We start from the raw sequence: 57,671 nt of genomic DNA on the forward strand, positions 1-57,671 counted from the left end.
GTTGACTTTTGGCACGCTGTTGAGTTCTCAAGGAACGGTCGCTTCCTTTGTACTCACCCTCTCGGGCTTTCCTCCGGGCGCTTCCCTTCGGTCTTACGTTTCCGACTCTATCAGATCTTTTTTCGACCCGATTTCCTCGGTGCTTTCCAGGTTTCCGCTTTCGCGTTTCCCTTTCCGGCGGTTCCGACTCTATCAGATCCTTTCGGGCCTGATTCCCAGTCAGCGGGGTTTGTCTTCGCGGCTGTTGGGCCGTTCCGACGTGTCCAACCTTAGCGCGATCTCTCGGCGATTCCAAAATCGATCCCGGTTCGGGGCCGATCAGAGCGTCGAGTCCCAATTCGAATTGAATTCGGGCGCGCCGAAATCAACCCCGCTGGGAGCGATCTTGCTGATGGTTGGTGCCGCTGCTGCGGCGGAAGTGCTGTCGAAGAACCGTTACGGCTCTGCGGCAACCCGAAGAACTCTACGGATCCCGCTGGGGGCTGTCAAGCGTCCCCTGTCAAGATCTTTTGCGCGGGAGTCGTGGGCGCGTCAGTCCAGGTCGGACAGGCGCCCGCCGGCGTCCGGCTGGGCGTCCTCGACGCGGCGCAGCAGGCGCGTGAGCACTTCGCCCAGTGCCGTGCGCTCGACGGGGGACAGGTCCTGGAGCAGGTCCTCCTCGAAGACCGACGCCAGGCGCATCGCCTCCAGCCACTTCTCTCGCCCCTCGGATGTCAGCTCCACGATGACGCGGACGCGGTTCGTCTCGTCCCGCTCCCGGGTCACCAGTCCTTCGCCGACCATGCGGTCGATCCGGTGGGTCATCGCGGCGGGGGTCAGTCCGAGGCGCTTGGCGAGCTCGCTGGGGCCCAGTCGGTAGGGGGCGCCGGAGAGGACGAGGGCCTTGAGGACCTCCCACTCGGCGTTGCTGATGCCGAGGGCCGAGGTCTGGCGGCCGTAGGCGACGTTCATGCGGCGGTTCAGGCGCGACAGGGCCGAGACGATCTGCTCGACCTGGGGGTCGAGGTCCTGGAACTCGCGCTGGTACGCGGCGATCTGCTCTTCGAGGGTGGGCTCGTCGGAGCCGGGGGTGTCGCCCATGGGCGCAGTATGGCACGGCTCATCTTTGCCTTGAAGTCCTTGGGAATGTACTCTTTAGCTTCGAAGTTTAGTGTCGAAGTCTTCACTCCTAACTTGTGAGAGAGGTGAACGTGACCAGGGCGATGGGCGCTGCGATGCGCCGGATCCACGTGGGCAACGCACTCAGCGCTTTCGGGCTCGGCTTCACGGTCCCGTATCTGTACGTCTACGTGGCGCAGGTGCGAGGGCTGGGGGCCATGACGGCGGGCCTCGTGCTCGCCGTCTTCGCTGTGGCCGCACTGGTGGTGCTGCCGTTCGCCGGGCGGGCCATCGTCCGGCGCGGCCCGCTGCCGGTGCTGCTCGCCGCCCTGCTCACCGCCGCCGTCGGTGCGCTGACCCTGGGGATCTCGGGCAGTTCGGCGGCCGTGCTGGCGTCGGCCTCGCTGCTGGGGGCCGGGCAGGCCGTGATGCAGCCGGCGCTGGCGACGATGATCGTGGACTGCTCCTCGGCCGAGACGCGGTCCCGGGCGTTCGCCATGCAGTTCTTCCTGCAGAACCTCGGGCTCGGTGTCGGCGGCCTCATCGGAGGGCACCTGGTCGACACCACGAGCGCTGCCTCCTTCACCCTGCTCTTCGCGATCGAGGCGGCGATGTTCCTGCTGCTGGTCGTCGTGATGGCGACGGTGCGGATGCCGCACGCGCCCCGGATCGAGGGCGCGCCCGCGGCGGGCCGGAGCAGCTGGAAGCAGCTGCTGGGCAACCGGGCCATGGTGCAGCTGTGCGTACTGGGCTTCGTGCTGTTCTTCGCCTGCTACGGGCAGTTCGAGTCGGGGCTGAGCGCGTACGGCGTCGAGGCCGCCGGGATATCGACGTCCGCGCTGGGGACGGCCCTCGCGGCGAACACGCTGATGATCGTCGTGGCGCAGTTCGCCGTGCTGCGGTTCGTGGAGCGGCGCCGGCGTTCGCGGGTGATCGCGGCCGTGGGCCTGATCTGGGCCGTGGCGTGGGCCGTGGCGGGGTACGCGGGGCTGGGGCACGGCAGCCAGGAGATGGCGACGGCCGCCTTCGTCTCGACGTACGCCCTGTTCGGGCTGGGTGAGGCGATGCTGTCGCCGACCGTGGCGCCGCTGGTGGCGGATCTCGCGCCGGAGGGCATGGCCGGGCAGTACAACTCGGCGTTCGCCCTGGTCAAGCAGCTCGCGCTGGCTGTCGGGCCGGCGGTGGGCGGGCCGCTGGGGGCCTCGCTGCACGCGCCGTACATCGTGGCGTTCCTGGTGTTCTCGCTGGGGATCACGATCCTCGCCGTGCGGCTGGGGCGGCAGCTGACCGAGGCGCAGGATCAGCCGTGGCTCGCGAAGAGCCGGGTCGTGGCCCGGGGTGGGGCGCCCGTTTCGGCGGACGTCTGATCCCCGGCACCCGCTAGGTCGCCTGGGCGCGCGGCAGGGCGAACTCGCACCAGACCGCCTTGCCGCCGCCCGGGGTGCGGCGGCATCCCCAGCTGGACGCGATGGTGGCGACGATCGCGATGCCGCGCCCCGATTCGTCGCCCGGTTCCGCGCGGCGGCGTCTGGGGAGGTGGTCGTCGCCGTCGGTGACCTCGATGATCAGCCGCCGGTCCGTGCGGCGCAGGCGCAGGCGCATGGGCGGGGTGCCGTGCTGGAGGGAGTTGGCGACGAGCTCGCTGGTGGCGAGGACGCCCAGGTCGTGCAGGTCGGTGGGGAAGCGCCAGCTGGTCAGGACGCCGGAGGCGAAGGCACGCGCGCGGGGGGCCGCCTCGATGCCGCCCAGGAGTTCCAGGGCGGCGTTGCGGAAGAGCTCGCCCTCCGGGCCCGTGCGGGCGGGGTGCTGGAGGACCAGGACGGCGACGTCGTCGTCGTGGTCCGGGGTCACGCCGGCCGAGCGGACCAGACGGTCGCAGACGACCTGGGGCGTGCCGGTGGCGCCGGCCAGGGCGCGCTCCAGGGCGGCGATGCCCTCGTCGAGGTCGGCGTCGCGGCGCTCGACCAGGCCGTCCGTGTAGAGGACGGCCGTGGAGCCGGGGCTCAGGGGGATCGAGCCGGAGGCGTGCATCCAGCCGCCGGTGCCGAGCGGGGGGCCGGTGGGTTCGTCGGCGCGCAGGACCGTGCCGTTCTCGTCGCGGACGAGGATGGGGAGGTGGCCGGCCGAGGCGTAGACCAGCTTGCCCTCGTTCGGGTCGTGGACGGCGTAGGCGCAGGTGGCGATCTGGTTGGCGTCGATCTCGGCCGCCAGGCCGTCGAGGAGCTGGAGGACCTCGTGCGGGGGCAGGTCCAGACGGGCGTAGGCGCGGACCGCCGTGCGGAGCTGGCCCATGACCGCGGCGGCGCGGACGCCGCGGCCCATGACGTCGCCGATGACGAGGGCCGTGCGGCCGCCGCCGAGGGTGATGACGTCGTACCAGTCGCCGCCGACCGCGGCTTCCGTGCCACCGGGGTGGTAGGTGGCGGCCACGCGCAGGTCGTCGGGTTCTTCGAGCTCCTGGGGGAGCAGGGAGCGCTGGAGGGTGACGGCCGTTTCGCGCTGACGGCGTTCGCTGGCGCGCAGGCGTTCGGCGGCTTCGGCGTGGTCGGTGACGTCGGTGGCGAAGACGAGGACGCCGCGGCCGTCCGTGCCGCCCTTTCCGTCGCCCTGGGCCACCGGGGTGCAGGTGAAGGTGTAGCAGCGGCCGTCGGGGGCCTTGCGGGACTTCACCGTGCGCGGCTTGCCGCTGCGCTGGACCTGGTCCAGGAGGGGGAAGAGGCCGAGCGCGTCGAGTTCGGGGAGGGCCTCGCGGGCGCGTTCGCCGAGGGGGCGTACGCCGAAGGCGGTGGTGTAGGCGTCGTTGACGTAGGCGATGCGGTGGTCGGGGCCGTGGACCAGGGCGACGAGGGACGGGACGCGGTCGAGGACCTCGCGCACCCGCAGTTCGTCGACGGGGGGCACGGGCGGCGTTTCACCGGTCAGTTGTTCGACACGGGCGGCGGGTACGGAACCTTCCCCCCGCCGGTCCGGGGAGGCCGTCTGCTCGGTCCGCGCTGCGGCGCGGCGCTGCGTTCCGGGGAGCCGGGCGCTCCAGCGCGTGAAGTTCACGAATCCTTGCCTCGTGTAGTCGTCGGCGGCCGGCACCGGAACCGGCCGGGGCCCCTGAGGGCCCGCACCGGGGCGAGCCGTGGCACACCCGTGGTGGTGGACCAGTCTGGCAGTGCGCGGACCGGACCGACATCCGTCAGACGCCGGGCCGGGCGGTGGAGTTCCTGGGTCCGGTCAGGACGACCCCTTCGGGTTGCCCGGGGGGTCTTGGGAAGGCTTTCCACCGGCCGCGAGTTCGAACTCCGCCCGGGGATGTTCGAGTGAACCGAGGGAGACGATCTCCCGTTTGAACAGACCGGCCAGGGTCCATTCGGCGAGCACGCGCGCCTTGCGGTTGAAGGTGGGCACACGGCTGAGGTGGTAGGCGCGGTGCATGAACCAGGCCGGGTAGCCCTTCAGCTTGCGCCCGTAGACGTGGGCGACGCCCTTGTGCAGGCCCAGGGAGGCGACGGAGCCGGCGTAGGCGTGTTCGTACGTCTCCAGGGGTTCGCCGCGCAGGGTGTGGACGATGTTGTCGGCGAGCACCCTGGCCTGGCGCAGCGCGTGCTGGGCGTTGGGGGCGCACTCGCGGCCCGGTTCGGCGGCGGTGACGTCGGGGACGGCGGCGGCGTCTCCGGCCGCCCACGCGTGCGTGGTGCCCTCGACCGACAGCTGCTGCGTGCACCGCAGGCGTCCGCGGTCGTTGCGCGGCAGGTCGGTGGCGGCGAGCACCGGGTGGGGCTTCACGCCGGCCGTCCAGACGACCGTGCGGGTGGGGAAGCGGGCGCCGTCGCTGAGGACGGCGACCCGGTCGGCGCAGGACTCCAGACGGGTGCGCAGGCGGACGTCGATGTTGCGGCGGCGCAGCTCGGTGACGGTGTAGCGGCCCATCTCCTCGCCGACCTCGGGCAGGATGCGGTCCGAGGCCTCGACGAGGATCCACTTCATGTCCTCGGGGCGGACGTTGTGGTAGTAGCGCGCGGCGTAGCGGGCCATGTCCTCCAGCTCGCCGAGGGCCTCCACACCGGCGAAGCCGCCGCCGACGAAGACGAAGGTGAGGGCCGCGTCGCGGATCGCCGGGTCGCGGGTGGAGGAGGCGATGTCCATCTGCTCGATGACGTGGTTGCGCAGGCCGATGGCCTCCTCGACGGTCTTGAAGCCGATGCCGTGGTCGGCGAGGCCGGGGACCGGCAGGGCGCGCGAGACGGACCCGGGGGCGAGGACGAGGTGGTCGTAGGGGAGCTGCTGTCCGCCCGTGCCCTCCTCCTCGGTGGCGAGGGTGGTGAGGGTGACGGTGCGTTTCGCGTGGTCGACGGCGGTGGCCTCGCCGATGAGGACCCGGCACCGGTCCAGGACGCGGCGCAGCGGTACGACGACGTGGCGGGGTGAGATGGCGCCCGCGGCGGCCTCGGGGAGGAACGGCTGGTACGTCATGTACGGGTCGGGGGTGACGACCGTGATCTCGGCGTCGCCCCGGTCCAGTTCCCGTTTCAGTCTGCGCTGCAGGCGCAGGGCCGTGTACATCCCGACGTAGCCGCCACCGACAACGAGAATGCGCGCACGTTCCTTCACCATCCCATGACGCACCCGCCGCTTGCGTTTGTCCACAGCCTCGACGGATTGTGTGACCGGCGCGGGCGCGGGCGCGGAGTTGGCCGGATTAGCCGACTGTGGGGCGTTCGGGCAGGTCAGTGGGGGTGGCGTGGGGGGCGCGCGGGGGCACATTCGGGACGTATGCGACCCGTACTCCGATCGGTGGGCGCTCCGTGCGGAACCTGCCCCTTCTGAATTGACTCCCTCTCAACTATGTTCGTGTGTCGACGGGGTGTAGGGGGATGTGCTCACCGGGTCCGCGACGGGCGGGCCGCGGAACCGGGCCTGTTCCCCCGTCCCGGCATCGCATGGCGGGGAGAGTCTCCGGGGGGAGACGTCATTACCGGGGGAATGCATATGCATGTTCAGGATTCTCATTGGTCGTCCGCGTCCGCTCTTACCGCGGGTGGCGCGACGATGAGCACGACGGGGAACGGGCGCGGGGACGGAGCACGGACGACGCCGCTGCGCGTGGACGCCCAGCGCAATCTGGAGCACGTGCTGCGGGCGGCGCGCGAGGTGTTCGGCGAGCTGGGGTACGGCGCGCCGATGGAGGACGTCGCGCGGCGCGCGCGGGTCGGTGTGGGCACGGTGTACCGGCGGTTCCCGAGCAAGGACGTCCTGGTGCGGCGGATAGCCGAGGAGGAGACGTCCCGGCTGACCGAGCAGGCGCGCGCCGCGCTCGGGCAGGAGGACGAGCCGTGGTCGGCGCTGTCGCGCTTCCTGCGCACGTCGGTGGCGTCGGGCGCCGGCCGGCTGCTGCCGCCGCAGGTGCTGCGGGTCTCGGTCGTGGAGGACCAGGCCGGCGGTCCGCGGGTGCCGCAGCAGCGGACCCAGCCGGGCGGTGCCGAGCTGCGGCTGGTGCCGGAGGAGCCGGTGGCGGTCGCTTCCGTCCCGGCGCCGGAGGACGACGCCGGGGCGTCGGCGCTGCTGGAGGTCGTCGGCCAGCTCGTGGACCGGGCCCGGGCGGCGGGTGAGCTGCGGGCGGACGTGTCCGTGTCGGACGTCCTGCTGGTGATCGCGACGGCCGCGCCCTCGCTGCCCGACGCGGCCCAGCAGGCGGCGGCGTCGGCCCGGCTGCTGGACATCCTGCTGGAGGGTCTGCGGTCGCGTCCGGCGTGAGCGGGGGGCGGTGTCGGGTCCGGCGCGGGCTCTTCGCGCAGTCCTCCGAGGGCCAGCCGGCTCTCGGGCGAGACCGCCTAGGCCTGCTCGACCGCCGGCTCGAACGGTGGCGAACGGCACCGGTGACCTCGGAGCGAAGAGAGAGCCTTCCCCGCGGGAGGGCCGGCCAGTACTGGCGTGCGGCGGATCCGCTCGGACGAGTGACGGTCCGAACTCCGGGGTTCCGCCAAGGAGTCGCTGTGGCACGCTGACCCGGTGGTCTGGACGGGTACGGCGGCTGGCGGGGGCGTTCCGCGATGAGCGTTGACGGACGGGACGAGTCGAGCGGCACCGGAAACGGCGGGGACACCGCGCCCGGCGGCCCGCTTCCGCCGCAGGTGCCCAGCCAGGGCGGGCGAGGAAGCGTTCCTGCCGGCGGACGTTCCGCCGACGAGTCGGTCCCGGCCCAGCGCGACCGGCGCGAGGACGGGGCCCTGCCGCCGCCGCGTGAACTCCCTCCGTCCGACGCCGACCTCATCGACCGGATGCGCGCGGGCGACGACACGGCGTACGAGGAGCTGTACCGGCGCCACGCCCAGGCCGTGCGCCGGTACGCCCGCACCTGCTGCCGGGACGCCCACACCGCGGACGACCTGACCGCCGAGGTCTTCGCCCGCATGCTCCAGGCGGTCCGCGGCGGCTCCGGCCCCACCCACGCGGTCCGCGCCTACCTGCTCACCTCGGTGCGGCGCGTCGCCGCCTCCTGGACGCGGTCGGCGCGGCGCGAGCAGCTCGTCGACGACTTCGCCCTGTTCGCCGCCCAGTCCGCGCGCGGCCGGGACGCGTCCGACGACGACACACTCGAACTGGGCGCGGACGTACGGGCCATGCACGAGGCCGAGCAGTCCATGGCCATGCGGGCCTTCCGGTCGCTGCCCGAGCGCTGGCAGGCCGTGCTGTGGCACACCGAGGTCGAGGACGAGTCGCCCAGCGAGGTGGCCACGCTCTTCGGTCTGGACGCCAACGGCACGCGTGTGCTGGCCAGCCGTGCCCGTGAGGGGCTGAAGCAGGCCTACCTCCAGGCCCACGTCAGCGCCACGCTCACCGCCGACGAGGAGTGCGCGCGCTACGCCGTCCAGCTCGGCACGTACGCCCGCGGCCGGCTGCGCACCCGTGCCGAGCGGGGGCTGCGCAAGCACCTGGAGGAGTGCGCCAAGTGCCGCCTGGCCGCGAGTCAGATCGCGGAGGTGGCCGGTGGCATCCCGGCCGTCGTACCGGTGGCCGTCATCGGCTGGTTCGGTGCCGCCGGGTACGCCAAGGCGGCCGGTCTCATCGCCGGGGGTGCGGGGGCCGGCGGTGCCGCGGGGGTGGCCGCGGCGGCGGCAGGCGGCTCCTCCGGTGGGGCGAGTGCTTCCGGTGGGGCTAGTACTTCCGGTGGGGCGAGTGCCTCCGGTGGGAGCGCGGCGGCTTCCGAGGGGATCGGCGCGCCGGTGAAGGCCGGTATCGCGGCCGGTGTGGTGGCCGTCGGGGTCGTGGCGGCGGTGGTCATGGCACTGGCCGGCCAGGACCGGGCCCGGGAGGAGGCGCGGCCGGTGCCGTCGTCCCCTCCGCCCTCGTCCGTGGTGCGGCCCGGCGAGCCCACGCCCGCCCCACCTCGCCGGGAGCCCGGGCCGCGTCCGCCGGCCCTGGTGCCCGTGGGCGCGCGGACGCCCGTGCCGACAGCGCCCGCCGGGACGGCCCCCGCTCCCGAGACGTCCCCGACGCCGGCCCCGCGCCCCACCCGGCCGCCCGCGTCCCCGAGTCCGGCACCCCCCGCGCCCCCGGCTCCCGCCCCGACACCCACACCCACACCCACACCGACTCCGCCGCCACCGCCTCCCGCCCCGGCCGTCTACCAGTGGAGCGACCTGTCGTACGACGTCACGGGCGACGGCACCGGGCCCGAGATGCGGATCGGTTCGAGCAGCTGGGTCTGGAAGCGGTCGGGCCTGTCGGTCGGCGACCGGCGGTACGCGCACGGCGTCACCGTGCACGGCAGTTCCTCCGTCACCATCGACCTCAACCGCTCCTGCTCCTCCTACGACGCGGCCGTCGGCGTCGACGACATGACGCTGAAGCACGGCAGGGTGGCCTTCTCCGTCTACGCCGACGGCGTCCGGCTCTGGCGGTCCGGGCCGGTCGAGGGCGGTGACCCGGCCGTCCCCGTCCATGTGGACCTCACCGGCCGCAGCACCGTCCGGCTGGTGGTGGAACCGCTGGGCGCGCTGGCCGGCCTGACGCTGGCGGACTGGGCGGAGTCGACGTTCACCTGCCGCTAGCGGTGGCCGCGCGGCACGGGGATCTCCACGTCCCCGCAGGCACCGGCGTCAAGCCCGTCGTCCCCCGGCCGCCCCCGCGCCCAGCGCCCCCCGCTGCGGCGCGATGCCCGCCGGTACCGCTCGTTGGCGGGCCGGGGTTCCCGTCCAGCATGTGCCGCGGCGGGCCAGCAGGCGGCGCAGCCACAGTTCCAGGGAGACCAGGTCCGCGAGCCCGTCCAGGGGCAGCGGCTCGCCCGCCGCCGCGCCGCGCAGCGCCTTGCGGACCACCCGCGCCTCGACCAGGCCCGCCTCCGCCAGCAGCGGCGTGTCGAACAGCGCGACCAGCGAATCCGCCGCCACCCGCAGCCCTGTACGCGCCGCCGCGGCCGCCGTGGCCTGGGTCGGCGCGCCCCACCCGGTCGGCAACTCCCGCACCCCGGCCCCCTCCAGCACCGTGCGCAGCACCGCCGCCCGCGCCCCCGGGCGCACCCGCAGCGCCTCGGGCAGCGCACGCGCCGCCCGCACCACCTGGTTGTCGAGGAACGGCGCGTGCAGCCGCTGGAAGCGGATCTCCGCGGCCTGCTCCAGCACGCGCAGGTCCGCCGCGTGCCGCGCGAGCGCCGCCCGCGCGCGGAAGTCGCCCGGCCGCTGTCCGGGCCCCACCAGCTCCGACCGGTGCGTCGACGCCTGAAGGCGAACCGATACTTCAGCGAGCGCCTCACCGGTCAGCCAGCGCGCCGCCGGCCCGGGTCTGCCCCAGGTCAGCGCCGCGAGGGAGGCGTCCACCGCGCCGCCGGGCGCGTCCAGCTCCTCGTCCGGCCGGTGGTCGAGGAGCCGCTCGGCGAGGGACTCGATCCCCGACCGGTACGGCGTGCGGGACAGCCGCCGCGCCGCCGCGTACACACGCGCGGGCACCAGCACCGACCCGTCCGCCTTGGCCAGCGCGGCGACGGGCCGTACCAGATGACGCCGCCGGCGGTCCATCAGCAGGTCGGCCAGGCGCGCGGGGTGCGCGTCCAGCACCTGCCGCGCCCCGTACCCGGTGAAGTGGTCCGCGCTGCCCGCCGCCAGCCGGGCCCGGTGCCGCGCCGCCGTCACCAGGCAGGCCCCGGGTTCGTCCGTCAGGGGCCCGTCCAGGTCGGCGTACGGAAGGGTCTCCTCGCCGCCCGTCACGACCACGTGGTGCAGCCGCGGGTTCGCCGCCAGCGCCCCGGCCCGCTCCAGCTCGGCCTCCCGCCCGCCGACGGCCAGGTCGTTGAAGGTGACCGCGAGCAGCCGCTCGCCCGCGCCCGTGCCGTGTCCGAGCACCGTGCCCGGCATCCCGGGCAGCCCCGCGGCCAGTAGCGCCAGCGTCCCCGAGGCGGGTCCGCCGGACAGGTCCGCACCGATGCCCGGCACGGGCATCCCGCGCGCCGCGCGCCGTTCGGCGGGCCCCATCCCGGGCACGGGCCCGGGGTCGATGTCCGCCCCGGGGACGTGCCGCGGCGCGGACAGCCGCGTCCGCACGGCCTCGACGAGGGCGTCGCGCACGGCGTCCACGGCACGGTCGGGGTCGGCCGGCGGAGCGGCGACGGCCAGTGAGGCGACCGGCTCGTACCCGGCGATCTCCCGCGCCCCGGCGCGCAGGATCAGGGCGTGCCCCGGCGGAATCCGCTTCACGCCGTCGTACGGCGTCGAGTCGTGGAGCGCGGCGGGCACGTCGGGGGCGGCCAGCAGCGCGGCGAGGTGCCCGAAGTCGAGGTTGGCCTCGATGAGGTCGGCCAGCGGCAGGGCGGCCGTCGCGTAGGCCGTGCCGCCGGCCCAGGGGGTGTAGAACACCGGCCGCGCGCCCGCGAGATCACCGCAGACGGTGATCCTCCTGCCGACCTGCACGATCGCCGTGTAGCTGCCCGGCCAGGCGGTCAGATGCCGAAGTGCCCCGCCGCGCGCGGCGAACAGGGCGACGCGCAACTGCTCGTCGGTGGCGCCGCAGATCCCGAGCACGGCGATGCGCGTGCGCTCGTCGGCCTTCACGACCCGTACCTCGTCGGGCCGCCAGTCGCCCACGGCCCACAGCGGATCGGGGTCGCCCCACAGCAGTTGGGACCCCACGGGGTGCAGGGTCTCACCGTCGCGCCCGGTGGCCCCCGCCGAACCGGCAGCGACGGCTCCCGCGGCGGTGCTGCTCCATCCCACCAACCACCGCATCGCCGCCTCCACAAGCTGTGGACAACCAGTGCACCGTACGAACCGGTTCACCATGCTGCCATGAAGGAAGCGCTCCAGAGGGTGCCCGCGCCGCTTGCGCTCCGCCGAATGCGCCCCGGCGGAGCCGCCGGCCCGGTCGCCCGACTCCCGAACTCCCTTACGCCACAACGCGACACGACCCGCACCGCAAAGAGACGAAGACCGAACGGGGAGGCGAAGAAGAGCGAACGAGGAAGGCAAAGAAGAGGGAAAGGGCGGGACACGAGGAGCACTCGGCGCGCCGCCGCTACGCGACCATCCGGCCACGGGACAAGGCCTGTCGGCGACACGTCACCGGTACGACTGCGGCGCGAACGCGCCCCCGATACGCGCCCCAAATACGCCCAACGCGCCCTCAACTGCCGTGGTCGGGGCCCTGATACCGCACGATCCCCGGGGTCGATTTTCGGCCAATTCGCCGATACGCGAGCAGCATCGAACACGCTCCGTACAGGATCGGCGCCGTGTCGCCCGGTCGCGCAGTCCGGGAGACGCAGCACGCCTCCCGGACCGTTCCGCCGCCCGCGGGGATTGAGGCGGCGGTGTCCCCCAGCCCACTGGATCCAGTACAGCGGGCCGACCCACGCGAGGACCATGGAACCGCTCCCGTGATGGCCGGACCAGAGCGCACGGGCGGGCGCACGGCCACACAGTGGGAGCACGCCGCAACTGCCCGTATCTGACCCGCACTTCAGTACGGACCACAATCCCGCCAACCGGAACAATGCCCCTTAACGCTTGGGATGCGGCGAACTACGCTGGGTTTACGAATGCCGCACGGTTATGCCAGCGCGGCAGCCGTCTGTGTCGAGGGGTGGCGCATGTCCAGGGAGCAACGCGGGCCGAACGAAAAACTCGGCGCCGTTCTCGCCCTCGCGGGAATCAGCAACGCAGGCCTCGCGCGGCGCGTCAACGATCTTGGCGCACAGCGGGGACTGACACTTCGCTACGACAAGACGTCGGTGGCGCGGTGGGTGTCGAAGGGCATGGTGCCGCAGGGTGCGGCCCCGCACCTCATCGCCGCCGCCATCGGCCAGAAGCTCGGCCGCCCGGTGCCGCTCCACGAGATCGGCCTGGCGGACGCGGACCCCGCACCCGAAGTCGGCCTCGCCTTCCCGCGCGACGTCGGCCAGGCGGTGAAGTCCGCGACGGAGCTGTACCGCCTCGACCTCGCCGGCCGCCGTGCCGGCTCCGGCGGCATCTGGCAGTCGCTCGCCGGATCGTTCGCAGTGAGCGCGTACGCAACGCCCGCCTCGCGCTGGCTGATAACCCCGGCCGACAGTTCGGTCGCGCGTGACGTGGGCCCCGGCGAGGGCTCCGGCGCACCGCTCAAAGTCGGCCACAGCGATGTGCAGAAGCTGCGGGAGGCCGCCGAGGACGCCCGGCGCTGGGACTCCAAGTACGGCGGCGGTGACTGGCGTTCGTCGATGGTCCCCGAGTGCCTGCGGGTGGAGGCCGCCCCGCTCCTGCTCGGCTCCTACTCCGACGAGGTCGGCCGGGCCCTGTTCGGCGCCTCCGCCGAACTCACCCGGCTCGCCGGCTGGATGGCCTTCGACACCGGCCAGCAGGAAGCGGCCCAGCGCTACTACATCCAGGCCCTGCGCCTGGCCCGGGCGGCGGCCGACGTCCCCCTCGGGGGGTACGTCCTGGCCTCCATGTCCCTCCAGGCCACCTACCGCGGCTTCGGCGACGAGGGCGTGGACCTCGCCCAGGCCGCCCTGGAGCGCAACCGCGGACTGGCCACGGCCCGCACCATGAGCTTCTTCCGCCTCGTCGAGGCCCGGGCACACGCGCGTGCGGGCGACGCGCCGGCCGCCGGCGGAGCCCTGAAGGCGGCCGAGAGCTGGCTGGAGCGGGCCCGCCCCGGCGACCACGACCCGAGCTGGCTCGGCTTCTACTCCTACGACCGCTTCTGCGCCGACGCCGCCGAGTGCTACCGCGACCTCAAGGCACCCCGCCAGGTCCGCCGCTTCACGGAGCAGGCGCTGTCGCAGCCGACGGAGGAGTTCGTGCGCTCGCACGGCCTGCGCCTGGTCGTCTCCGCGGTCGCCGAACTGGAGTCGGGCAATCTGGACGCGGCGTGCGAGCAGGGCGTACGGGCGGTGGAGGTCGCCGGCCGCATCTCGTCGGCCCGCACGACGGAGTACGTCAAGGACCTTCTCCACCGTCTGGAGCCGTACGGCGACGAGCCGCGGGTGGTGGAGCTCCGTGAGCGGGCCCGGCCGCTGCTGATGGCTCCCGCCTAGGCGTCCGAAGGGCCGCCCTCTCCGCGTTTGAAGGCACTGTCAGTGGCGCAGTGCACTATCGAGGTGGGAGGTGGTGCCGGTGGGGATCGCATACGACTGCGACGTGCTGGTGATCGGCGGCGGGATCGTCGGTCTGTCGACGGCGTACGCGATCACACGCGCCGCACCGGGCACACGTGTCACCGTCCTGGAGAAGGAGCCCGGCCCGGCCCGGCACCAGACGGGCCGCAACAGCGGCGTGATCCACAGCGGGATCTACTACCGCCCCGGCTCCCTCAAGGCGCGCTACGCGGTGCGCGGGGCGGCCGAGATGGTCAAGTTCTGCGCCGAGTACGGCATCCCCCACGCGGTCACCGGAAAGCTCATCGTCGCCACCGACCGCGCGGAGCTCCCCCGCCTGCACGCCCTCGTGCAGCGCGGCCGGGAGAACGGCATCCCGGTGCGCGAGCTGGGCGCCTCCCAGATCGCGGAGTACGAGCCGGAGGTGCGCGGCCTGGCCGCCATACACGTCGGCACGACGGGCGTCTGCGACTTCGTCGCGGTCGCGCGCCAGCTGGCCCACGGCTCGGGCGCGGACATCCGCTACGGCGCGCGGGTGGTCCGCGTCGACCGCAGACCCGAGCGGGGCGTCGCGGTGCTCACCGCCTCGGGGGACGTCGTACGCGGCAGGGTCCTGGTCAACTGCGCGGGGCTGTACTGCGACGAGATCGCCCGGCTCACCGGGGACGACCCGGACGTCCGGATCGTGCCGTTCCGCGGCGAGTACTACGAGCTGGCCCGGCCGGAGCTGGTGCGGGGCCTGGTCTATCCCGTGCCCGATCCGGCGTTCCCCTTCCTCGGGGTGCACCTCACCCGGGGCATCGACGGAGGGGTGCACATCGGCCCCAACGCCGTACCCGCCCTGGCCCGCGAGGGCTACGGCTGGGGCACGGTCCGTCCGGGCGAACTGGGCTCGACCCTGGCATGGCCCGGCTCCTGGCGGATCGCCCGGCGGCACTGGCGCTACGGGGCCGGCGAACTGCGGCGGTCCCTGTCCAAGGGCGCCTTCACGGAGGCGGTGCGCCGGCTGTTGCCCGGGGTGTCGGAGGACGACCTGGTGCCGACGGCGGCGGGCGTACGCGCGCAGGCCGTCCTGCGGGACGGCACACTGGTCGACGACTTCCTGATCCGCGAGGCCCCCAGGACGGTCCACGTCCTGAACGCCCCGTCCCCCGCGGCCACGGCATCCCTGCCGATCGGCAGGGAGGTGGCCCGCCGGGCGCTGAGCGCCCTGTGAGCGGGCGCGGCCGGGTGGACCGCCAAACCGGAAGCCGGGACGACCCGCACCCGCCGACGCACGGACGGGGACATGTCGGGGGCCCGCCCGGGGCTCAGTAGAAACGCGCCCGCACCCGCAAACGGCGAGAAGGGGACGTGTCGGGGGGTGTCCGCCCGCAGCGGTTGGCGCGTCAACGAACAGTCAGTCGGCACGCAAGTCGATCGCGCCGTTCCGAGGACGGACACCCCCCGACGCGGCCCCGCCCCACACCCGGCGCCACGCGCCAGGCGAAGGCACCCCCACCCCGTAAAATCGGCCCCACTGTGTCTGACTCCGCGAACTCCCCCGAACCCCCGCTCCCTCACACCCCCGGCGCCCCCGCCCGGCACGCCCGGGCCAAGGGAGAGCCCCGCTTCCCCGACGGGCCGAAGGCCGACCCGGCCGGGTCGCACTTCGAGCGGCGGATCCGGAGTTTCCAGCCCCGGCGCAGCCGGGTCACCGCCGGCCAGGCGGACGCGCTGCAGCGCCTGTGGCCCAAGTGGGGCCTGGACATCGACGGCAGCCGGACCCTCGACCTGCCCGACCTCTTCGGCAACGACAACCCCGTCGTCCTGGAGATCGGCTTCGGCATGGGCGAGGCGACCGCCCAGATGGCCGCCGCCGACCCCGCCACCAACATCCTCGCGGTCGACGTCCACACCCCCGGCCAGGGCAACCTCCTGAACCTCGCCGACCGCAACGGCCTGTCCAACATCCGCGTGGGCAACGGCGACGCGATCATCCTGCTCCGCGAGATGCTGACCCCGGACTCCCTCGACGGCCTGCGCGTCTACTTCCCCGACCCCTGGCCCAAGAAGCGGCACCACAAGCGCAGACTGATCCAGCCCGAGTTCCTCTCCCTCGCCGCGACCCGCCTGCGGCCGGGCGCGATCCTGCACTGCGCCACCGACTGGGAGGAGTACGCCGAACAGATGCTCGACGTACTCACGGCTCACCCCGACTTCGAGAACACGCAGGCGGACGGCGGTTTCGCGCCGCGTCCCGACTTCCGGCCGCTGACTCGTTTCGAGGGCCAGGGACTGGACAAGGGACATGTCGTGAACGACCTCCTCTTCCGCCGCGTACCACACGCGGACCGTCCCCCCGCCGGCGTCTGACCGCACCGCACCGCCCCTGGCACCTCTCCAGCCTGCGGACAGCGCCCCTCCGTCGTTAGGGTCAATGCCGTGGCCACCTGCCCCCCACACCCGTCGTACCCCAGCGCTCCCACCGACGGCGCCCCCGCCGCCGGCCCGCTGCGGCACGCCCACTGGTGGCAGCGCCCCTGGGTGCGCTACGGCGCCCCGACCACGCTCCTCGCGATATCCGGCCTGGTCATCCTCGCCCTGGTCCGGGAGGAGACCGGCACGGAGGGCTTCCTGGTCGGGCTCGGGCTGGCCCTGCTCCCGGTGCCCCTGCTCATCGCCTCGTTCCGCTGGCTGGACCGCGTCGAACCGGGCCCCTGGCGCAACCTGGTGTTCTCCTTCGCCTGGGGCGCCTGCGCGGCGGCGCTGATAGCGATCGTCGCCAACAGCTTCGCCACACGGTGGATAGCGACGGCGACCGCGGACCCGTCCAGCGCGGACACCCTCGGCGCGACCGTGATAGCGCCGGTGGTCGAGGAGACGGCCAAGGCGGCGGCCGTGCTCCTGGTCTTCCTCTTCCGCCGCCGCGACTTCACCGGCATCGTCGACGGCGTGGTCATAGCCGGTGTCACCGCGACCGGCTTCGCCTTCACGGAGAACATCCTCTACCTGGGCACCGCCTTCGGCACCGATCAGCTCACCGGCGGCAGCGGCATCGCCTCCGTCACGGCGGCGACCTTCTTCGTCCGCATCATCATGTCGCCCTTCGCGCACCCGCTCTTCACGGTCCTGACCGGCATCGGCTTCGGCGTCGCCGCGCTCTCGGCGGACCGCCAGCACATCCGGCGCGTCGCCTTCCCGCTCGCCGGGCTGCTGCTGGCGATGGGCATGCACGCGATGTGGAACGGCTCGTCGGCCTTCGGCGAGTACGGGTTCTTCGCCGTCTACGCGGCGTTCATGGTGCCGATCTTCGGGCTGCTGACGTGGCTGGTGATCTGGACGCGGCAGCGCGAGCTGCGGACCGTACGGGCGGAACTGCCCGCCTACGCGGTCGCGGGCTGGCTGTCCCCGGCCGAGCCGTACGCGCTCGGCTCGATGCGGGCGCGGCGGATCGCCCGCCAGTACGCCCGCCGGCACGCCGGGAAGGCGGCGGCACGGGAGGTGGCGCGGTACGAGGCGTACGCGACGTCGCTCGCGTTCCTGCGGCACCGGGCCCGCCGGGGCCGCGCCGGGCCCGACTTCGCCGTACGGGAGATGGAGCTGCTGGCGGCCCTGTGGCGTCGCCGCGAGGCGGCCCGCCCGGCCCTGGACCACGCGGCCCGCATCACGGCCCCTCCGGTCCCGGTGACGGCCCCGCCCTGGCCGATGCCCGGGGCGTACGGCCACGGCTACGCGTACGGCCAGGTCTCCCCGTACGGCCAGGCCCCCGCGTACGGCCAGGCCCCCGCGTACGGCCAGCCGGCCGGATACGCCCCCCAGCCCGCGCAGTACCCGGCATACAACCCCTACCGGTCCTGACACCCGGCCCGGCACGGAAAAACCGGCAGCCCTGACGTCGGGGGGTCGTCGTCAGGGCTGCCGGTGCTTCTGCGGGCGCTCGTCGCTTACGGGTTGAGGCCCTTGTCCCGCAGCCAGGCCATCGGGTCTATGCCGCTGCTGGAGCCGGCCGCGTGGACCTCCAGGTGCAGGTGCGCCCCGGTGACGTTGCCCGTGGCGCCGACGCGGCCGATGACGTCGCCCGTGCTGACCTTCTGGCCGACGCTGACGCCGATGGAGGACTGGTGCGCGTACCAGATCTCCGTGCCGTCCTCCAGGGTGAGGACGGTCTTGTAGCCGTAGGAGCCGTTCCAGCCGGCCTCGGTGATGGTGCCGCTGTGGACCGCCTTGATCGGCGTGCCCGTGGGGGCGGCGAAGTCGAGGCCGGTGTGGTAGCCGGAGGACCAGTAGGCGCCGGCCTGGCCGAAGCTGGAGGTGATGGTGTACGAGGAGGTCGGCAGCGTGTACTGCTTGGCGAGGGCGGCGAGCCGCTCGGCCTCGGCCTTCTTGCGGGCCTCTTCCTCGGCCTTCCGCTTGGCCTCGGCGGCCTTGGCCTTGGCTTCCTTCTCCGCCTTGGCGACGGCCTCGGCCGCGGCCTTCTCGGCGGCGGCCGCGGCTTCCTCGGCGGCCTTGGTCTCGATCTGGTCCTGCTGGTGCTCGACCTGGGCCATGATCCGGGCGCGCAGGGCCTCACCGGCGTTGGCGCCGCCCTGCTCGGTGTCGGCCGAGGCGGTCGTGAGGTCGCTGAGCGGAGTGGCGGAGCCTTCGGGGGTGTCGTCGTCCGAGATGAGGGAACCCACCGAGGGAAGGTCCGGCACGGAGATCGACACCGGCGGCTTGCCGGTCTGGGCGCTGGCCATGCCGCCGGCGCCCACGGCGGCTATGACGCCGACGCCCAGGACGGTGGAGCTGCGGGCGAGCCCTCCGCCGCGCTGCTTGGTGACGCGATGCCGGCCACGGACGGGACGGATGGACTCCGCGGTGGGGTTCCACTCCTGGAACGGGCCCTCGTCGGTGCGCTGACCGCCGTAGCCGAAGACTTCGGTGTCGCGCTGGTTCGGTGCGAACGGGGCCGCGGGGGCAGGCCGGTTGGACGCCACGTGGGCGTACTCCTTTCCTTCCTTCTCGCCTACCGGGTTAGCTGACGGGTTCGGAGCAGGAAGGTCTCCTACGCGCGTATACCGGCCGTGCTTCCACGGCGGCATCCGCTCGATTCACCCCAAGTGGTGGTTCCCCGGTTCCCTTTCGGGATTCGGCGCGTGCGCACGGAGCCGCCTTCTGTGACGGCTGGGACGACCGCGCTGCGTTATCGAACGTTAATGGAGGCGCGGTGGGTATTCCAGCGGTTCCTCTTGATCATTAACCTTTTTCGCGCGGACTTACCTGCCATGACCGGCTTAAATCGGGCGAGTTGACCGCCCCGCAGGCGGGAAAGGGTTTTTGACGGTGTGTCAGTTGTTATGCGGAGCGGGAGGATTCGCTCACCCTCCGTGAGGGGCGTCCCGCGCCAGGAAAGCGAAAGCACCGAGGGCCGGAACCCTTTCGGATTCCGGCCCTCGGCCTTCAGTAGCGGGGACAGGATTTGAACCTGCGACCTCTGGGTTATGAGCCCAGCGAGCTACCGAGCTGCTCCACCCCGCGTCGTTGTGACTCCAGTGTACGCCATGCGCAGGACAGCTCGTGCCACACCCGTCCCCCGGGGCTCAGGACAGCAGGTGGCGGTTGGGTGCCTGGGCCCGCTCCGCGTGCTCCGGGAGGACCACGACCTGCGCTCCGGCCGCGGCCAGGACGCCGCTGCCGTCGGCCCCCGCGACGAAGGTGTCCGGCTCGCGCCAGGCGGTGACCACCCGGCGCACGCCCGCGTCGAGGATCAGCCGGGCGCAGGGCACGGGGCGGGAGGCGCGGCGGGCGCACGGCTCCAGGCTGCTGTACACCGTCGCGCCGGGAAGCCGCGGGTCGGCCGGGTCGATCCTGGCCAGCGCCGCCTCCTCGGCGTGCCCGACCGGGTCGCCGGCCTCCCGGGAGTGCCCGCGGGCCAGTTCCGTGCCGTCGGCGGCGACCACCACCGCGCCCACGCTGAACGCCGTGTCCGAGGGCGGGCACTGCTCCGCCAGCTCGCAGGCGAGGCTCAGCCACCGGTGGTCGGCGGCGGTGGGCAGGGCGCCGGTGCCCGGGGCGGTCGGCACGTAGCGCATGAGGACGACGTCCTCGATCCGCCGCGTCTCCAGCAGCCGGAGCCGGCCGCGCTGGTAGCCGCCGGGCCCGAAGAGGCGGGGGGCCTGCGGGTCGCCGACGAAGAGCGGGGCGAGGACCAGCTGGAGTTCGTCGGCGAGGCCCTGGGTGAGCAGCTGGGTGTGGATCAGGCCGCCGCCCTCGACCATGAGGCGCCGTACGCCCCGGACGTCGTGCAGGTGGGTGAGGAGCCGGCGCCAGTCGAGGTCCGCGCCGAGCGGGACGACGTCGGCGGCGATGCCGAGGGCGCGGGCGCGTTCGGCCCCGGTGTCGGTCGTGTACAGCACCTTCTCGCCGCCGGTGTGCCAGAACCGGGCGTCCGGGTCGAGCGCGCCGGAGCCGCTGACGGTGACCTTGAGCGGGTACTCGGGCCGGCCGGCGGCCACCCGGGCGGAGCGGCGCTCGGGCGAGTTCACCAGCAGCCGGGGATTGTCGGCGCGGATGGTGCCGGCGCCGACCAGGATCGCGTCGACGGACGCCCGGACCTCGTCGACCCGGTCGAAGTCGGCCGGGCCGGACAGCAGCAGACGTTCGGGGCCGGTGTCGTCCAGGTAGCCGTCGAGGGAGACGGCGGCGGACAGCAGGACGTACGGGTGGGGCATCGACGCTCCGCGGCTGGTCGGGACGGCGGACTGGACAGCGCTTGGTTCAAGTTTGAAACAAACCTACACTGGCGGCATGACGACTCGCTGGCTCACCCCCGAGGAGCAGCGCGCCTGGCGCGCCTACATCGCCGCTTCGCTGCTCCTGGAGGACGCGATCGACCGGCAGCTCCAGCAGGACGCCGGCATGCCCCACCTTTACTACTCCATCCTGTCCGTCCTGTCCGAGGCTCCGGACCGGCGGCTGCGGATGACCGACCTCGCCGAGCGGCTGAAGATCACGCGCAGCCGGCTGACGTACGCGGTGACGCGGCTGGAGAAGGACGGCATGCTGCGGCGGGAGGCGTGCCGGTACGACAAGCGGGGCAGCATCGCGGCGCTGACCGACGAGGGGTTCGCCGTGCTGGAGCGGGCGGCGCCCGGGCACGTCGAGACCGTGCGGAACTCCCTGTTCGACCGGCTCAGCGCGGAGCAGGTGGGCCAGCTGGAGGCGATCTCCACGGCGATCGCCGAGGGGCTCCAGGAGGACGGGCGGCCGGCGACGGACGGCGTGCCGTGGCGGCGGAGGTCCTCGACGGGCTGTTCGTGACGCGCGCCACACAGGGCCGAACTCTCGTTGCTTCAAATTTAAAGCACGAGTAGGGTTCCGGCCGTGGGTCTGCTTCAAATCTGAAGCAACTCGCTCGACGGCCGTGCTGCCGAACAGGAACGGAACCCGGAGGCCCCGCATGCCCGACACCCCCAGCGTCCTCGCCACCCCGCGCTCCCGCGTCCGGGTCCCGCTGCGCTTCCACGACGGCTACGAGGCCGACGCCGAGCTCGTCACCTTCCACGGCCTGGCCGACGGTCAGGAGCACGTGGCCGTCGTCCTGGGCGAGCCGGGCCCGGTCCCGCTGGTGCGGCTGCACTCCGAGTGCCTGACCGGGGACGTGTTCGGATCCGCCCGCTGCGACTGCGGCCCGCAGCTGCGCGAGGCGGTCGAGCGCATCGCCGAGCGCGGCGGCGTGCTCCTCTACCTCCGCCAGGAGGGCCGGGGCATCGGGCTCTACAACAAGCTGGACGCCTACGCCCTCCAGGACCAGGGCCTGGACACCTACGAGGCGAACGCGGCGCTGGGGCTGCCCGAGGACGCCCGCGACTACACGGCCGCGGCGCAGATGCTGCGGGCCCTCGGCATCGGCGAACTGGACCTGCTCTCCAACAACCCCGACAAGGCCGCCCAGTTGCGCGCCCTGGGCGTCGACGTCCGCGAGCGGGTCCCGACCGGCGTCTTCACCACCGCGCACAACGTCCGCTATCTGCGCGCCAAGGTCCTCCAGACGCAGCACACGCTGCCGCTCGCGTCCCTGACGGAGCTGAACGCCGGCTGAGCCGTCCGGGTCCGAATCCCGCACGGAACGGGACTGCTTGCCCCTTGGCTCTTCGGGTACAGCCTTTGAATGAGGGCGACCTCCGCAGTACCCGGAGCTTAGGAAAGTGACCGTTTCGTGACCGATCTCGACGGCCCCGGTGACCACCGGGCGAGGGGACGGGGTGACGGCCCGGAGGCCGTCGCGGCACAGATCGCCGATGCCGTGGAGAGTCTGACGGCCCTGTGGGCGATCGCCGCCCAGGAAGCGTCCCTGCGGCTGTCCCCGCATCAACTGCGCGCGCTGCGCACCTTGCAGGCGACTCCCGGCCTCAACCTCACGTCCCTGGCGGACCGGCTCGACATCGGCCTGCCCACGGCCAGCCGCCTCTGCGACCGCCTGGCGGCGGCCGGGCTCCTGGAACGCGCCCCGCACCCCGGCACCCGCCGCGAGGTGCAACTCCGGCTCACCGCCCACGGCCACCACGTCCTGGGCGAGGTGGCGGTGAGCCGTGCGCAGGCCCTGACCACGGCGCTGGAGGCGATGGCCCCGGCGGAACGGGCCGCACTCCGCCGCGGACTACGGGGCTTCCTCTCCGCCCGCCACCGCCCGGCCCCACGCAGGGGCGACACAGACGGACCCCGCGGACACGGCTGAGCGCGGGACGGGCCGGGCGGTTGACCGGCCGGGTGTCCCGCGCTCACAGCGGATTCAGGGGGTCATTCGGTCGCCAGCATCCCCGACCGCAGACGGGCCACCGTGCGGGAGAGCAGCCGGGAGACGTGCATCTGGGAGATGCCGAGCCGGGCGCCGATCTCCGCCTGCGTGAGCTCCTCCACGAAACGCAGATGCAGGATGAGGCGCTGGCGTTCGTCGAGTTCGGCGACGAGCGGGGCGAGGGCGTGGAAGTCCTCGACCAGTTCCAGCGCCGGGTCCTCCCCGCCGATGAACTCCGAGAGCTTGGTGTCGCTCTCCTCGGCGTCGGCGCTGATCGTGGCGTCGAGCGAGGAGGAGACATAGCCGTTGGCCGCGATCTGCGCCTCGACGACCTCCTCCTCGGACAGGTTCATCAGGGCCGCCAGCTCCGACACCCGCGGCGCGCGGCCCAGCCGGGAGGCCAGCTCCTCGGTGGCCTTGGCCAGTTCGGTACGGGCCTCCTGCAGCCGGCGCGGGACGTGCACCGCCCAGGACGTGTCACGGAAGAAACGCTTGATCTCACCGACGATGTACGGCACCGCGAAACTGGTGAACTGCACCTCGCGGGAGACCTCGAACCGGTCGATGGCCTTGATCAGCCCGATCACGCCGACCTGGACGACGTCCTCCATGGACTGGCCGCCCGAGCGGAACCGGCGGGCCGCGAAGCGCACCAGCGACATGTTCATCTCGATGAGCGTGTTGCGCGCGTACTGGTATTCGGGAGTGCCCTCCTCCAGCACCGCGAGGCGGTCGAGGAACTGCCCCGTCAGCTCGCGCGCGTCCTGCGGAGGGATCTTCTGCGGCTCCGCGATCTGCGGCAGCTCCTCGCCTGCGTAGGTGGCGGAATCCGTCGTCGTGCCGATGCGCGTGGTCGCGGTCACGGGCCCTCCCTCGTAGTTCCGGCCCGCTCCGATCCCCCGACAGGCCACCTCCACCGCCGCTACCCGCACTCGCCCCGGTCATGCCCCGCGCCGGCCACGTCGAGACGTAGACCACAGTCGGCGCAGGTCGGGGCGGTGTCGGGGTACCCGCACGAAAGGTGTGTCGGACAAGCGGGAGGGTGGGCGGTGCGGTGCTGCGAAGGAGACCGAAGGGCTCGTGGAACGGACAGTTGTTGTTTGACAACTATAGTCGTGGAGCAACAAAGTAACGGTGCCGAGCAGGCGACGGGAAGGGCCCGGAAGGGACGACCCGACGCCCCGGCGGGCAGTTCAGGCAGTCCGGGAGCCGGACGCGCGGGAGTCGTCGGAGTCGTCGTGTATCTGGGCCGCCGCCGCGTCGCAGAAGGCCTCCAGACCCTGCAGCAGCGCGACGCGCTTCGCGGCGGGCATCTGGTCGAGCACGGCGCGCAGCGCTTCCTCGCGGCGCACGCGCAGATCGGCCAGGAAGGCGCGGCCCCGGCTGCTCAGCCGCAGGCGCAGCTCGCGCCGGTCGACCGGGCTCACCACGCGTTCGACGAAACCGGCCGCCTGCAGCCGGTCGCACAGCCGGCTGGTCGAGGGCGGCGTGGAGGCGAGGGAGTCGGCGAGCGTGCGCAGGTTGATGCCCTCGTGGTGCTCGAGGATGAGCAGCACGCGCAGCTGGGACGCGGACGCGGGCGCCGTGGAGGCCCGGCCCCACAGGACTTCCAGCAACTCCGCGGCCGTGGAGGTCACGCGGGCGACCTCTGCGGGCTCAGGGCGGGGTCGGAGGGAAGTCACAGTCACACTCTCGCAGGCACCGGGATGGCCGTCAGCGTACTAGGCGCGCGGCGGCCCGGCGGCGGCGACGGCCCCGGGCCACAACCGCCCCCTCCCCCGCCGGCCGCCCGCCCGCTCATACCCGGGACCCCGCATCCCGCCCCCTCGTCCACAGAGAAAACGTCGATGCCGACCGGCGACCCGTCGGCGCCCGACCGAAGACAGGTGTAGCAACCCCGTGACGACGACCGTGAACAGATTCGTGGCCGCCGAGCGCGCCCTGCGCACGGCGGCACCCCACCAACTGCTGGACGCGGTCCGTCGTGTACTGACCGATCAGTACGCGGCGGACTCCGTCGAGCTCTTCCTCGCCGACTACGGACTGACGGTGCTCCAGCCGGTGTCCGTCCTGCCGCACACCCTCCAGCCGGTGCCGGTGCACAGCAGCCCGGCCGGCCGCGCCTTCGGAGCGCAGGAGCCCCACGTGGAGACCCTCGCGGACGACGTCGTGCGCGCGCATCTGCCGGTCTCCGTGCGCGGCGACCGCCTGGGCGTGCTGACGGTGACCCTGCGCGGCCGCGAGCACGCCCGGGGCGTCCTGGCCGAACTGGCGGAGATCGCCGAGGTGCTGGCACACGAGGTGATCGTGGCCGAGCGGGACACCGACCTCTACCTCCAGGCCCGCCGCCGGGACCGGCTCACCCTGGCCGCCGAGATGCAGTGGCAGCTGCTGCCGGGCCGCTCCTGCGCCCGCCCCGAGTACGAACTGGGCGCCCAGCTGGAACCGGCCTACGGGATCTTCGGCGACAACTTCGACTGGTCCGCCTCGGCCGACCGGCTCAGCCTCTACGTCACCAACGGCATGGGCGAGGGCATAGAGGCCTCCCTGCTGACGAACCTGGCGATCAACGCCCTGCGCAACGCCCGCCGGGCCGGGCTCGGTCTGGCCGACCAGGCGGCCCTCGGCGACCAGGCCGTCTACGCCCACTACCGGGGCCGCTGCTACCTCTCGGTGCTCATGCTCGACATCGACCTGGCCACCGGTCTGGTCCGGGCCGTGGACGCCGGGTCGCCGCGACTGCTGCGGCTGCGGGACGGCACGGTGGAACGGGTGGCCTTCGACGCCCAGCTGCCGCTCGGCATGTTCGAGGAGACCGACTACGTCACCCAGGAGTTCCGGGTCGAGCCGGGCGACCGGCTGGTCTTCGTCAGCGACGGGGTGTACGACGTCGCCTCCCCGGGCGGTGAGACGTACGGCGACGCCGCCCTGGCCCGGGCGATCCAGTCCACCCGGCTGCTGCCCGCCGCCGAGGTGCCCCGGGCCATCCTGCGCGAGCTGACCGGCCACCGCGGCAGGCCCGACCCGGACGACGACGCCCTGGTGGTGTGCCTCGACTGGCGTGGCCGCTGAGCGAGCGGGGAAGGCGCAGGTCGAGAGCGTCCGAAGCCCGGTGTTTGGTGGCTCCGAACGTCGGCACTAATGTTTGTCATACGGCAAGTAACGGACTGAGGCGCCGGAGCGGTCCCGGTCCGGCCCGCGCAAGGGAGCGATGCACGTGTCGGTGTCGGAAGAGACCGCGGAACAGCAGCCGGCCGCGCACCAGGTGAGCGCCTTTCTCGAACGGCGCCGGGAGCAGATCGCCCAGCGCTGGGCCGACGCCGCCCTGTTCCGCACGGTCTTCACCGTCTCACGCGACGAGGCGGTGGAGGCGGGCAGGGCCGTGGCCGCGGCCCTGGCCGCGGTGGCCGCCTCCGGACGCCTGGAGGACATCCGGGCCGCCGGCTTCGAGGCGGTCCGCGACCAGCTGGGGCGGATGGCCGCCTCCCGCGCCCGTACGGGGACCGACCCGGACGGGGTGGCCCGTGAGGTGGCCGCGCTGCGCGAGCCGGCGACCGAGCTGCTGCGCGCCGAGTTCGACGACCCGAACGGCCGCGAGGCCCTGGAGTGCGTCGTGGCGCTCACCGCGCTCATGGGCACGCTGCGCCTGGTCGTCATGGAGACCACCGTCAGTGCGGGCGAGGAGGTGATCGCCCGTCAGCGCGAGCAGCTGCACGAGGTGGCCACCCCGGTGATCAAACTCTGGGAGAGCACCGTCGCCGTCCCGCTGATCGGCACCCTGGACAGCGCGCGCAGCCAGGTCGTCATGGAGTCCCTGCTGGACGCGATCGTCGCCGAGCGCGCCCGGTTCGCGATCCTCGACATCACCGGCGTGCCCACGGTCGACTCGCTGGTCGCCCAGCACCTGATGAAGACGGTGGCGGCGGCGCGGCTGATGGGCGCCGAGTGCATCGTCTCCGGCATCCGGCCCGCCATCGCGCAGACCATCGTCCACCTCGGCATCGACCTCGGCTCGGTGCTCACCCGCGCGAGCCTGGCGGACGCCCTGGCGTACGCGCTCAGCAGGCAGGGCGTCGAGATCGCGCCGCTGCGCACGGCCGACCCGGCGGCGGACGCGGGCGTGCGGTGACCGGGGCGGCGGGGCCCCCGCTGGCCGGGGCCACGGGCGGGTACGGCTTCACGGTGCCGGTCCTCCGGCTGGGCGACGTCCTGCTGGTCACCCTCCAGGGCGAGCTGCACGACGGGATGGCCGAGCAGCTCCAGCACGACATCACCTCCCGGATCGCCGGGTCACGGGTGACCGGCGTGGTCATCGACATCTCCGGCGTGGACATCGTCGACTCCTTCCTGGGCCGGGTCCTCGCCGAGATCGCCGCCGGCGCCGGGCTGCTGGCCGCGCGGACGGTCCTGGCCGGCATGCGCCCGGCGGTCGCCATCACCCTGGTCGAGCTGGGCCTGACCCTGCCCGGACTGCGCACCGCCCTGGACGTCGAGCGCGCCATGGAACTGCTCACCGGCGACCCGCGCGACGGCGAGAGGAGTCCTTGATGACCGCTTCCCGCCATGCCGCCCCGGCCACCCTGCCGATCGGCTCCGACGCCGACCTGGCCTGGGTGCGCCAGCAGGTCCGGCAGGCCGCCGCGGAGCTCGGTTTCGGCCTGGTGCAGCAGACCAAGCTGGTCACGGCCGCCAGCGAGCTGGCCCGCAACACCCTGGTCCACGGCGGGGGCGGTCACGTCGTGCTCACCCCGCTGCACACCGGCCAGGCGCAGGGCCTGAGGCTGTCCTTCGTCGACTCCGGCCCCGGCATCCGGGACCTGGAGCAGGCCATGACCGACGGCTACACCAGCGGCGGCGGACTCGGGCTCGGACTGAGCGGGTCCAAGCGTCTCGTCCAGGAGTTCGAGGTGGACAGCACGCCCGGCGGGGGCACCACCGTCACCGTCACGGCCTGGGCCACCATCGTCCCGCCGACCCGTCCGGGGCTGTGATGAGCAGGGTCTGGGACGTGCCGGTGGCCGACTCGACCCGCGTGCGGGACGTGCGCGTGGCGGCCGAGGAGGCCAGCGCCCGCGCCGGCCTGCCCCCGCAACGGACCGCGACCGCCGCCCTCGTGGCCACGGAGCTGGCCACCAACCTGCTGCGCCACGCGGACGACGGGCACGTCATCATCAACCTGGTCGAGAGCGCGCACGACCAGCGCACGGCCGTGCAGCTGCTCTCCCTGGACCACGGCCCGGGCATCCCGGACGTCGCGCAGGCCATGCGCGACGGCTACAGCACCGCCGCCACCCTGGGCGCCGGGCTCGGCACCTGCCGGCGCATAGCGAACGCCTTCGACCTGCACAGCGCCCCCGGCCGGGGCACCGTGGCGGTGGCCCGCATCGACCACGACCCGGCCGTCCGGGGCTCGGCCCCCTCCCCGCACCCACGGGCCGGCGGCGTCAACGTCCCCCTCGGCCGGGCCGAACACTCCGGGGACGCCTGGGGCTGGGTGCACACCGGCGACCGTCTGACCCTGCTGCTCGCCGACGGTCTCGGCCACGGCCCCAAGGCCGCCGAGGCGTCCACCACCGCCGTGGCCGAGCTGCGGGGCGTGGCGGACCGGTCTCCCGCCGACATCCTGCGGCACCTGGGCCGGTCGCTGCGCAGCACCCGGGGCGCGGCCGTCGCCGTGGCCCAGGTCGACCTCGGCTCCGGCCGGCTGCACTTCGCCGGCACCGGCAACATCGGCGCCCGGCTGCGCACCGACGGCGGCTGGAAGCCGCTGCTGTCCCACCCCGGCATCGTGGGCGCCCAGGCCCCCGCGACCGTACGCGTGCAGCGGGAGTCCTGGCGGGACGACAGCCTGCTCGTCCTGCACAGCGACGGCATGCCCGCCCGCTGGACCCCACCCGACGACGCCGTCCTGCTCCGGTGCGACCCGGCCGTGGTGGCGGCGGTGCTCCTGCGGGACGCGGGAAGCGCGGCCCGGCCGGCCGGGGACGACACGTGCGTGGTGGTGCTCGGAAGCGGCTCCGGCTCCTAGCCCCGGACCGCCCCCCTACCGGGCGGTCCCCGCGGCGCGCAGCGGGCCGGAGGCCGGACGCAGCATCTGCCCCGCCGCCAGTTCCCGGTAGACGGGGCTGACCGCGAGCAGTTCCTCGTGCGTGCCGCAGGCGCTGGTGCGCCCCTCGTCCAGGACGACGATCCGGTCGGCGTGCTGCACGGTGGAGAGCCGGTGCGCGATCACCAGCAGCGCGCACTCGCCGGCCACGTCCTTCATCACCCGGGCGAGCGCGCTCTCGTTGATGGCGTCCAGGTGGGACGTGGGCTCGTCCAGCAGGAGCAGCCGGGGGCGGGCCAGCAGGGCACGGGCCAGGGCCACGCGCTGGCGCTCCCCTCCCGAGAGGGTGCCGCCGCGCTCGCCGAGCATGCCGGACAGGCCGCCGGGCAGCCGGCGTACGACGTCGTCGAGCCGGGCGAGTTCGACGACGCGCCGCACCTCCGCCTCCGGGGCGTCGGGCACGGCGTAGGTGATGTTGTCCCGGAGTGTGCCGTGGACGACGTGGGTGTTCTGGTCGACGACGGCGATACGGGCCCGGCACTCTTCGCGGGTCAGTCCGGCGGCGGGCCGGCCGTCGAACAGCAGCTCTCCGGAGTCCGGCTCGTAGAACCGGGCCACCAGGGCGAAGACCGTGCTCTTCCCGGCGCCCGACCGGCCGACCAGGGCGGTCTGGCTCCGGTACGCAACGGTGAGGTCCACTCCGCGCAGCACCGGCCGGCCCGGGTCGTAGCCGAAGGTGAGGTCGCGCAGTTCGAGGACGGGTTCCTCGCGCGGCGCGGCCCGTACGGCCGGGGCGGTGCCGGGACAGCGGGGCGTGCCGGGCTCCACCGGCTCGGCGGGCAGGGCCAGTGCCTGCTCGACGCGCGTGTAGGCGCCCATGCCCCGCTGGATCAGGCCGACCGCGCGGAACACCGACGACAGGGGCAGGACCAGATAGGAGGCGTAGAGCAGGAAGGCGACCAGGTCGCCGAGGGAGGCGGCGTGACCGCCGACGCGCAGGCCGCCGATCACCAGGACGATCAGGAACGATCCCTGGACGGCGAGTTCGACGGCCGGGCTCATCACCGACGCGAGTTTCGCCGTCCGTACGCCCGCGCCGTACGCCGCCTCGATCCGCTCGCCGATGCGCCGGGCCTCGCGCTCCTCGGCGCGGTGCACCCGGACCATCGCCAGCGCGCCGAGCGCGCGCTCCAGGTCGGCGGCGATCGCGCCGACGGAGCTCTGCGTCCGCTCGGAGGCGGCCCGGATGCCCTTCAGCAGAGACGCCACGACCAGAGCCGCGACCGCGACCGTCGCCGCGACCAGGACCAGCAGCAGGGCGTCGAGCCACAGCATCAGGGCGATCGCGCCGGCCGCGACGAGGGCTCCGGTCACCAGGTCGACCAGGGCCTGGGAGACCACCTCCCGCAGCACGGTGGTGTCGACGGTCACCCGGGAGATCAGGTCGCCGGTGCGGTGCCGGTCGTGCTCCCGCATCTCCAGCCGCAGCAGCCGCGCCACCAGACTGTGCCGCAACTGCCGTACGACGCCCTCGCCCGTGCGCTCCAGGACGAAGCGCCCCACCGCGCCGGTCACCGCCTCGGCCGCGAACAGGACGGCCAGGACCAGCAGCAGGGCCCACGACGGGTGGCCGCCGCCGCCGACGTCCACGGCCTCCTTGGCGACGAGGGGCTGGGCCAGTCCCAGCGCGGAGCCGGCCAGGGTGAGGGCGCAGGCGACGGCGATGGAGGACCGGTGACCGGCGGTGAGCCCGTACAGCGTGCGGACGGCGGCCCGGGTCGAGCGGTCCGGCCCCCGGCACTCGCCGGTGCCGGGCTCCGGTGCCCGGCCGGCGGCCTGGTCGTGCTCCGCCACGGGGTCGCTCATCGGGCCGTGCGGCTCACGGCCGGGACGGTGATGAGCCGGGCGAAGTAGTCGTCCGGCACCCCCTCGCCCACAGGACGTCCGTCCGCCTCGATCCACGCGTGCGCGGTGAAGGGAGGGACGACGCGTACCCCGGTGCACCAGGCCGGCCAGGTGCCGCCGAGCCGGCACAGCAGGACGGCGCCCAGGGACCGGGGCAGACAGCCCTTCGGCCCGGCACAGCGCAGGCTGACCGCGCACAGGGCGTCCCGAGCGTCCCCGGCCTGTGCGGCGGTGGCCGGTGCGGCTCCGCGGCGCAGCACTCCGAGAACCGCGCGGATCCGGCGTGGGGGCAGCAGGGACAGCACGAGGGCGGGCAGGAGCACCAGGCGGGCGGCCAGGCGCCGGGTGAACGGCACACCGGTGGGGCGCTCCAGGGCGCTGGGTGTCGTCATCGCGCCAGCCCCGATTCGCGCAACTCCCGCACGAGCGCCGTGACATCGCGCTCCGCGCCGGCCCGGTCGACGTCGAACCGGGCGACGAGCGCGTCGGCCGCCGCGGCCTCGTCGCCGCCCTGGAGGAGGGTGGTGACCACCAGGGTGGCGGTGGGGTTGAGCTCCCAGTAGTCACCGGTGCGCTCGTCCAGCAGGACGGTGCCGTACGCGGTCTCCGCAGTGGAGACGTCGGGGCCGAACCGCAAGGCCATGGGCGACTGCCTTTCTCCGGTGGGGGTGCGTGGTCAGAGGGCGGGGGTACGGGACAGTCCGCGCAGCCAGACCTCGGCGGCGATGGTCGAGTAGAGGATCGCGTCGCGCAGCCCGGGGGTGGCGGGGCGCTGGGCGAGGCGGCGCAGCGCGTGACCGTCGACCAGGCCGAGCGCTTCGAGCCGGGAGTCCTCCCACAGCGCCAGCAGGTCGCCGCGGTGCGTGCGCAGCCCGTCGGCGGCGTCCATCGAGGCCGCGGCCTTGTCGGTGCGCCGCAGACAGGCGTCGGGCACCACACCCCGCATCGCGGCGGTGAGCAGCGGCTTGTACTGCCAGGGGGAGACGCGCTCGCTCGGCCGCACGGCCAGGCAGGCCTCGATGACCCGGTCGTCGAGGAACGGCGAGGCCATCGGCAGCCCGGCCCGGGCAGCCATGCGGTCCCACTGGCGGATGATGCGGGTGCAGGAGCGGATCTGCTCCAGGTCGGCGTGCAGGCCGCGGTCCGGGTGCAGCGGTGTGGCCGTCGCGGCCGCTTCGCCGAGCGCCCTGCGCACGGCCTGTTCGGCATCGGGGGTGACCCAGTCGAACAGGCGCGGGGGCATGCCCCAGCCGAGACTGGTGGTGACGTTCGCCGGGGACGGGACGCGCAGCCGCCCCGCCGCGTCGGCGAGCCACCTGCCGTACGGCCGGGAGTCGGCCAGCGCCCTGAGCGTGTCGCCCAGGGGCCACTGCCACAGGGCCCGGAAGCCGCGCAGCTGCCGCCACGCGAACAGCGGCCGGGTGCGCGCCAGTCGGTGGTAGTACGCCTCGGAGCACCAGGCCACGTGATCGCCGCCGACGCCGGTCAGATGGAGCCTGCTGCCCCGCTCGGCCAGGGCCGGCAGATGGTGCAGGACCCGGGAGCGGTCCATGACGCCGATGGTGGGCTCGTCCAGCAGGTCGTCGATGGTGAGCAGGTCCTCGTAGACGAGCGGCGAGGCGTCGGCGTCCCACACCACGTGCTCGACGTCCGGCAGGTGCTTGGCGGCCTGTTCCGCCCAGTACAGGTCGGTGTCGGCCGGATCGCGCCCGGGCCAGGTGGCGGCCACCACGCGGGCGGCGGAGCGGTCGGCCAGGAAGCACAGGGAGGTCGAGTCCAGGCCGCCGGAGAGGTCGCAGCTGACCACGCCGCCCGCCCGGGTCCGGGCGTCGACGGCGGCGGTGAGGGCCTCCCGGACCGACGGCGCGCTGTCGGCGAGCGGGCGGACCGGCTCCGGTGGCGTCCACCAGCGCGCGTGCCGGACACCGCGCCCGTCCGCCCCGACGAACAGCGCGTCCTGCGGGGGCACGGCGGTGACATCGCGCCACAGCGACGTCTCGGACAGCGGATAGGGGGCGGGCCACAGCAGCCGTACCGCCAGCCGCTCCGGGTCCGGTGCGGCGCCGAGCGCGCCGGCGAGGACATCCGCGCGGGTGGCGGCCACACGTACGCCGTCCACGGTGGCGTGGAAGACCAGCCGGAGCCCGGACGCGGTCCCCTGCACCCGGAGCCGGCCGTCGAGGGCGGCGACCAGGTGGAAGCTGCCGGGCAGGGAGCGGGCCAGGACGTCCACGTCGGCGAGATCGCGCAACCGCTCGGCGTACCGGCGCAGTTCGCCGGCCTCGACCGGGCAGCAGCCGACGACGGCCAGGGCGGCACGGCCGGCCTGCGCGGTGACGATCTCCTCGTCGGCCCACCGGCCGACCAGCCAGGGCCGGCCGGAGGGGTGCGGAAGGGTTCGGGTCCCGGGGCGGGCGAAGGAGCGGGCCACGGCGGCCGCGTCCTCCCGGTCCGTGAAGACCGTGAAGTGCGCGTCGCCGGGGCCCGTCCCCGCACTCTCGTGCAGTTGCGTCATGACGTCGGGTCAGTGACCGTCGCCCGTCAGTTCTTGCTGAGGATCAGCCGGTCGTTACCGGAGCGCTGCAGGAGACCCGTCTTCTTGCGGAAGGTCCCGAGCCGGACCAGGGTCGGGGCCTCGTATGCCTTCTTCATGATCTCTCCTCCTCTGATGCGGTAGCGCGACCGCTTGCACGGGGCGCAGCACCCAGCTAGCTGCACAACCGGCGTGCAGGACAAGGGCATGAGAGACCGTCAGATCATATGAAGAGAGCGCGCAGGGCCGGTGTGCCGGACCGCACCCAGGAAGCTCGTCCGACGTCGTACGAGGGATGACCGGCCCGCCCACGGAACCTGCAGAAACGCTTCGACGTGCGCGCCTGGGCCGGGATACGGGCCACCGGCCGACCAGCGGCACGGGGTGCCCGGTAGGGAGCCGCCCGGCGCACGGGCTCGTGCGCGCGTGCTCCTGCCACGCTTCCGACCAAAACCCGCGCAACACGAAGGCCCCGGGCCGGATGCACTTCCGTGCACTCCGACCCGGGGCCGAACGGTAGGCCCTGTGGGACTCGAACCCACAACCAATGGATTAAAAGTCCACTGCTCTGCCAATTGAGCTAAGGGCCCGGGCGATGTTGCCCCCACGAGCATAGCCGGACGACGCCGAGTCTCCGATCGGGTATCGGCGTCCCGGCCGCGCCGGAGGGCGAAACAGGGCCGGAACGGCCGAGCGCCGCGGCCCGCACGGGGCCACGGCGCTCGGTCACACGTGGGGGTCAGCCGTTGCGCTTCCAGCGCGGCTTGTCCTCGCGGCGGCCGAAGGAACCGCCGCCGCGGTGGTCGTCACGACGGCCGTAGGGGCGGTCGTGACCGGGACGGTCGTGGCCCGGACGGTCGTGGCCGCCGGGGCGGAAGCCCGGACGGTCGTCGCGGCGGTCGCGGTTGAAGGGACGGTCGCTGCCCCGGTGCCCACCGCGCTCGTCCCGGCGGAAGCCGCCGCGGTCACGGTCGCGGTTGAAGCCACCGCGGTCGTCACGGCGCTCGAAGGAACGCCCGCCACGGTCGTCACGACGCTCGAAGGAACGGCCACCGCGGTCGCCCCGGTCGTCGCGCCGGAAGCCGCCGCGCTCACCGCGGTCGCCCCGGTCCGCGCGGTCGTCCCGGCGGAAGCCGCCACGGTCGTCACGACGCTCGAAGGAACGGCCGCCGCGGTCACGGTCACGGTCGCGGTTGAAGCCACCACGGTCGTCACGGCGCTCGAAGGAACGCCCGCCACGGTCGTCACGGCGGTCGTCACGACGCTCGAAGGAACGGCCGCCACGGTCACGGTCGAAGGAACGGTCGCGGTCGAAGGACCGGTCCCGGTCGGCGTACCGGTCACGCCCGGCCCCGCCGCGCTCCTCACGCCGCTCCCGGCGCTCGTAGGGCGCGGGCGCCTCGGCGCGGTCCTGACGCTCGACGTCCTTGGCGGTCGGCTGCTCGGGCACCGACACCTCGACGGCGACGGGGGCGTCCCCGCCCTCGGCGTCCGCGGCCACGGGCTCCTCGCCGCGCTCACGGGCGACCCGCGCGAGCAGCCGGTCGGCCTCCTCGCGCAGCTCGTTCGCCCGGCGCTGCGCCCGCTCCAGCTCCTTGGCGAGCTGGGCGACCTCACGCTCGGCCTGCTGCGCGGCGTTGCCCACGGACTCGGCCTGCACCTCGGTCATCGACCGGGCGCCGGTGATCTCGGCGACCTCCGGGTCGAAGGCGCCGGCGCCCTGGATGATGTGGCGCGAGGCGTCGACGCCCGCGTCCTCCATCAGCCGGAAGATCTGGCGCCGCTGGTGCGGCAGGGAGAGGGAGACGACCGTGCCGGTCCGGCCGGCCCGCGCGGTGCGGCCCGCGCGGTGCAGGTAGTCCTTGTGGTCACCGGCCGGGTCCACGTTCAGCACCAGGTCGATGCCGTCGACGTGGATGCCGCGGGCGGCGACGTCGGTGGCGACGAGCACGTTGACGTACCCGTCCTTGAAGTCGGCCAGGGTCCGCGTACGCGCGCCCTGCGTCATGCCGCCGTGCAGCGCGTCGGCCTTCACACCGGCGTCGCGCAGCTGCTCGGCGACGCGGTCGGCGCCGAGCTGGGTGCGGACGAAGATGATGGTGCGGCCCTTGCGGGAGGCGATCGCGGCGGTGACCGGCGCCTTGTCCTTGGGCTTCACGATCAGGATGTGGTGCGACATGGTCGTCACGGCACCCTGCGCGGCGTCGACCTCGTGGCTGACCGGGTTGTTCAGGTACCGGTCGACCAGGGTCTTGATCTCGTTCTCCATGGTCGCGGAGAACAGCATCCGCTGGCCGCCCGCCGGGACCTGGTCCAGCAGCTCGGTGACCTCGGGCATGAAGCCCAGGTCCGACATCTGGTCGGCCTCGTCGAGAACGGCGATCTCCACGTTCTCCAGGGAGCAGGCGCCGCGGTTGATGATGTCGCGCAGCCGGCCCGGGGTGGCGACCAGGACGTCGACGCCCTTCTCCAGGGCGTAGATCTGGTTGCCCATGGACGTACCGCCGCAGACGACCTTCATCTTCAGGCCGAGGACGTCGCCGTAGGGCTGGAGGGCGTCGGCCACCTGCATGGCCAGCTCGCGGGTCGGCGTCAGGATGACGGCACGCGGCTTGTGCTTCTCGGTGCGGCCGCCGGCGAGCTGCGCCAGGGTCGGCAGACCGAAGGAGAGGGTCTTGCCGGAGCCGGTACGGCCGCGGCCGAGGATGTCCTTGCCGGCCAGGGCGTCCGGGATGGTCGCGGCCTGGATCGGGAAGGGGGTGGTCACGCCGTTCTGCGCGAGCTTGCGCACGACGCCCTCGGGCAGACCGAGGTCCGCGAAAGTGGCCTCGGGGGTGGTGTCGGCTGCCTCGTTCTCGGGCACGACGACGTGATCAGTACTGGCGATGGACATGCGAATGCGAAACCTTCCGGAGTCTCGTCGGCACGCGCCCGTCAACTCCGTGATTCGCGATTCGCAATACGACCGCCTCAATGCGGTCCACCACGGCAAGGGAGAGTACGCGCCACACGGCGCGCTCTGCGGTGGCGCCGGGCAAGATGGGATCAAACGATCTGCCACCATACGCAGTCCGGGCCGCGTTACGCAAACCGGACCGAGCGGGAGACAGCGGGAAGCGACCCCGCGGCAGACGCCCCGAAGTACTTCCCGAGAGCCCACAACCGCCCCACCGCGCGGAATGTTCCCGCACCGCGACCGGACCCACCGTGGCGACCGCCACACCAGGCCCCCGACCCCCCGCCCCCGCGGCACCAAGGCCCCACGGCCTCGGCACCGGGCCCTCGGTGGAATCCGCCCCCGGCCCGCTCAGGCCGGTGCCCCGGCCTCCGGTGCCGGTTCGCGCTTTTCCAGCTGGGGACCGGGGGGCTCGTGGGCCGACGACGACGGTTCCGGGGTCGGCTCCGGGGACGCCGTCGGCTCCTGCTGCGTCGGGGTCGGCTCCGGCTCCGACGTCCGGGTGGGCGTCGGCTGGGCCGGCGGCTTCGGCGTCGGCTTCCCCGGCTTGCCGGGCTTGGGATCACCGGCCCCCGGCGCGGACGGGCTCGCGTCCGGCGTGGGGGACGCCTCGGGCGACGCCGACTCCCCCGGCCCGCCCCGCTCCCCCTTCTTCCCCTTCTTGTCCTTGCCGCCCCGCTTCCCGTCGACCGCCGCGGGCCCGAAGCCGCCGGCGCCGCCCGACACCGTCGAGCCGCCGCCGGACGCCTCGCCACCGCGCTGCCCGGCGGAGTGAGACGGCTTGGCGCGCCCGCCCGCGTCGTCGTCGCCCACGCTCATACAGCCGGCGGCAGCGGCGACGGCCACGACGGTGGCGGCCAGGCGGACGGGTACGTACAAGGGGCGCACGGGGCCACCTCCGGGAGGGGTGATGGAGTCAACACCTCCAACTCCCGCCGCCCACAAGAGGACACGCGCCCCGTATTCACAACCCGCTCAGCCGTAGCCCAGGGCGTGAAGGCGCTCGTCGTCGATGCCGAAGTGGTGCGCGATCTCGTGCACGACGGTGATCTCCGTCTCGGCGACGACGTCCTCCCGGGACTCGCACATCCGCAGGGTCGGGTTCCGGTAGACGGTGATCCGGTCGGGCAGCACACCGGCGTACCACTCGCCCCGGTCGGTCAGCGGCGTCCCCTCGTAGAGCCCGAGCAGCTCGGGATCGTCCGCGGGCGGTTCGTCCTCGACGAACACCGCGACGTTGTCCATCAGTCGCGTCAGCTCCGGCGGGATCCGGTCGAGCGCCTCGGCGACCAGTTCCTCGAACTCCTCGCGCGTCATCTCCAGCACAGGCCCATTGTCCGCCACGCGGCCTCCCCACGAGAGCCTCCCGGCGCCGCATATCCGGCCGCGGACTTGGGCATACGGGACCAATGGCCCGCGTCCCCGCCGCAGTCCTGAGTGTCCTGAACCCGATCCGCATGGCCCCGCGCGCCCTGGCCCGCCTCTACCGCTCCCGCCAGGCGCCCACCACGATCCAACTCGTACCGCAGCCGCACCCCTGGACCCGTGCGGTGGGACTCGTGACCGTTGTCCTGGTCGGCGCCTGGCTCGGCCTGCTGGTCGTGGGCAACGTCCGGGTCCCGGTCGGCCCCATGAACACGACGATGACCCTGCGCCCGTCCCTCACCGGCGGGACGAAGATCAACATCTCGCCGCTGGGCGCCCTGGAACTGAACAGCCACATCGCCCCCGTCCGTCTGGACGTCAACGTCGACCAGCTCGACCCCGACCGCTCCCAGGCCCTGGTCGACCACCCCGAGCGGCTCTCCGGCCTCCAGGACGAGGTCACCGAGGACGTCGGCCGCGGCACCCTCGACCTGGCCGTGCGCTCCGGCGTAGCGGTCGTCGTGGGCGCCACCGCCCTGGGCCTCGCGGTCTACCGCCGCCCCCGCCGCGCGATGGCCGCCGGCGGCCTGGCCCTCACCCTGCTCGCCGCCTCGGGCGGCACGGCGTACGCCACCTGGCGGCCGGACTCGGTCCTGGAGCCCAAGTTCTCCGGGCTGCTCACCTCCGCCCCCTCCCTGGTCGGCAACGCGCGCAGCATCGTCACGGAATTCGACGTCTACCAGAAGGAGTTGGCCCGCCTGGTCACCAACGTGACCAAGCTCTACGACGCCACCTCCACGCTCCCCGCGTACGCGCCCGACCCCTCCACCATCCGGGTCCTGCACGTCTCCGACATCCATCTCAACCCGGCGAGCTGGAAGATCATCGCCTCGCTGGTGGAGCAGTACCAGGTCGACGTGATCGTCGACTCGGGCGACACGATGGACCACGGCACGGCCGCCGAGAACGGCTTCCTCGACCCCATCGAGGACCTCGGCGCCCCGTACGTCTGGGTCCGCGGCAACCACGACTCGATGATCACCCAGCGCTATCTGGAGGACCTGAAGAACGTCCACGTCCTGGACGACGGCCGGGCCAAGACGATCAAGGGCCTGCGCTTCGCGGGCATCGGCGATCCGCAGTTCACCCCCGACCGCTCCAGGAGCGCCGGCGCCGAGCAGTCCCAGGAACTCGCGGGCGCCCGCCTGGCCACGGCCCTGCGCGACCAGCGCGCCGCGGGCACCCCGGTGGACGTCGCCATCGCCCACGAGCCCTCCGCGGCCCGCGAGGTCGACGGCGAGGTCCCCCTGGTCCTGGCCGGCCATCTCCACCACGACGAGATGGAGGTCCTGAAGTACGGCACGCGGCTGCGCATCGAGGGCTCGACCGGCGGCAGCGGCCTGCGCGCCATCGAGGGCAGGCATCCCGACCCGATCGAGGCGTCGATCCTCTACTTCGACCGGGACACCCGCCATCTCCAGGCCTGGGACGAGATCGAGCTGGGCGGCCTCGGCCTCACGACCGCCGAGGTCAGCCGCCATCTCCCGGAGGAGAACCAGCCCGGCGCCGAACCGTCCGCGAGCACGTCCACCACGGGCACGCCCTCCCCCTCCCCCTAAACCGTTTTGGCGATAGCTCCCGCCATCCCATATGCTTCTCACGTCCCCGACGCGCTGAGAAGCGCCCAGGCGGGCCGATAGCCCTCATCGTCTAGCGGCCTAGGACGCCGCCCTTTCAAGGCGGTAGCACGGGTTCGAATCCCGTTGGGGGCACGCACCACCCTGTGCGACACTGTCGTACGAAGCTTGGTCCTGTGGAGCAGTTTGGAGTGCTCGCCACCCTGTCAAGGTGGAGGCCGCGGGTTCAAATCCCGTCAGGACCGCTGAGGTTTCACGTGAAACCTCGTGGCTGGGTAGCTCAGTTGGTACGAGCGTCCGCCTGAAAAGCGGAAGGTCGCCGGTTCGACCCCGGCCCCAGCCACCGCCGCCCTCACCAGGGCTTGAGCCCCTCTCCGGGATTCCGGAGAGGGGCTCTTTCGTGTCGGCCTGACGGACATGCCCTCCGCTTCCGGACGTCTCCGTGCGGTGCGTGCGGTGCGTGCGGAGCCCAGTGACGAAGGTCCGCCGACCGGCGCTGAGACGGTTGGGACGCATCTCCTGTCCCACCCGTATCGGTTCCTCAGGGGGGACTCGTTGAGCACGTCACCGTCCGGCGGCCGTCACAGACGCCGGATCCGCCTCGCCCTGCCCGTTGCGGCCGCCGGTCTCGCCGCGGCCGTCGCCGCCACCGTGATGACGTCGTCCGCCGGTGCGGCCACCGTCCTGCCGGCCCCGGCCGTCGAGCCGGTCATCGACTCGCCCTCGCCCGCCGCGCTGGAGAAGCGCATCGCGGGGGCCCTCGCCGTCGACGGCAGCGCGGGCCGGACGACCGAGAAGTCGTCACTGAGCTCCGCCACGGTCCCGTCGGACACCGACCCGAAGATCATCGGCGGTACGGAGACCACGCTGAGCTCGGCCCCGTGGATGGCCCAGCTCTGGTACCACGACGACAGGAACACCCCCGAGACCGGCGACGACGTCAGCTTCTTCTGCGGTGGCGCGGTCGTGGCACCGACGAAGATCCTGACCGCCGCCCACTGCCTGCGCGAGGACAACAGGGACTACAACTGGCAGGCCCACGGAGCCGTCGTCACCGGTACGGCCCAGCTGCCCACCACCGACTCCACCGGCGCGACCGACCTGCACGGCGGCCAGGCCACGGCGGTGCAGCGCCAGTGGTGGCAGTGGGGGTACGACCCGGTGGACCGGGAGGTGGGGAAGTACGAGAGCGACCTCGGCATGCTCACCCTGGCCGTCCCGGTCAAGGCGACGCCGATCCGCATGGTCACCCACGGCGACACCGCCTCGTACGCCGCCGGCACCCAGGCCAAGCTCTACGGCTGGGGCCGCACCTCCTCCACCGCCCAGGACCTGTCCCAGACCCTGCGGACGGCCACGCTGACCCTGCGCTCCGACAGCACCTGCTCCGGCGTCTACGACACGGCCTTCGTCCCGGGGCGCATGGTCTGCGCCGGCACCCAGAGCGGGACCGACACCGGCACGACCGCGGCCTGCAACGGCGACTCCGGCGGCCCGCTCGTCGTCGGCGGCCGGATCGCCGGAGTGGTCTCCTGGGGCGTGAAGGACTGCGTGACACAGGGCTACTACAGCGTCTTCACCAGGAAGAGCGCCTACGCCGGCTCCGCCTACCGGCAGATCGACGACACGAACCTGAGCACCTTCAACGGCAGGCCCGACGGCAAGGCCGACCTCTTCGTCCGGAACTCCGCCACGAAGACCGGCTACGAGAAGGACTCCAGCGGCACCTCGTTCGGCACCCGCGCCTCCTGGGGCAACTGGGGGCGGCCAACCTGATCCTCCAGACCGACCTCGACCGGGACGGCTACCAGGACCTGATCTTCCGGGTCGGCTCCACCGGTGACGTGTACTGGAAGCACTACGTGCTCAACAGCGCCCGCACCGGCGGCTCCTGGACCGACACGAAGATCGCCACCGGCTGGAAGACCCGCACCCGGATCATCGTGCCGGGCGACGTCACGGGCGACTACGTGCCCGACCTGCTGTCGGTCGACTCCAGTGGGGTCCTGTGGACCTACCCCGGCAAGGGCAACGGCACCTTCGGCTCCCGCTTCTCGGTGCGCACCGGCTGGAACCAGTACAACTCCGTGCGCGGCCACGGCGACCTCACCGGCGACGGCCGGGCCGACCTGCTCGCCCGCCAGTCCGGCACCGGCGACCTGTACCTGTACAAGGGCACCGGCAAGACCGGCTCGGAGGCCTTCTCCGCCCGGATCAAGGTGCGCAGCGCCTGGACCGGCTACAACGCCTTCGACGCGGTCGGCGACGTCAGCGGCGACGGCAACGCCGACTTCCTGGCCCGCACCCCCGGCGGCACGCTCTACCTCTACAAGGGCACGGGCAAGGCGACGAGCGAGATCTTCGCTCCACGGGTCTCGGTCGGCACCGGCTTCCAGCAGTACGACATCTGGGGCTGAACCGCCGGGTCCGAGGCGCCGGCCAGGGCGGGGGCAGCCGCCGCTCCCGCCCTGGGGCAGGCACCGCTCCAGCCCATGGGCAGGCACCGCTCCGGCCCCACGGCAGGCACCGCTCCCGCCCCGGGGCAAAAGCGTTAGCCACGAATTTCCCGGGGATGAGATCCTGGATCCCGTATGTCTACGCAATCCGCCCCCACCCCCGGCGCCCTCGCCGCCCGCCTGACCGAGCTGTCCCTGCGCGACGCGCACCGGCTCGGGCGCAGGCTCGAAGGTGCGCGCAAGATCCGCAAGCCGGAGGCCCGGGCCGCCGTCCTCGCCGAGATCGAGGCGGAGATCGCCAAGGGCGAGGAGCGGATGGCCGGCCGCCGGGCCCGCATGCCGGAGGTCACGTACCCCGAGCAGCTGCCGGTCAGCCAGAAGAAGGACGACATCGCGGCGGCGATCCGCGACCACCAGGTCGTGATCGTCGCGGGCGAGACCGGCTCCGGCAAGACCACGCAGATCCCCAAGATCTGCATGGAGCTGGGCCGGGGCGTGCGCGGCATGATCGGGCACACGCAGCCGCGCCGGATCGCCGCCCGGACCGTCGCCGAGCGCGTCGCCGAGGAGCTGAACACGCCCCTCGGCGAGACCGTCGGCTGGAAGGTCCGCTTCACCGACCAGGTCGACCCCGAGGCCACCTTCGTCAAGCTGATGACGGACGGCATCCTGCTCGCCGAGATCCAGACCGACCGCGAGCTGCGCGCCTACGACACGATCATCATCGACGAGGCCCACGAGCGGTCCCTCAACATCGACTTCCTGCTCGGCTACCTCGCCCAGCTGCTGCCCAGGCGCCCCGACCTCAAGGTCGTCATCACCTCGGCGACGATCGACCCCGAGCGCTTCTCACGGCACTTCGGCGACGCCCCGATCATCGAGGTCAGCGGCCGGACGTACCCGGTCGAGGTCCGCTACCGCCCGCTCCTCGAAGAGGACGGCGACGACGCCGACCGCGACCAGATCACCGCGATCATCGACGCCGTCGAGGAACTCCAGAAGGAGGGCCAGGGCGACATCCTCGTCTTCCTCTCCGGCGAGCGGGAGATCCGCGACACGGCGGACGCCCTGACCAAGAAGAACTACCGCTTCACGGAGATACTGCCGCTCTACGCCCGGCTCTCCCACGCCGAACAGCACCGCGTCTTCCAGCCGCACACCGGCCGCAGGATCGTTCTGGCCACGAACGTGGCCGAGACGTCCCTGACCGTCCCGGGCATCAAGTACGTCATCGACCCCGGCTTCGCCCGCATCTCGCGCTACAGCCACCGCACCAAGGTCCAGCGCCTGCCGATCGAGCCGGTCTCGCAGGCCAGCGCCAACCAGCGCAAGGGCCGCTGCGGCCGTACGTCCGACGGCATCTGCATCCGCCTCTACAGCGAGGACGACTTCAACGCCCGCCCGGAGTTCACGGACGCGGAGATCCTCCGGACGAACCTCGCCTCCGTCATCCTGCAGATGACCGCGGCCGGCCTCGGCGACATCGAGAAGTTCCCCTTCATCGACCCGCCGGACCACCGCAACATCCGCGACGGCGTACAGCTCCTCCAGGAGCTGGGCGCCCTCGACCCGGCGCAGAAGGACCCCCGCAAGCGGCTCACCGACACCGGCCGCAAGCTCGCCCAGCTGCCCGTCGACCCGCGTCTGGCCCGTATGGTCCTGGAGGCCGACAAGAACGGCTGCGTCCGGGAGGTCATGGTCATAGCCGCCGCGCTGTCCATCCAGGACCCGCGCGAACGCCCCGCCGACAAGCAGACCCAGGCCGACCAGCAGCACGCCCGCTTCAAGGACGAGACCAGCGACTTCCTGGCCTATCTCAACCTCTGGCGCTATCTGCGCGAGCAGCAGAAGGAGCGCGGCTCGTCCTCCTTCCGCCGGATGTGCAAGCAGGAGTACCTCAACTTCCTTCGCATCCGTGAATGGCAGGACATCTACACGCAGTTGCGCACGGTCGCCAAGCAGATGGGCATCCACCTCAACGAGGACGACGCCCCGGCCGACCGCATCCACGTCTCGCTCCTCGCGGGCCTGCTGTCCCACATCGGCATGAAGGACGTGAAGGAGGGCGCGAAGAACGAGTATCTGGGCGCCCGCAACGCCAAGTTCGCGATCTTCCCCGGCTCGGCGCTGTTCAAGAAGCCCCCGCGGTTCGTGATGTCGGCCGAACTCGTCGAGACCTCCCGCCTGTGGGCCCGGGTCAACGCGAAGATCGAGCCGGAGTGGGTCGAGCCCCTCGCCCCGCACCTGATCAAGCGCACCTACAGCGAGCCGCACTGGGAGAAGGACCAGGCGGCCGTGATGGCGTACGAGAAGGTCACGCTGTACGGCGTGCCGATCGTGGCGCAGCGGAAGGTCAACTACGGCCGGATCGACCCGGAGATCAGCCGCGAGCTGTTCATCCGCAACGCGCTCGTCGAGGGCGACTGGCGCACGCACCACAAGTTCTTCTCGGACAACCGCCGGCTCCTCACCGAGGTCGAGGAGCTGGAGCACCGCGCCCGGCGCCGGGACATCCTCGTCGACGACGAGACGCTGTTCGACTTCTACGACCGGCGCATCCCCGAACACGTCGTCTCCGGCGCGCACTTCGACTCCTGGTGGAAGCGCAAGCGGCACGAGCAGCCCGACTTCCTCGACTTCGAGCGCGAGATGCTCATCAACGAGAAGGCGGGCGAGGTCACCAAGGCCGACTACCCCGACTCGTGGCGGCAGGGCGACCTCAAGTTCCGTGTCACCTACCAGTTCGAGCCGGGCGCGGACGCCGACGGCGTGACCGTCCACATCCCGCTGCAGGTCCTCAACCAGGTCACGGACGAGGGCTTCGACTGGCAGATCCCGGGCCTGAGGGAGGAGCTGGTCACGGAGCTGATCCGCTCCCTGCCCAAGCCGATCCGCCGCAACTACGTGCCCGCGCCCAACTACGCGAAGGCGTTCCTGGACAGGGCGGTGCCGCTGCAGGAGCCCCTCACCACCACCATGGCCCGCGAGCTGCGGCTCATGGTCGGAGTCCCCTTCGACGCCGAGGACTTCGACTGGGACAAGGTCCCCGAGCACCTCAAGATCACGTTCCGGATCGTCGACGAGCGCCGCCGCAAACTGGCCGAGGACAAGGACCTGGAAGCGCTCAAGCTCAAGCTGAAGCCCAAGGCGCGCAAGGCCCTGTCGCAGGCTGCGGCGGCCACGGCCGAACGCGAGGGCGGCGAGTCCCTGGAGCGCACGGGCCTCACCGACTGGACGATCGGCACGCTCACGCGCGTCTTCGAGACGCGCCGGGCCGGCCAGCCGGTCAAGGCGTACCCGGCGCTGGTCGACGACGGCGACACGGTCTCGGTCCGCCTCTTCGACACCGAGGCCGAGCAGGCCGAGGCGATGTGGAAGGGCACGCGCCGGCTGATCCTGCGCAACATCCCCGTGAACCCGGCGAAGTTCGCCTCCGACAAGCTGACGAACGCGCAGAAGCTGGCGCTGTCCTCGAATCCGCACGGGTCGGTGCAGGCCCTGTTCGACGACTGCGCGATGGCGGCGGCGGACAAGCTCATCGGCGACTTCGGGGGCCCCGCGTGGGACGAGGAGTCGTACCGGAAGCTGTACGACAAGGTGCGCGCGGAGATCGTCGACACGACCGTCCGCACGGTGGGGCAGGTGCAGCAGGTCCTGGCCGCCTGGCAGGCCTGCGAGCGCCGCCTGAAGGCCGTACGCAGCCCGGCGCTGCTGCCGAACCTCCAGGACGTCCGCAAGCAGCTGGACGCCCTCGTGAAGCCCGGCTTCGTCACGGAGGCGGGCGTGCGCAGGATGCCGGACCTGATGCGCTACCTGGTCGCGGCCGACCGGCGCCTGCAGCAGATGCCGACCAACGTCCAGCGCGACACCACGCGCATGGAGAAGGTCAGGGAGATGCAGGACGAGTACGCCTGGCTCCTGGAGCAGATGCCGCAGGGCCGGCCGGTGCCGCGGCAGGTCCTGGACGTCCGCTGGATGCTGGAGGAGCTCCGGGTGAGCTATTTCGCCCACGCGCTCGGCACGGCGTACCCGGTCTCCGACAAGCGGATCGTGAAGGCGATCGACGCGCTGGCCCCGTGACCGGCCGCGCACGCTGGGTGAGTTCGACCCGGGGCTCACCCTCCTGTACAGTCTCTTCTCGCAGCGCAACGCACGAAAAGCGCGGCGAAACCTGGTCCTGTGGAGCAGTTTGGAGTGCTCGCCACCCTGTCAAGGTGGAGGCCGCGGGTTCAAATCCCGTCAGGACCGCAGTAAAGAAAAGGCCCGCACCCCGCAAAGGGGCGCGGGCCTTCTTCATGCCCGCGGACCACGCCGCCCCGCCGCCCGACGAGGCGGATGCCCTGTGAGCCCTCGGCCCCTCGGTCGGCCCGGCGGTGCCCATGGCTCCGTGCGCCCCCACGCGCCGTCTTGACGCCCCCTCATTCGGTCGGTACCCCAGAACCAGGGCCGCTCCCCGTACGGCCCCTGGAGGTGGCGTATGGCGGCATCGGCTAGGCACGAGACGCGGGCCCTGCTCCGCGCACACCTGGCGGCCGCGTCGTCCTACCGGCACCTCACCCGGCACTGCCCGATCTGCCACCACCTGCTGAGGCTGGCGATGGAGTCCGCGCCCCGCACGGCCCAGGAGACCGGCCCGGCCCGGGACGAGGTCGCCGAGGACGAGAGCCCCGCCCCCGCGTGAGCCGGCCTCAACACCCGTGCACAGAAGGGGAGCTGGAGCCGGAGGCTCCTCTACCGCACCGGCGGCGGAGCTAACAAGCCGCTTGGTATGTGACGGGTGTCACCGCATGAGTTTTACGAAGTGCGGTACTTACCCGCCTCCTACAAAGGGTCAATTTAATATGTGCAATTGCACCTTGTCCGAGGTGCCGCACACAGCTGATCCGACACCCCTCCCCAGACTCCGACAAGCCCGCTCACAGCAGGTCCGGCGGCGGGTGCCCGGCGCACAAAAAAGATCGCGCTGGACCCGGCGGAGTCCAGCGCGACCGACGACGCACCCTGTTACATGCCCGGAAAGCTCTCTCTGGCTTGGGCGTGGGGCCTGTTGGGGCAGGACCCCGCGTCGCTTGGAGCTGTGGGTCCGGACGTCACGGCCAGTTGGGGGACGGACCGTTTTGCCCGGTATTCAGTTGTTCAGGCCTCGCTGCGCTGCTGCGGAATACCCGCGAGCAGAGCGCGGACCTCAGCCTCGCGGTAACGCCGATGCCCGCCGAGCGTGCGGATCGACGTGAGCTTGCCGGCCTTCGCCCACCGCGTGACCGTCTTGGGGTCGACGCGGAACATGGTGGCGACCTCAGCCGGGGTCAGCAGCGGCTCGGCATCAGGGGTGCGAGCGGTCATGAGCGGCCTCCTCGGGAGAACCGAACCTTCTCGGTTCTTTCCTCTAAATTCTGCACCTTGACCCGCGTTGCCCGAAATGGCGGACGCGAGTCGAGTCGGTTATAGGACGAACGGCTTGTCCTCGGCACTACAACTACACCATCTGTCCAGCCGCGTCGGCCAAACCGATGGAATTGCCCCTCCAGGTGCCCATCAGCCACGGAAGCCGATGGACCATGCCATAGCGGACAGTCACGCCGCTGTGACGATCAGTCACAGCGGCGATCAGGAGTCACGAGACCCCCCAAAGCGTGCAATGCTGAGATTCCCCCCATAGTGCAGCACTACGGGACGGAAGGAGCCCTCCCCGGACTCCTTGTCCTATTTTGGCATGAGGAGGGGCAAGCGGCGCAAGGGCCCCGTACGTGTAGTCCGTCACGCTTGGTCTACTTGAGAGGTACGCCCGGATCGGGTCCTACGTCCCTTGTTGACGAAGCCTCAGGAAACGCACAGCCCGCTTCAGGAACTCGGTGCGAGGACGAAACCCCAAATCGGGCGGTTCGTCAAACGTCAGTTCGTGACCGACCACGAGCGGTCCGTACGGATCGCGAGGTCAGGGGTCAGTTGGCCGACCGCAGATCCCGTACCGAACGCCAGCGCTCCACGAGCCGGGCGTACGCCACCCCGGCGGCGGCGCCGTCACCCCGGCGCAGCGCGGCGATGCCCTCGGCCACGTCGGCGGCGGAGTGGTCGTCCTCCAGCGTCCCGGCCGGCACGGCGTGCACCAGGCCGCCGTAGTCCAGCTCCACCAGTGAGCGCGGGTGGAACTCCTCCAGCCAGCGCCCGACGTCCAGCAGGCCGTCGATCAGCGGTCCCTCGTCCATGGCCTCCCGCAGGGCGCGCAGGCCCCGGGCCACGCGCCGCCGGGCCTGGACCATGGGGGTGCGGTAGCGCAGCACGGGCGGGCTGTCCTCGCTGTCGCCCTTGTCGTACTCGCGCTCCTCGTCGGCGACCAGCACGAACCAGCTGATCGGCACCTGCCAGGTCGCCGTACGGATCCACGGCCGGGCGTCCGGGTTGATCGCCAGCCAGCGCTCGTAGTCCTGGGCGGCCTGGCGGCGCAGGACGGGCGGCAGGACCGCGTCCAGGACCGGCGGCGGGAGCTCGTCCGAGAGGTCCTCCAGGGCCAGCCAGCCGCGCAGCCGGGTGCGCCAGGGGCAGACGCAGACGACCCCGTCCACGTCCAGCACGAAGGCGTCCTCGCTCTCGTGCACCGGCACCGGGACCGGCGGGGTGGGCGCCAAGTCGGCCAGGGCGCGCCGGAGTTCGTCCTGGTACGAGGGACGATCCGGACGGCGGGCGTAACGGGCCCAGTGGCCGCGCTCCGGCTCGGGGAAGGCGGCCAGCGGTTCGTACACGCGCAAGTAGGTCGCGTAGGGGACGATCACCGAGGACACCTTGGGCACGCCTGCTCCCTCCCCCGCCCGTCGCGGCGAAAACCTGCGGAACCCGCTCACGATCGCGCGGGAAATCCATTCAAATCGTCGCACGGGTGTACTCCGCTCGGAGGTGATCCTGAGCACCGTGCGGCCGGCGGGCCCACCAGGCTCTAATCTCATGCTCAACAGTCCCCGCCACCCGCACGGGGCCTGTCTCCACCCGCCGCAACTTACTCAGGAGTCACCACCGTGACCGACGTAACCGGCGCACCTGCTGATGTCCTGCACACCCTGTTCCACTCGGACCAGGGAGGCCATGAGCAAGTCGTGCTCTGCCAGGACCGCGCGAGCGGCCTCAAGGCCGTCATCGCCCTCCACTCCACCGCCCTGGGCCCCGCGCTCGGCGGTACGCGCTTCTACCCCTACGCCACCGAGGCCGAGGCCGTCGCCGACGCGCTGAACCTCGCCCGCGGCATGTCGTACAAGAACGCCATGGCCGGTCTCGACCACGGCGGCGGCAAGGCCGTGATCATCGGCGACCCGGAGCAGATCAAGACCGAGGAGCTGCTGCTGGCCTACGGCCGGTTCGTGGCCTCGCTCGGCGGCCGGTACGTCACCGCCTGCGACGTCGGCACGTACGTGGCCGACATGGACGTCGTGGCGCGCGAGTGCCGCTGGACGACGGGCCGCTCCCCGGAGAACGGCGGCGCCGGGGACTCCTCCGTCCTCACCGCCTACGGCGTCTACCAGGGCATGCGCGCCTCCGCGCAGCACCTGTGGGGTGACCCCACCCTGCGCGGCCGCAAGGTCGCCATCGCAGGTGTCGGCAAGGTCGGCCACCACCTGGTCGAGCACCTGCGGGCGGAGGGCGCCGAGGTCGTCATCACCGACGTGCGCGAGGACGCCGTGGGGCGGATCCTCGCCGCGCACCCCGAGGGCGTCACGGCCGTCGCCGACACCGCCACCCTGATCCGCGTCGAGGGCCTGGACATCTACGCCCCGTGCGCGCTCGGCGGCGCGCTCGACGACGACACGGTCCCGGCGCTCACCGCCAAGGTGGTCTGCGGCGCCGCCAACAACCAGCTCGCCCACCCGGGCGTGGAGAAGGACCTCGCCGACCGCGGGATCCTCTACGCGCCGGACTACGTGGTGAACGCCGGCGGCGTCATCCAGGTGGCCGACGAGCTGCACGGCTTCGACTTCGAGCGGTGCAAGGCGAAGGCGGCCAAGATCTACGACACCACGCTCGCCATATTCGCACGTGCGAAGGAAGACGGTATTCCGCCGGCCGCGGCGGCCGACCGGATCGCCGAGCAGCGGATGCACGACGCGGCCGCGGCGCGCCGGGCGAGCTGACCCGGGTCCGGGCACCGCTAGTCGCACGTTTGGCCGGTACCCGCCGGTGGGCAGTTAGAGAGAACTCTCACTTCTCCCGGCGGGTCGACCGCCGATAAGTGGTTAAAATCGCGGTTGACCAGCGAGGACGGGGCGCCTCGAAGGTCCTGGGCGCGGGCACGTCATGCGGGCGACGTACCGTATGGGCGCGGGCTCAGGTACCGTGGAAGCCCTACGGACCGGTCTCTCTGCGGAGAGTCCGTGCCGGACCATGAACGCGTGTCAAGACTCTGGGGCCGTCGAGCCCCGTCGTTGAGGGGGTCGAGCCATGGGGCGCGGCCGGGCCAAGGCCAAGCAGACGAAGGTCGCCCGCCAGCTGAAGTACAACAGCGGTGGGACTGACCTCTCACGCCTGGCCGAGGAGCTGGGTGCATCGCCTTCGAATCCGCAGCCGCCTAACGGCGAGCCGTTCGAAGACGATGAGGACGACGACCTGTACGCACGGTACGCCGACCTCTACGAGGACGACGACGACGAGGACGGCCAGTCCTCGCAGCATCGTCGAGGCGCTTGACCTTGCACTGAGCATTCACCCGGTCGGTGACTCCGGTCACCGACCGGGTTCTGTGCTGCGTGCAAGGTGACGACCGTGTCTCAGCTCGCGTAGTCACCGATCAGGGCGGCACCGGTGGGGTGCTCGCCCCGTTCCGTGATCTCGCCTGCGACCCAGGCGTCCACGCCGCGGTCGGCGAGGGTCGTCAGGGCCACCTCGGTGGACTCCTGGGGCACGATCGCGATCATGCCCACGCCCATGTTCAGGGTCTTCTCCAGCTCCAGGCGCTCGACGCTGCCCGTACGGCCGACCAGGTCGAAGATCGGGGCCGGCGTCCAGGTGGAGCGGTCGACGATCGCGTGCAGCCCGTCGGGGATGACCCGGGCGAGGTTGGCCGCGAGCCCGCCGCCGGTGATGTGGCTGAAGGCGTGCACCTCGGTGGTGCGCATCAGGGCCAGGCAGTCCAGCGAGTAGATCTTCGTCGGCTCCAGCAGCTCCTCGCCGAGGGTGCGGCCGAGCTCCTCGATGTGCGCGTCCAGCGCGAGGCCGGCCTGGTTCAGCAGGACGTGCCGGACCAGGGAGTACCCGTTCGAGTGAAGACCGGAGGACGCCATGGCGATCACCGCGTCACCCGTTCGGATGCGATCCGCGCCGAGCAGCCGGTCCGCCTCCACGACGCCCGTACCGGCGCCGGCGACGTCGAAGTCGTCCTCGCCCAGCAGCCCCGGGTGCTCGGCCGTCTCGCCGCCGACCAGGGCGCAGCCGGCCAGCACACAGCCCTCCGCGATGCCCTTGACGATGGCGGCGACACGCTCGGGGTGGACCTTGCCGACGCAGATGTAGTCGGTCATGAACAGCGGCTCGGCGCCGCAGACCACGATGTCGTCCATGACCATCGCGACCAGGTCGTGGCCGATGGTGTCGTAGATCCCCAGCTGCCGGGCGATGTCGACCTTGGTGCCGACACCGTCCGTGGCGGAGGCGAGCAGGGGGCGCTCGTAGTTCTTCAGGGCGGAGGCGTCGAAGAGGCCGGCGAAGCCGCCGAGGCCGCCGAGGACCTCGGGGCGCTGGGCCTTCTTCACCCACTCCTTCATCAGTTCGACGGCGCGGTCGCCGGCTTCGATGTCGACGCCCGCGGCTGCGTAGCTGGCGCCGCCTTCGGCAATGGGTTTCTCGGACATGGCTAAAGAGAACCTTCGTGTCGTACGGCGGGGGTGACGGGCCCGTCTACGGGCGGCGGATCGCGTCGGCGGCGGCCGTGGCGGCCGGGCCGGCGGCCAGCTCCGTCTCCAGCAGCTGCTTGCCGAGCAGCTCGGGGTCGGGGAGCTCCATCGGGTACTCGCCGTCGAAGCAGGCGCGGCACAGGTTCGGCTTGGCGATGGTGGTCGCCTCGATCATGCCGTCGATGGAGATGTAGGCCAGGGAGTCGGCGCCCAGGGAGGTGCCGATCTCGTCGATCGTCATGCCGTTGGCGATGAGCTCGGCGCGGGTGGCGAAGTCGATGCCGAAGAAGCAGGGCCACTTCACGGGCGGCGAGGAGATCCGGATGTGGACCTCGGCGGCGCCCGCCTCGCGGAGCATGCGGACCAGGGCCCGCTGGGTGTTGCCGCGCACGATCGAGTCGTCGACGACGACCAGGCGCTTGCCCTTGATGACTTCCTTCAGCGGGTTCAGCTTCAGGCGGATGCCCAGCTGGCGGATGGTCTGCGAGGGCTGGATGAACGTACGGCCCACGTAGGCGTTCTTGACCAGGCCGGCACCGAAGGGGATCCCGGAGGCCTCCGCGTAGCCGATGGCGGCGGGGGTGCCGGACTCCGGGGTCGCTATGACCAGGTCGGCCTCGACCGGGGCCTCCTTCGCCAGGCGGCGGCCCATCTCCACGCGGGAGAGGTACACGTTCCGGCCGGCGATGTCGGTGTCCGGGCGGGCCAGGTACACGTACTCGAAGACGCAGCCCTTGGGCTTCGCTTCCGCGAATCGGGAGGTGCGCAGACCGTTCTCGTCGATGGCGACGAACTCGCCCGGCTCGATCTCGCGGACGTAGGAGGCGCCGCAGATGTCGAGGGCGGCGGACTCGGAGGCGACGACCCAGCCGCGCTCCAGCCGGCCGAGGACCAGCGGGCGGATGCCCTGCGGGTCGCGGGCCGCGTACAGGGTGTGCTCGTCCATGAAGACGAGGGAGAAGGCGCCCCGGACCTTCGGCAGGACGCTGTGCGCGGCCTCCTCGATGGTCAGCGGCTTGCCTTCCTCGTCCGTCTGGGCCGCGAGGAGCGCGGTGAGCAGGTCGGTGTCGTTGGTCGCCGCGACGCGCGGGGTCCGCCCGCCCTCCTGCTTGGGCAGGTCGGCGACCATCTCGGCGAGCTGGGCGGTGTTGACGAGGTTGCCGTTGTGGCCGAGCGCGATGGAGCCGTGCCCGGTGGCACGGAACGTCGGCTGGGCGTTCTCCCAGACGGAGGCACCGGTGGTCGAGTAGCGGGCGTGTCCGACCGCGATGTGACCCTGGAGCGAACCGAGGGAGGTCTCGTCGAAGACCTGGGAGACCAGGCCCATGTCCTTGAAGACGAGGATCTGTGAGCCGTTGCTGACCGCGATTCCCGCGGATTCCTGGCCTCGATGCTGGAGGGCGTAGAGCCCGAAGTACGTGAGCTTGGCGACCTCTTCGCCCGGAGCCCAGACACCGAAGACGCCGCAAGCGTCCTGGGGGCCCTTCTCGCCGGGGAGCAGGTCGTGGTTGAGTCGTCCGTCACCACGTGGCACGCCACCGAGTGTAGGCGAGGTCGACCACTGGTCCGAATTGGGGATACCGGACTTTCCGGTGGATCACCGCCCGGCGACAGCTCGCACACGCGCGCCGTTTTCGCTGGTCAGCGTGAGAGTTCGGTGATCGACCGCGTACTTCACCCGCCCGTCGAAAAGTCGCAGCAGCGTCTTCTCGTCGGCCATGAGTGAGTCTTCGCACATCATTCGGGTCGTGGCCGGGGGGCCGAGGGTGATATGGCCGTCGCGCACCGTGGCCTTGGCGTTCACCTTGTTGCAGCCGAGGCTGCCGGAGACGGTGCCCTTCCCCTCGTCGAACGTGAGGTGGGCCTTGCCGTCGGCCCGGGGGCTGGTGACGGTCCACTTGGTGCCGCTCAGCCGCGCGTCCTTCGCCTCGGTCAGGCGGACGGTCTCGCCCCGGTCGGTGGTGAGGGTGAGGCGGTCGCCGTCCACCCGGGCCCGGAACTCGTGGCCGGAGAGCGTGCGCGCGAGGGTCTCCTCGAACGCCATGGGCGTGTCCTCGCAGGCCATCTCCGTGGCCATGGTCCTGCCGAGGCGGACGCGGTCGCCGTCGACGGTGGCGTCCGCGCCGAAGGTGTTGCAGCCGAGGCTGCCCTCGGCCCGGCCGTTGTCGATGGTCACGTGGGCGCCGTCGGGGGCCCGCTGGGTCTTCCCGTCGGCGGTGACGCTGTCCACGCTCCACCGCACGCCGGTGACCGGCCGCTCGGGACCGACCGAGCCGCTGCCGCCGTCCGCCTTCTCGCCGCCGCAGGCCGCCATGAGCGGGACGAGCATGGCGGCGGCCGTCAGGGTCATGCGCTGCTTCTGCCTGTCCATGCCACTTCGACGGGGCACCCGGGGGGATCGGTTCCCCTTATGTCATCAGGGGCAGGTGGGCCGACAGGTCCGCCCGCTCTCCGCTCGCGCTGACCTCGGCGTCGCGCAGCGCCTGATCCCAGGTCCGCCGCCCGGTCGCCAGCCGGATCCAGGTCAGCGGGTCCGTCTCGACGACGTTGGGCGGGGTGCCCCGGGTGTGCCGCGGCCCCTCCACGCACTGCACCACCGCGTACGGCGGCACCCGGACCTCCGTGGAGCCGCCGGGCGCCTTCACGGCGAGCGCGTCGGCCAGCAGCCGGGTGGCGGCTGCCAGAGCCTGGCGGTCGTGGGGGACGTCCAGGCCGGGGACGGCCGCGTTGAGGTCGTCGGTGTGGACGACGAGTTCGACGGTGCGGGTCACGGCGTAGTCGGCCAGCGGCAGGGCTCCGGCGCTGGTCGGGAGCAGCCGGCCGGCGGGGTGCGCGTCCAGGTTCGCGGTGAAGCGGCGTTCCGCTGCGGCGAGGTGGGCGTCGAGGTCCGGGTGCTCCTCGGCCAGGCGGCGGGCGGTGCCGGCGATGGCGGGGGCGTCGGCCGCGATGGCGAACGGCCAGTCGAGCAGCCGGCCGGTCTGCCGGACGGGCTCGGGCTCCGCGAGCAGCCGGTCCACGGCGTCCAGGGCCATGGCGCAGTGCGCGGCCAGCTCGCGCACGGTCCAGTCGCCGAGCCGGGTGGGCCGGGCGAGCTGCTCGGGGGTGAGGCCGGCGACGGCGGCCCGTACGTGCCCGAACTGGGCGAGCACGGCCGCCCGGATCTTGGCGGGGTCGTAGCTGCGGGGACGTTTCCTGGCCGGGGGCATGGGGGTCAGCCTAGGGCGGGGGTCCCGGCGGGCGCTTCGAAGGTCTCGCCGTTGCGCGGGACGCCGATGCCGCGCCAGACGAAGGGGACGCCCCGGGCCGCGTCCGGGTCGGGGGCGTCCATCAGCTGGAAGTGCAGGTGGGGTTCGGAGGAGTTGCCGGAGTTGCCGCAGCGGGCGATCGGCTGCCCGGCGCGGACGCGGTCGCCCTCGCGGACGGTGAGGCTGCCGCGGCGGAGGTGGGCGTAGGCGGCGTAGGTGCCGTCGCCGAGGTCGAGGACGACGTGGTTGCCGAGGATGCGCCCGGTGCCGCACAGCTCGCGCACGGAGCCCTCGATCAGCATGAGGTACACCAGCCCCGGCAGGGAGGTGCGGCTGAGGTGGTCGCGCTGCCCGTCCGAGACCCGTACGACGGTGGCGTCGGCGACCGCGAGGATCGGGGCGCCGAAGGCGGGGTAGTCCTGGGGGCGGCGGGCGAGCGGCCACAGCCAGCGGAAGGCGGGGCGCTGTCCCGGCGCGGGCTCGGCCAGGATGTCGATGGCGTAGGTCTGCCCGTGGGCGTGGATGCCGTGGCTGGGGGTCCGGTCGGCCGGGCTGTTCAGCGCGGACCAGCGGCCGGTCACGGGCGGGGCGACCTCGACGGGCTCACGGGCCACCCGGGGGCTGTCCGGGGCGCCGCCCCACCGGTTGGCGACGGTGACGACCGCGTACGCGAGCACCAGCGGCAGCAGGTCCCACAGGACGGAATGGCTCCAGTCCAGGCAGACGTGGGCGATCACCAGGCCGATGAAGAGCAGCTGGAGAACCCGGCAGGCGATCATGCCGGACTTGCGTACGGACATCCTGTCCCCCTCTTCGTGCTGTGCGTCCGGCTCTTCGTGCTGTGCGTCTAGGGACGGGCCGTGGCCAGTGCCACCAGCAGCGGGACGACCCGGGCCGGCGGCACCTCGTAGCGGCCGCGGGCGGTGGTGTGCAGCCAGCCCGTGCCGGTGAGCTGACGCAGGTGGTGGTAGATCTGGCCGGTCGTGCCGACCTCGTCGAGCTCGGCCAGTTCGGCGGCGGTGCGGCGGCCGCCGATGATCTCGCGCAGCAGCCGGAGCCGGACGGGGTGGCCGAGCGCCGCCAGGGACTCGGCGGCCGCCGTCGCGTCGGCGTCCAGGAGGTCCTCGGTGAGGACCGTCATCTGCCAGGCGTACTCCTCGCCGGTCGGCAGCCGTACCGAGCCGGTGTAGAGGACACCACCGTCGGCGATGCCGGCGCCGGAGAGCTGGTCCTTGAGCACGTTCAGGGCCCAGAAGTCACCACCGTCGACGCGGGGGCCGGTGCGCCGGCCGCCTTCCAGTACCGCCAGACGGCGTTCGAGGTCGGCGACGCGTTCTTCCAGGTTCACGACATCGAGATTACGGAAGTACGTAATTCCGTGCAACGGTGTGGATCGAGACGTCGTCCCGGGAACGGCGAAGCCCCCGCCCGGACGGACCGGGCGGGGGCTTGGCGGCTGTCGCTTACGCCAGCAGCGCGGGGATCGTGCCCTCGTGCGCCTCGCGCAGCTCGGACAGGGTGAGCGTGAACTCGCCCTGGACGTCCACCGTGTCACCGTCGACGACACCGATGCGGGTGGCCGGGAGGCCCCGGGCGCCGCACATGTCGGTGAAGCGGAGCTCCTCCGAGCGCGGCACGGCCACGACCGCGCGGCCCGCCGACTCGGAGAACAGGAAGGTGAAGGCGTCCAGACCGTCCGGGACGATCAGGCGCGCGCCCTTGCCGCCCAGCAGCGCCGACTCGACCACGGCCTGGATCAGACCGCCGTCGGACAGGTCGTGCGCGGAGTCGATCATGCCGTCGCGGGAGCCGGCAATCAGGATCTCGGCCAGCAGCCGCTCGCGCTCCAGGTCGACCTTCGGGGGCAGGCCGCCGAGGTGGTCGTGGATCACCTGGGACCAGGCCGAGCCGCCGAACTCCTCGCGGGTGTCGCCGAGGAGGTAGAGCAGCTGGCCCTCCTCCTGGAAGGCGACCGGGGTGCGGCGGGCGACGTCGTCGATGACGCCCAGGACCGCGACGACCGGGGTCGGGTGGATGGCCGCCTCGCCCGTCTGGTTGTAGAGCGAGACGTTGCCGCCGGTCACCGGCGTGCCGAGCTGCTGGCAGCCGTCCGCCAGACCGCGCACGGCCTCCGCGAACTGCCACATCACCGCCGGGTCCTCGGGCGAGCCGAAGTTCAGGCAGTCGGAGACCGCGAGCGGCTTGGCGCCGGTGGTGGCGACGTTGCGGTACGCCTCCGCCAGCGCGAGCTGGGCGCCGTGGTACGGGTCGAGCTTGGCGTACCGGCCGTTGCCGTCCGTGGCGATGGCCACGCCGAGGCCGGTCTCCTCGTCGATCCGGATCATGCCGGAGTCCTCGGGCTGGGCGAGGACGGTGTTGCCCTGCACGAAGTGGTCGTACTGGCTGGTGATCCAGGACTTGGAGGCCTGGTTCGGGGAGGAGACCAGCTTGAGGACCTGGTCCCTGAGCTCCTCGGACGTCTCCGGCCGCGGCAGCTTGTTCGCGTCGTCGGCCTGCAGGGCGTCCTGCCAGTCGGGGCGGGCGTAGGGACGCTCGTAGACCGGGCCCTCGTGGGCGACCGTGCGCGGGTCGACGTCGACGATCTTGCCGCCGTGCCAGTAGATCTCCAGGCGGTCGCCGTCGGTCACCTCACCGATGACGGTGGCGATGACGTCCCACTTCTCGCAGATCTCCAGGAAGCGGTCGACCTTCTCCGGCTCGACGACCGCGCACATGCGCTCCTGCGACTCGCTCATGAGGATCTCCTCGGGCGAGAGCGTGGAGTCGCGCAGCGGGACGTCGTCCAGGGTGACGCGCATGCCGCCCGAGCCGTTCGAGGCGAGCTCGGAGGTGGCGCAGGACAGGCCGGCCGCGCCGAGGTCCTGGATGCCGACGACCAGCTTCTCCTGGAAGGCCTCCAGGGTGCACTCGATGAGGAGCTTCTCCTGGAAGGGGTCGCCGACCTGCACCGCGGGACGCTTCGACGGCTTGGCGTCGTCGAAGGTCTCGCTCGCCAGGATCGAGGCGCCGCCGATGCCGTCGCCGCCGGTCCGGGCCCCGTACAGGATGACCTTGTTGCCCGCGCCGGACGCCTTCGCGAGGTGGATGTCCTCGTGCCGCATGACGCCGATGGCACCGGCGTTGACCAGCGGGTTGCCCTGGTAGCAGGCGTCGAAGACGACCTCGCCGCCGATGTTGGGCAGGCCCAGGCAGTTGCCGTAGCCGCCGATGCCCGCGACCACGCCCGGCA

The 57,671-nt window shown here is 72.5% G+C and carries 45 protein-coding genes, 6 tRNA genes, 1 pseudogene and 1 riboswitch (1 of these 53 running past the window's edge); of the genes and pseudogenes, 25 read left to right on the plus strand and 27 right to left on the minus strand.

Features of this window, described 5'->3' with window-relative positions:
- Positions 1 to 531: 531 nt before the first annotated feature.
- The gene (locus CHR28_RS33575; RefSeq protein ID WP_094057511.1) at positions 532 to 1,080 is read right to left on the minus strand and encodes a MarR family winged helix-turn-helix transcriptional regulator; all 549 of its coding nucleotides are present in this window, start codon (positions 1,078 to 1,080) and stop codon (positions 532 to 534) included.
- A gap of 122 nt (positions 1,081 to 1,202) precedes the next feature.
- Between CHR28_RS33575 and CHR28_RS33580 the strand changes: the two genes are divergently transcribed.
- Positions 1,203 to 2,465: an MFS transporter gene (locus CHR28_RS33580; protein ID WP_094057512.1), complete on the plus strand. Its 1,263-nt coding sequence runs from the start codon at positions 1,203 to 1,205 to the stop codon at positions 2,463 to 2,465.
- A 13-nt stretch (positions 2,466 to 2,478) separates the two neighbouring features.
- Here CHR28_RS33580 and CHR28_RS33585 read toward each other — a convergent pair whose 3' ends face one another.
- On the minus strand, positions 2,479 to 4,146 hold the full coding sequence (locus tag CHR28_RS33585) for an ATP-binding SpoIIE family protein phosphatase (protein WP_094057513.1): 1,668 nt from the start codon (positions 4,144 to 4,146) through the stop codon (positions 2,479 to 2,481).
- A gap of 174 nt (positions 4,147 to 4,320) precedes the next feature.
- Positions 4,321 to 5,700 (minus strand): NAD(P)/FAD-dependent oxidoreductase, encoded by a 1,380-nt coding sequence (locus CHR28_RS33590; RefSeq protein ID WP_094057514.1) that lies wholly within the window; start codon positions 5,698 to 5,700, stop codon positions 4,321 to 4,323.
- A 375-nt stretch (positions 5,701 to 6,075) separates the two neighbouring features.
- On the opposite strand from CHR28_RS33590, the gene CHR28_RS33595 reads away from it, so the two are divergent.
- Positions 6,076 to 6,840, plus strand: coding sequence for a TetR/AcrR family transcriptional regulator (locus CHR28_RS33595; RefSeq protein ID WP_094057515.1), 765 nt, complete (start codon positions 6,076 to 6,078; stop codon positions 6,838 to 6,840).
- A gap of 296 nt (positions 6,841 to 7,136) precedes the next feature.
- A complete protein-coding gene (locus tag CHR28_RS33600; protein WP_094057516.1) occupies positions 7,137 to 9,137 on the plus strand; it encodes a sigma-70 family RNA polymerase sigma factor in 2,001 nt (666 codons plus the stop codon).
- A gap of 48 nt (positions 9,138 to 9,185) precedes the next feature.
- Here CHR28_RS33600 and CHR28_RS33605 read toward each other — a convergent pair whose 3' ends face one another.
- Positions 9,186 to 11,303 (minus strand): asparagine synthase-related protein, encoded by a 2,118-nt coding sequence (locus tag CHR28_RS33605; protein ID WP_094057517.1) that lies wholly within the window; start codon positions 11,301 to 11,303, stop codon positions 9,186 to 9,188.
- 860 nt (positions 11,304 to 12,163) lie between these two features.
- Between CHR28_RS33605 and CHR28_RS33610 the strand changes: the two genes are divergently transcribed.
- The 4 genes from CHR28_RS33610 (at position 12,164) to CHR28_RS33625 (ending at position 17,488) form a co-directional block, all read left to right on the plus strand.
- Positions 12,164 to 13,588, plus strand: a complete 1,425-nt coding sequence (locus tag CHR28_RS33610; RefSeq protein WP_094057518.1) for an MFS transporter — start codon at positions 12,164 to 12,166, stop codon at positions 13,586 to 13,588.
- 70 nt (positions 13,589 to 13,658) lie between these two features.
- Positions 13,659 to 14,864 (plus strand): L-2-hydroxyglutarate oxidase, encoded by a 1,206-nt coding sequence (gene lhgO / locus CHR28_RS33615; protein ID WP_094057519.1) that lies wholly within the window; start codon positions 13,659 to 13,661, stop codon positions 14,862 to 14,864.
- A gap of 305 nt (positions 14,865 to 15,169) precedes the next feature.
- Positions 15,170 to 16,003, plus strand: a complete 834-nt coding sequence (trmB, locus tag CHR28_RS33620; RefSeq protein ID WP_179272649.1) for a tRNA (guanosine(46)-N7)-methyltransferase TrmB — start codon at positions 15,170 to 15,172, stop codon at positions 16,001 to 16,003.
- Between the two features lie 69 nt (positions 16,004 to 16,072).
- On the plus strand, positions 16,073 to 17,488 hold the full coding sequence (locus CHR28_RS33625) for a PrsW family intramembrane metalloprotease (RefSeq protein ID WP_094057520.1): 1,416 nt from the start codon (positions 16,073 to 16,075) through the stop codon (positions 17,486 to 17,488).
- An 86-nt stretch (positions 17,489 to 17,574) separates the two neighbouring features.
- Here CHR28_RS33625 and CHR28_RS33630 read toward each other — a convergent pair whose 3' ends face one another.
- The 3 genes from CHR28_RS33630 to CHR28_RS33640 form a co-directional block, all read right to left on the minus strand.
- A complete protein-coding gene (locus CHR28_RS33630) occupies positions 17,575 to 18,606 on the minus strand; it encodes a M23 family metallopeptidase (RefSeq protein WP_094057521.1) in 1,032 nt (343 codons plus the stop codon).
- Positions 18,607 to 18,617: 11 nt separating this feature from the next.
- Positions 18,618 to 18,774: riboswitch (cyclic di-AMP (ydaO/yuaA leader) on the minus strand.
- Between the two features lie 299 nt (positions 18,775 to 19,073).
- Positions 19,074 to 19,147: transfer RNA gene (locus tag CHR28_RS33635), tRNA-Met, on the minus strand.
- Between the two features lie 62 nt (positions 19,148 to 19,209).
- Positions 19,210 to 20,340, minus strand: coding sequence for a dihydrofolate reductase family protein (locus tag CHR28_RS33640; protein WP_094057522.1), 1,131 nt, complete (start codon positions 20,338 to 20,340; stop codon positions 19,210 to 19,212).
- Between the two features lie 76 nt (positions 20,341 to 20,416).
- Between CHR28_RS33640 and CHR28_RS33645 the strand changes: the two genes are divergently transcribed.
- The 3 genes from CHR28_RS33645 (at position 20,417) to CHR28_RS33655 (ending at position 22,346) form a co-directional block, all read left to right on the plus strand.
- Entirely contained in the window at positions 20,417 to 20,929 is a 513-nt protein-coding gene (locus CHR28_RS33645) for a MarR family winged helix-turn-helix transcriptional regulator (RefSeq protein ID WP_094057523.1), read from the plus strand.
- Between the two features lie 139 nt (positions 20,930 to 21,068).
- A complete protein-coding gene (locus tag CHR28_RS33650) occupies positions 21,069 to 21,710 on the plus strand; it encodes a GTP cyclohydrolase II (protein WP_094057524.1) in 642 nt (213 codons plus the stop codon).
- Between the two features lie 117 nt (positions 21,711 to 21,827).
- Positions 21,828 to 22,346, plus strand: a complete 519-nt coding sequence (locus tag CHR28_RS33655) for a MarR family winged helix-turn-helix transcriptional regulator (protein ID WP_094057525.1) — start codon at positions 21,828 to 21,830, stop codon at positions 22,344 to 22,346.
- Between the two features lie 62 nt (positions 22,347 to 22,408).
- Here CHR28_RS33655 and CHR28_RS33660 read toward each other — a convergent pair whose 3' ends face one another.
- Positions 22,409 to 23,269 (minus strand): RNA polymerase sigma factor SigF, encoded by an 861-nt coding sequence (locus CHR28_RS33660; protein WP_094057526.1) that lies wholly within the window; start codon positions 23,267 to 23,269, stop codon positions 22,409 to 22,411.
- 330 nt (positions 23,270 to 23,599) lie between these two features.
- On the minus strand, positions 23,600 to 24,094 hold the full coding sequence (locus tag CHR28_RS33665; protein WP_179272650.1) for a MarR family transcriptional regulator: 495 nt from the start codon (positions 24,092 to 24,094) through the stop codon (positions 23,600 to 23,602).
- A 223-nt stretch (positions 24,095 to 24,317) separates the two neighbouring features.
- Here CHR28_RS33665 and CHR28_RS33670 point away from each other — a divergent pair, with 223 nt between their 5' ends.
- From CHR28_RS33670 to CHR28_RS33690, 5 genes are all read left to right on the plus strand, one after another.
- Positions 24,318 to 25,478 carry a PP2C family protein-serine/threonine phosphatase gene (locus tag CHR28_RS33670; RefSeq protein WP_179272651.1) on the plus strand — a complete coding sequence of 387 codons (1,161 nt, stop codon included), beginning with the start codon at positions 24,318 to 24,320 and terminating at the stop codon, positions 25,476 to 25,478.
- Positions 25,479 to 25,617: 139 nt separating this feature from the next.
- Positions 25,618 to 26,535, plus strand: coding sequence for an STAS domain-containing protein (locus tag CHR28_RS33675; RefSeq protein ID WP_094057528.1), 918 nt, complete (start codon positions 25,618 to 25,620; stop codon positions 26,533 to 26,535).
- On the plus strand, positions 26,532 to 26,954 hold the full coding sequence (locus tag CHR28_RS33680; protein ID WP_256984564.1) for an STAS domain-containing protein: 423 nt from the start codon (positions 26,532 to 26,534) through the stop codon (positions 26,952 to 26,954). Before CHR28_RS33675 ends, CHR28_RS33680 begins: the two co-directional genes overlap by 4 nt.
- The gene (locus CHR28_RS33685) at positions 26,954 to 27,397 is read left to right on the plus strand and encodes an ATP-binding protein (RefSeq protein ID WP_094057529.1); all 444 of its coding nucleotides are present in this window, start codon (positions 26,954 to 26,956) and stop codon (positions 27,395 to 27,397) included. Before CHR28_RS33680 ends, CHR28_RS33685 begins: the two co-directional genes overlap by 1 nt.
- Entirely contained in the window at positions 27,397 to 28,434 is a 1,038-nt protein-coding gene (locus CHR28_RS33690) for an ATP-binding SpoIIE family protein phosphatase (protein ID WP_094057530.1), read from the plus strand. Before CHR28_RS33685 ends, CHR28_RS33690 begins: the two co-directional genes overlap by 1 nt.
- A 15-nt stretch (positions 28,435 to 28,449) precedes the next feature.
- On the opposite strand, the gene CHR28_RS33695 is transcribed toward CHR28_RS33690, so the two are convergent.
- The 9 genes from CHR28_RS33695 to CHR28_RS33730 form a co-directional block, all read right to left on the minus strand.
- A complete protein-coding gene (locus CHR28_RS33695; RefSeq protein ID WP_094057531.1) occupies positions 28,450 to 30,318 on the minus strand; it encodes an ABC transporter ATP-binding protein in 1,869 nt (622 codons plus the stop codon).
- Positions 30,315 to 30,749 (minus strand): lasso peptide biosynthesis B2 protein, encoded by a 435-nt coding sequence (locus tag CHR28_RS33700; RefSeq protein ID WP_094057532.1) that lies wholly within the window; start codon positions 30,747 to 30,749, stop codon positions 30,315 to 30,317. The genes CHR28_RS33695 and CHR28_RS33700 overlap by 4 nt, the downstream gene beginning before the upstream one ends.
- Positions 30,746 to 31,000, minus strand: coding sequence for a lasso peptide biosynthesis PqqD family chaperone (locus CHR28_RS33705; RefSeq protein WP_094057533.1), 255 nt, complete (start codon positions 30,998 to 31,000; stop codon positions 30,746 to 30,748). Before CHR28_RS33705 ends, CHR28_RS33700 begins: the two co-directional genes overlap by 4 nt.
- A gap of 33 nt (positions 31,001 to 31,033) precedes the next feature.
- The gene (locus tag CHR28_RS33710; RefSeq protein WP_094057534.1) at positions 31,034 to 32,872 is read right to left on the minus strand and encodes a lasso peptide isopeptide bond-forming cyclase; all 1,839 of its coding nucleotides are present in this window, start codon (positions 32,870 to 32,872) and stop codon (positions 31,034 to 31,036) included.
- Between the two features lie 26 nt (positions 32,873 to 32,898).
- Positions 32,899 to 33,009, minus strand: coding sequence for a keywimysin-related RiPP (locus CHR28_RS37360; RefSeq protein ID WP_107473153.1), 111 nt, complete (start codon positions 33,007 to 33,009; stop codon positions 32,899 to 32,901).
- A gap of 398 nt (positions 33,010 to 33,407) precedes the next feature.
- Positions 33,408 to 33,480 (minus strand) — tRNA-Lys (locus CHR28_RS33715).
- A gap of 149 nt (positions 33,481 to 33,629) precedes the next feature.
- Positions 33,630 to 35,783 (minus strand): DEAD/DEAH box helicase, encoded by a 2,154-nt coding sequence (locus tag CHR28_RS33720; protein ID WP_094057535.1) that lies wholly within the window; start codon positions 35,781 to 35,783, stop codon positions 33,630 to 33,632.
- Positions 35,784 to 36,197: 414 nt separating this feature from the next.
- The gene (locus tag CHR28_RS33725; RefSeq protein ID WP_094057536.1) at positions 36,198 to 36,734 is read right to left on the minus strand and encodes a hypothetical protein; all 537 of its coding nucleotides are present in this window, start codon (positions 36,732 to 36,734) and stop codon (positions 36,198 to 36,200) included.
- A gap of 87 nt (positions 36,735 to 36,821) precedes the next feature.
- Positions 36,822 to 37,172 carry a metallopeptidase family protein gene (locus CHR28_RS33730; protein WP_031137833.1) on the minus strand — a complete coding sequence of 117 codons (351 nt, stop codon included), beginning with the start codon at positions 37,170 to 37,172 and terminating at the stop codon, positions 36,822 to 36,824.
- An 83-nt stretch (positions 37,173 to 37,255) separates the two neighbouring features.
- On the opposite strand from CHR28_RS33730, the gene CHR28_RS33735 reads away from it, so the two are divergent.
- The 8 genes and pseudogenes from CHR28_RS33735 (at position 37,256) to CHR28_RS33770 (ending at position 45,985) form a co-directional block, all read left to right on the plus strand.
- Positions 37,256 to 38,830, plus strand: a complete 1,575-nt coding sequence (locus CHR28_RS33735; RefSeq protein ID WP_094057537.1) for a metallophosphoesterase family protein — start codon at positions 37,256 to 37,258, stop codon at positions 38,828 to 38,830.
- Between the two features lie 80 nt (positions 38,831 to 38,910).
- Positions 38,911 to 38,983: transfer RNA gene (locus CHR28_RS33740), tRNA-Glu, on the plus strand.
- 35 nt (positions 38,984 to 39,018) lie between these two features.
- Positions 39,019 to 39,093, plus strand: a tRNA-Asp gene (locus CHR28_RS33745).
- Between the two features lie 24 nt (positions 39,094 to 39,117).
- Positions 39,118 to 39,191: transfer RNA gene (locus CHR28_RS33750), tRNA-Phe, on the plus strand.
- Between the two features lie 311 nt (positions 39,192 to 39,502).
- Positions 39,503 to 41,265 (plus strand): annotated as a pseudogene (locus CHR28_RS33755) (trypsin-like serine protease).
- 174 nt (positions 41,266 to 41,439) lie between these two features.
- A complete protein-coding gene (gene hrpA / locus CHR28_RS33760) occupies positions 41,440 to 45,384 on the plus strand; it encodes an ATP-dependent RNA helicase HrpA (protein WP_094057538.1) in 3,945 nt (1,314 codons plus the stop codon).
- Positions 45,385 to 45,477: 93 nt separating this feature from the next.
- Positions 45,478 to 45,552: transfer RNA gene (locus tag CHR28_RS33765), tRNA-Asp, on the plus strand.
- A 229-nt stretch (positions 45,553 to 45,781) separates the two neighbouring features.
- Positions 45,782 to 45,985: a DUF6274 family protein gene (locus tag CHR28_RS33770; protein WP_094057539.1), complete on the plus strand. Its 204-nt coding sequence runs from the start codon at positions 45,782 to 45,784 to the stop codon at positions 45,983 to 45,985.
- Positions 45,986 to 46,440: 455 nt separating this feature from the next.
- On the opposite strand, the gene bldC is transcribed toward CHR28_RS33770, so the two are convergent.
- The gene (gene bldC, locus CHR28_RS33775; RefSeq protein WP_003949541.1) at positions 46,441 to 46,647 is read right to left on the minus strand and encodes a developmental transcriptional regulator BldC; all 207 of its coding nucleotides are present in this window, start codon (positions 46,645 to 46,647) and stop codon (positions 46,441 to 46,443) included.
- Between the two features lie 599 nt (positions 46,648 to 47,246).
- A complete protein-coding gene (locus tag CHR28_RS33780; RefSeq protein ID WP_094057540.1) occupies positions 47,247 to 48,092 on the minus strand; it encodes a hypothetical protein in 846 nt (281 codons plus the stop codon).
- A gap of 222 nt (positions 48,093 to 48,314) precedes the next feature.
- Between CHR28_RS33780 and CHR28_RS33785 the strand changes: the two genes are divergently transcribed.
- Complete coding sequence (locus CHR28_RS33785) at positions 48,315 to 49,421, plus strand: Leu/Phe/Val dehydrogenase (protein WP_094057541.1); 1,107 nt, start codon at positions 48,315 to 48,317, stop codon at positions 49,419 to 49,421.
- Between the two features lie 307 nt (positions 49,422 to 49,728).
- The gene (locus CHR28_RS33790) at positions 49,729 to 49,974 is read left to right on the plus strand and encodes a DUF3073 domain-containing protein (RefSeq protein ID WP_053669978.1); all 246 of its coding nucleotides are present in this window, start codon (positions 49,729 to 49,731) and stop codon (positions 49,972 to 49,974) included.
- Between the two features lie 80 nt (positions 49,975 to 50,054).
- On the opposite strand, the gene purM is transcribed toward CHR28_RS33790, so the two are convergent.
- The 7 genes from purM to purL form a co-directional block, all read right to left on the minus strand.
- Positions 50,055 to 51,134, minus strand: a complete 1,080-nt coding sequence (gene purM, locus CHR28_RS33795) for a phosphoribosylformylglycinamidine cyclo-ligase (RefSeq protein WP_094057542.1) — start codon at positions 51,132 to 51,134, stop codon at positions 50,055 to 50,057.
- 46 nt (positions 51,135 to 51,180) lie between these two features.
- Complete coding sequence (purF, locus tag CHR28_RS33800) at positions 51,181 to 52,710, minus strand: amidophosphoribosyltransferase (RefSeq protein ID WP_094057543.1); 1,530 nt, start codon at positions 52,708 to 52,710, stop codon at positions 51,181 to 51,183.
- Positions 52,711 to 52,773: 63 nt separating this feature from the next.
- Positions 52,774 to 53,547 (minus strand): META domain-containing protein, encoded by a 774-nt coding sequence (locus tag CHR28_RS33805; protein WP_094057544.1) that lies wholly within the window; start codon positions 53,545 to 53,547, stop codon positions 52,774 to 52,776.
- A gap of 37 nt (positions 53,548 to 53,584) precedes the next feature.
- Entirely contained in the window at positions 53,585 to 54,382 is a 798-nt protein-coding gene (locus CHR28_RS33810; protein WP_094057545.1) for a maleylpyruvate isomerase family mycothiol-dependent enzyme, read from the minus strand.
- Positions 54,383 to 54,387: 5 nt separating this feature from the next.
- Complete coding sequence (locus CHR28_RS33815) at positions 54,388 to 55,221, minus strand: M23 family metallopeptidase (RefSeq protein ID WP_094057546.1); 834 nt, start codon at positions 55,219 to 55,221, stop codon at positions 54,388 to 54,390.
- Positions 55,222 to 55,268: 47 nt separating this feature from the next.
- On the minus strand, positions 55,269 to 55,769 hold the full coding sequence (locus tag CHR28_RS33820; protein ID WP_094057547.1) for an ArsR/SmtB family transcription factor: 501 nt from the start codon (positions 55,767 to 55,769) through the stop codon (positions 55,269 to 55,271).
- A gap of 115 nt (positions 55,770 to 55,884) precedes the next feature.
- Positions 55,885 to 57,671: the 3' portion of a phosphoribosylformylglycinamidine synthase subunit PurL gene (gene purL, locus CHR28_RS33825; RefSeq protein WP_094057548.1), read on the minus strand. The gene runs 472 nt beyond the window's last position; the window shows 1,787 of its 2,259 coding nt (coding positions 473–2,259); the start codon falls outside the window, past its right edge — the gene reads right to left on this strand; the stop codon is at positions 55,885 to 55,887.

It is taken from the genome of Streptomyces sp. XY006 (assembly GCF_002237655.1).
In the GTDB taxonomy this organism is placed as follows: domain Bacteria; phylum Actinomycetota; class Actinomycetes; order Streptomycetales; family Streptomycetaceae; genus Streptomyces; species Streptomyces levis.

Coding starts and splice junctions, on each gene's coding strand:
- CHR28_RS33575 (WP_094057511.1), bottom strand. CDS start 1,080: ATGGGCGACACCCCCGGCTCCGACGAGCCCACCCTCGAAGAGCAGATC.
- CHR28_RS33580 (WP_094057512.1), top strand. CDS start 1,203: ATGGGCGCTGCGATGCGCCGGATCCACGTGGGCAACGCACTCAGCGCT.
- CHR28_RS33590 (WP_094057514.1), bottom strand. CDS start 5,700: ATGGTGAAGGAACGTGCGCGCATTCTCGTTGTCGGTGGCGGCTACGTC.
- CHR28_RS33595 (WP_094057515.1), top strand. CDS start 6,076: ATGCATGTTCAGGATTCTCATTGGTCGTCCGCGTCCGCTCTTACCGCG.
- CHR28_RS33600 (WP_094057516.1), top strand. CDS start 7,137: ATGAGCGTTGACGGACGGGACGAGTCGAGCGGCACCGGAAACGGCGGG.
- CHR28_RS33605 (WP_094057517.1), bottom strand. CDS start 11,303: ATGCGGTGGTTGGTGGGATGGAGCAGCACCGCCGCGGGAGCCGTCGCT.
- CHR28_RS33610 (WP_094057518.1), top strand. CDS start 12,164: ATGTCCAGGGAGCAACGCGGGCCGAACGAAAAACTCGGCGCCGTTCTC.
- CHR28_RS33640 (WP_094057522.1), bottom strand. CDS start 20,340: ATGCCCCACCCGTACGTCCTGCTGTCCGCCGCCGTCTCCCTCGACGGC.
- CHR28_RS33645 (WP_094057523.1), top strand. CDS start 20,417: ATGACGACTCGCTGGCTCACCCCCGAGGAGCAGCGCGCCTGGCGCGCC.
- CHR28_RS33650 (WP_094057524.1), top strand. CDS start 21,069: ATGCCCGACACCCCCAGCGTCCTCGCCACCCCGCGCTCCCGCGTCCGG.
- CHR28_RS33675 (WP_094057528.1), top strand. CDS start 25,618: ATGCACGTGTCGGTGTCGGAAGAGACCGCGGAACAGCAGCCGGCCGCG.
- CHR28_RS33685 (WP_094057529.1), top strand. CDS start 26,954: ATGACCGCTTCCCGCCATGCCGCCCCGGCCACCCTGCCGATCGGCTCC.
- CHR28_RS33690 (WP_094057530.1), top strand. CDS start 27,397: ATGAGCAGGGTCTGGGACGTGCCGGTGGCCGACTCGACCCGCGTGCGG.
- CHR28_RS33695 (WP_094057531.1), bottom strand. CDS start 30,318: ATGAGCGACCCCGTGGCGGAGCACGACCAGGCCGCCGGCCGGGCACCG.
- CHR28_RS33700 (WP_094057532.1), bottom strand. CDS start 30,749: ATGACGACACCCAGCGCCCTGGAGCGCCCCACCGGTGTGCCGTTCACC.
- CHR28_RS33705 (WP_094057533.1), bottom strand. CDS start 31,000: ATGGCCTTGCGGTTCGGCCCCGACGTCTCCACTGCGGAGACCGCGTAC.
- CHR28_RS33710 (WP_094057534.1), bottom strand. CDS start 32,872: ATGACGCAACTGCACGAGAGTGCGGGGACGGGCCCCGGCGACGCGCAC.
- CHR28_RS37360 (WP_107473153.1), bottom strand. CDS start 33,009: ATGAAGAAGGCATACGAGGCCCCGACCCTGGTCCGGCTCGGGACCTTC.
- CHR28_RS33720 (WP_094057535.1), bottom strand. CDS start 35,783: ATGTCCATCGCCAGTACTGATCACGTCGTCGTGCCCGAGAACGAGGCA.
- CHR28_RS33735 (WP_094057537.1), top strand. CDS start 37,256: ATGGCCCGCGTCCCCGCCGCAGTCCTGAGTGTCCTGAACCCGATCCGC.
- hrpA (WP_094057538.1), top strand. CDS start 41,440: ATGTCTACGCAATCCGCCCCCACCCCCGGCGCCCTCGCCGCCCGCCTG.
- CHR28_RS33770 (WP_094057539.1), top strand. CDS start 45,782: ATGGCGGCATCGGCTAGGCACGAGACGCGGGCCCTGCTCCGCGCACAC.
- bldC (WP_003949541.1), bottom strand. CDS start 46,647: ATGACCGCTCGCACCCCTGATGCCGAGCCGCTGCTGACCCCGGCTGAG.
- CHR28_RS33790 (WP_053669978.1), top strand. CDS start 49,729: ATGGGGCGCGGCCGGGCCAAGGCCAAGCAGACGAAGGTCGCCCGCCAG.
- purM (WP_094057542.1), bottom strand. CDS start 51,134: ATGTCCGAGAAACCCATTGCCGAAGGCGGCGCCAGCTACGCAGCCGCG.
- CHR28_RS33805 (WP_094057544.1), bottom strand. CDS start 53,547: ATGGACAGGCAGAAGCAGCGCATGACCCTGACGGCCGCCGCCATGCTC.
- CHR28_RS33810 (WP_094057545.1), bottom strand. CDS start 54,382: ATGCCCCCGGCCAGGAAACGTCCCCGCAGCTACGACCCCGCCAAGATC.
- CHR28_RS33815 (WP_094057546.1), bottom strand. CDS start 55,221: ATGTCCGTACGCAAGTCCGGCATGATCGCCTGCCGGGTTCTCCAGCTG.